This is a genomic window from Psychrobacter sp. UBA5136, from assembly GCF_002414005.1.
Lineage (GTDB): Bacteria > Pseudomonadota > Gammaproteobacteria > Pseudomonadales > Moraxellaceae > Psychrobacter.
Genome location: NZ_DHYG01000022.1, coordinates 1 through 46,897, shown reverse-complemented (window position 1 = coordinate 46,897; position 46,897 = coordinate 1). Strand labels below are relative to the sequence as shown.

General features: G+C 44.3%; 41 protein-coding genes and 1 pseudogene. 21 read left to right on the top strand and 21 right to left on the bottom strand.

Going from position 1 to position 46,897, the window contains the following annotated elements:
- The 6 genes and pseudogenes from B4240_RS02970 to yfaE all read left to right on the top strand — a co-directional run.
- Positions 1 to 444 (top strand): annotated as a pseudogene (locus tag B4240_RS02970) (hypothetical protein); the annotation flags it as partial.
- 132 nt (positions 445 to 576) lie between these two features.
- Entirely contained in the window at positions 577 to 828 is a 252-nt protein-coding gene (locus B4240_RS02965; RefSeq protein ID WP_296236751.1) for a type II toxin-antitoxin system Phd/YefM family antitoxin, read from the top strand.
- Positions 818 to 1,105 carry a type II toxin-antitoxin system RelE family toxin gene (locus B4240_RS02960; protein WP_296236750.1) on the top strand — a complete coding sequence of 96 codons (288 nt, stop codon included), beginning with the start codon at positions 818 to 820 and terminating at the stop codon, positions 1,103 to 1,105. Before B4240_RS02965 ends, B4240_RS02960 begins: the two co-directional genes overlap by 11 nt.
- A 38-nt stretch (positions 1,106 to 1,143) precedes the next feature.
- Positions 1,144 to 1,509: a hypothetical protein gene (locus B4240_RS02955; protein WP_296236749.1), complete on the top strand. Its 366-nt coding sequence runs from the start codon at positions 1,144 to 1,146 to the stop codon at positions 1,507 to 1,509.
- Positions 1,510 to 1,584: 75 nt separating this feature from the next.
- A complete protein-coding gene (nrdB, locus tag B4240_RS02950; RefSeq protein ID WP_296236748.1) occupies positions 1,585 to 2,718 on the top strand; it encodes a class Ia ribonucleoside-diphosphate reductase subunit beta in 1,134 nt (377 codons plus the stop codon).
- 150 nt (positions 2,719 to 2,868) lie between these two features.
- A complete protein-coding gene (gene yfaE, locus B4240_RS02945) occupies positions 2,869 to 3,135 on the top strand; it encodes a class I ribonucleotide reductase maintenance protein YfaE (protein ID WP_296236747.1) in 267 nt (88 codons plus the stop codon).
- A gap of 123 nt (positions 3,136 to 3,258) precedes the next feature.
- Here the strand turns inward: yfaE and B4240_RS02940 are convergent, their stop codons facing one another.
- On the bottom strand, positions 3,259 to 4,587 hold the full coding sequence (locus B4240_RS02940) for a S1C family serine protease (protein ID WP_296236746.1): 1,329 nt from the start codon (positions 4,585 to 4,587) through the stop codon (positions 3,259 to 3,261).
- A gap of 420 nt (positions 4,588 to 5,007) precedes the next feature.
- Between B4240_RS02940 and B4240_RS02935 the strand changes: the two genes are divergently transcribed.
- Both B4240_RS02935 and B4240_RS02930 read left to right on the top strand, forming a co-directional pair.
- A complete protein-coding gene (locus tag B4240_RS02935) occupies positions 5,008 to 5,865 on the top strand; it encodes a Nif3-like dinuclear metal center hexameric protein (RefSeq protein WP_296236745.1) in 858 nt (285 codons plus the stop codon).
- Positions 5,866 to 6,930: 1,065 nt separating this feature from the next.
- Positions 6,931 to 8,154, top strand: coding sequence for a transglycosylase SLT domain-containing protein (locus tag B4240_RS02930; protein ID WP_296236744.1), 1,224 nt, complete (start codon positions 6,931 to 6,933; stop codon positions 8,152 to 8,154).
- A gap of 172 nt (positions 8,155 to 8,326) precedes the next feature.
- On the opposite strand, the gene B4240_RS02925 is transcribed toward B4240_RS02930, so the two are convergent.
- The 3 genes from B4240_RS02925 to B4240_RS02915 form a co-directional block, all read right to left on the bottom strand.
- Positions 8,327 to 11,368, bottom strand: coding sequence for a LysM peptidoglycan-binding domain-containing protein (locus B4240_RS02925; RefSeq protein ID WP_296236743.1), 3,042 nt, complete (start codon positions 11,366 to 11,368; stop codon positions 8,327 to 8,329).
- A 239-nt stretch (positions 11,369 to 11,607) separates the two neighbouring features.
- Positions 11,608 to 12,102 carry a hypothetical protein gene (locus tag B4240_RS02920; RefSeq protein WP_296236742.1) on the bottom strand — a complete coding sequence of 165 codons (495 nt, stop codon included), beginning with the start codon at positions 12,100 to 12,102 and terminating at the stop codon, positions 11,608 to 11,610.
- Positions 12,103 to 12,422: 320 nt separating this feature from the next.
- Complete coding sequence (locus B4240_RS02915) at positions 12,423 to 13,583, bottom strand: CNNM domain-containing protein (protein ID WP_414707081.1); 1,161 nt, start codon at positions 13,581 to 13,583, stop codon at positions 12,423 to 12,425.
- 634 nt (positions 13,584 to 14,217) lie between these two features.
- Between B4240_RS02915 and yajC the strand changes: the two genes are divergently transcribed.
- The 6 genes from yajC (at position 14,218) to B4240_RS02885 (ending at position 20,777) form a co-directional block, all read left to right on the top strand.
- A complete protein-coding gene (gene yajC / locus B4240_RS02910; protein ID WP_296236741.1) occupies positions 14,218 to 14,547 on the top strand; it encodes a preprotein translocase subunit YajC in 330 nt (109 codons plus the stop codon).
- A gap of 307 nt (positions 14,548 to 14,854) precedes the next feature.
- Complete coding sequence (gene secD / locus B4240_RS02905; RefSeq protein WP_296236740.1) at positions 14,855 to 16,732, top strand: protein translocase subunit SecD; 1,878 nt, start codon at positions 14,855 to 14,857, stop codon at positions 16,730 to 16,732.
- A gap of 9 nt (positions 16,733 to 16,741) precedes the next feature.
- Entirely contained in the window at positions 16,742 to 17,995 is a 1,254-nt protein-coding gene (gene secF, locus B4240_RS02900) for a protein translocase subunit SecF (protein WP_296236739.1), read from the top strand.
- A 183-nt stretch (positions 17,996 to 18,178) separates the two neighbouring features.
- A complete protein-coding gene (locus B4240_RS02895; RefSeq protein ID WP_296236738.1) occupies positions 18,179 to 19,603 on the top strand; it encodes an MATE family efflux transporter in 1,425 nt (474 codons plus the stop codon).
- Between the two features lie 93 nt (positions 19,604 to 19,696).
- A complete protein-coding gene (locus B4240_RS02890) occupies positions 19,697 to 20,428 on the top strand; it encodes an AzlC family ABC transporter permease (RefSeq protein ID WP_296236737.1) in 732 nt (243 codons plus the stop codon).
- Positions 20,418 to 20,777 carry an AzlD domain-containing protein gene (locus B4240_RS02885; RefSeq protein WP_296236736.1) on the top strand — a complete coding sequence of 120 codons (360 nt, stop codon included), beginning with the start codon at positions 20,418 to 20,420 and terminating at the stop codon, positions 20,775 to 20,777. The genes B4240_RS02890 and B4240_RS02885 overlap by 11 nt, the downstream gene beginning before the upstream one ends.
- 236 nt (positions 20,778 to 21,013) lie before the next feature.
- Here B4240_RS02885 and purF read toward each other — a convergent pair whose 3' ends face one another.
- From purF to B4240_RS02830, 11 genes are all read right to left on the bottom strand, one after another.
- Positions 21,014 to 22,549 carry an amidophosphoribosyltransferase gene (purF, locus tag B4240_RS02880; protein WP_296236735.1) on the bottom strand — a complete coding sequence of 512 codons (1,536 nt, stop codon included), beginning with the start codon at positions 22,547 to 22,549 and terminating at the stop codon, positions 21,014 to 21,016.
- 226 nt (positions 22,550 to 22,775) lie between these two features.
- Positions 22,776 to 23,273 (bottom strand): CvpA family protein, encoded by a 498-nt coding sequence (locus B4240_RS02875; RefSeq protein ID WP_296236734.1) that lies wholly within the window; start codon positions 23,271 to 23,273, stop codon positions 22,776 to 22,778.
- A 101-nt stretch (positions 23,274 to 23,374) separates the two neighbouring features.
- A complete protein-coding gene (locus tag B4240_RS02870; RefSeq protein ID WP_296236733.1) occupies positions 23,375 to 24,406 on the bottom strand; it encodes a quinone-dependent dihydroorotate dehydrogenase in 1,032 nt (343 codons plus the stop codon).
- Between the two features lie 240 nt (positions 24,407 to 24,646).
- Positions 24,647 to 25,072 carry a DUF4870 family protein gene (locus B4240_RS02865; protein WP_296236732.1) on the bottom strand — a complete coding sequence of 142 codons (426 nt, stop codon included), beginning with the start codon at positions 25,070 to 25,072 and terminating at the stop codon, positions 24,647 to 24,649.
- Between the two features lie 125 nt (positions 25,073 to 25,197).
- The gene (gspM, locus tag B4240_RS02860) at positions 25,198 to 25,761 is read right to left on the bottom strand and encodes a type II secretion system protein GspM (RefSeq protein ID WP_296236731.1); all 564 of its coding nucleotides are present in this window, start codon (positions 25,759 to 25,761) and stop codon (positions 25,198 to 25,200) included.
- A gap of 2 nt (positions 25,762 to 25,763) precedes the next feature.
- Positions 25,764 to 27,053, bottom strand: a complete 1,290-nt coding sequence (gspL, locus tag B4240_RS02855; protein WP_296236730.1) for a type II secretion system protein GspL — start codon at positions 27,051 to 27,053, stop codon at positions 25,764 to 25,766.
- A 135-nt stretch (positions 27,054 to 27,188) separates the two neighbouring features.
- Positions 27,189 to 27,647 carry a SixA phosphatase family protein gene (locus B4240_RS02850; protein WP_296236729.1) on the bottom strand — a complete coding sequence of 153 codons (459 nt, stop codon included), beginning with the start codon at positions 27,645 to 27,647 and terminating at the stop codon, positions 27,189 to 27,191.
- Between the two features lie 130 nt (positions 27,648 to 27,777).
- A complete protein-coding gene (locus tag B4240_RS02845) occupies positions 27,778 to 29,070 on the bottom strand; it encodes an NAD(P)H-dependent glycerol-3-phosphate dehydrogenase (RefSeq protein ID WP_296236728.1) in 1,293 nt (430 codons plus the stop codon).
- 212 nt (positions 29,071 to 29,282) lie between these two features.
- Positions 29,283 to 29,942 (bottom strand): nitroreductase family protein, encoded by a 660-nt coding sequence (locus B4240_RS02840; protein WP_296236753.1) that lies wholly within the window; start codon positions 29,940 to 29,942, stop codon positions 29,283 to 29,285.
- A gap of 114 nt (positions 29,943 to 30,056) precedes the next feature.
- Positions 30,057 to 31,163, bottom strand: coding sequence for a cell division protein ZapE (gene zapE / locus B4240_RS02835; RefSeq protein ID WP_296236727.1), 1,107 nt, complete (start codon positions 31,161 to 31,163; stop codon positions 30,057 to 30,059).
- A gap of 48 nt (positions 31,164 to 31,211) precedes the next feature.
- Positions 31,212 to 31,874, bottom strand: coding sequence for an alpha/beta hydrolase (locus B4240_RS02830; RefSeq protein WP_296236726.1), 663 nt, complete (start codon positions 31,872 to 31,874; stop codon positions 31,212 to 31,214).
- 183 nt (positions 31,875 to 32,057) lie between these two features.
- On the opposite strand from B4240_RS02830, the gene B4240_RS02825 reads away from it, so the two are divergent.
- From B4240_RS02825 to xseB, 3 genes are all read left to right on the top strand, one after another.
- The gene (locus tag B4240_RS02825; protein ID WP_296236725.1) at positions 32,058 to 32,426 is read left to right on the top strand and encodes a hypothetical protein; all 369 of its coding nucleotides are present in this window, start codon (positions 32,058 to 32,060) and stop codon (positions 32,424 to 32,426) included.
- Positions 32,427 to 32,678: 252 nt separating this feature from the next.
- Positions 32,679 to 34,208, top strand: a complete 1,530-nt coding sequence (gene xseA / locus B4240_RS02820; RefSeq protein WP_296236724.1) for an exodeoxyribonuclease VII large subunit — start codon at positions 32,679 to 32,681, stop codon at positions 34,206 to 34,208.
- Positions 34,209 to 34,275: 67 nt separating this feature from the next.
- Complete coding sequence (gene xseB / locus B4240_RS02815; protein ID WP_296236723.1) at positions 34,276 to 34,521, top strand: exodeoxyribonuclease VII small subunit; 246 nt, start codon at positions 34,276 to 34,278, stop codon at positions 34,519 to 34,521.
- A 22-nt stretch (positions 34,522 to 34,543) separates the two neighbouring features.
- Here xseB and pncB read toward each other — a convergent pair whose 3' ends face one another.
- The 5 genes from pncB to B4240_RS02790 all read right to left on the bottom strand — a co-directional run bounded on the left by pncB (position 34,544) and on the right by B4240_RS02790 (position 43,079).
- Positions 34,544 to 35,770, bottom strand: coding sequence for a nicotinate phosphoribosyltransferase (gene pncB / locus B4240_RS02810; protein ID WP_296236722.1), 1,227 nt, complete (start codon positions 35,768 to 35,770; stop codon positions 34,544 to 34,546).
- A 292-nt stretch (positions 35,771 to 36,062) separates the two neighbouring features.
- Entirely contained in the window at positions 36,063 to 37,904 is a 1,842-nt protein-coding gene (msrAB, locus tag B4240_RS02805; protein WP_296236721.1) for a bifunctional peptide-methionine (S)-S-oxide reductase MsrA/peptide-methionine (R)-S-oxide reductase MsrB, read from the bottom strand.
- 432 nt (positions 37,905 to 38,336) lie between these two features.
- The gene (locus tag B4240_RS02800; protein ID WP_296236720.1) at positions 38,337 to 39,263 is read right to left on the bottom strand and encodes an ATP-binding cassette domain-containing protein; all 927 of its coding nucleotides are present in this window, start codon (positions 39,261 to 39,263) and stop codon (positions 38,337 to 38,339) included.
- 33 nt (positions 39,264 to 39,296) lie between these two features.
- Positions 39,297 to 41,255: a glycine betaine ABC transporter substrate-binding protein gene (locus B4240_RS02795; protein ID WP_296236719.1), complete on the bottom strand. Its 1,959-nt coding sequence runs from the start codon at positions 41,253 to 41,255 to the stop codon at positions 39,297 to 39,299.
- Positions 41,256 to 41,576: 321 nt separating this feature from the next.
- Positions 41,577 to 43,079 carry a coniferyl aldehyde dehydrogenase gene (locus B4240_RS02790; protein WP_414707079.1) on the bottom strand — a complete coding sequence of 501 codons (1,503 nt, stop codon included), beginning with the start codon at positions 43,077 to 43,079 and terminating at the stop codon, positions 41,577 to 41,579.
- A gap of 425 nt (positions 43,080 to 43,504) precedes the next feature.
- Here B4240_RS02790 and lipB point away from each other — a divergent pair, with 425 nt between their 5' ends.
- The 3 genes from lipB (at position 43,505) to B4240_RS02775 (ending at position 45,774) form a co-directional block, all read left to right on the top strand.
- On the top strand, positions 43,505 to 44,347 hold the full coding sequence (lipB, locus tag B4240_RS02785) for a lipoyl(octanoyl) transferase LipB (protein ID WP_296236718.1): 843 nt from the start codon (positions 43,505 to 43,507) through the stop codon (positions 44,345 to 44,347).
- A gap of 254 nt (positions 44,348 to 44,601) precedes the next feature.
- Positions 44,602 to 45,132 carry an inorganic diphosphatase gene (locus B4240_RS02780; RefSeq protein WP_296236717.1) on the top strand — a complete coding sequence of 177 codons (531 nt, stop codon included), beginning with the start codon at positions 44,602 to 44,604 and terminating at the stop codon, positions 45,130 to 45,132.
- 177 nt (positions 45,133 to 45,309) lie between these two features.
- Positions 45,310 to 45,774, top strand: a complete 465-nt coding sequence (locus B4240_RS02775; RefSeq protein WP_296236716.1) for a hypothetical protein — start codon at positions 45,310 to 45,312, stop codon at positions 45,772 to 45,774.
- Between the two features lie 102 nt (positions 45,775 to 45,876).
- On the opposite strand, the gene B4240_RS02770 is transcribed toward B4240_RS02775, so the two are convergent.
- Entirely contained in the window at positions 45,877 to 46,011 is a 135-nt protein-coding gene (locus B4240_RS02770; RefSeq protein WP_296236715.1) for a hypothetical protein, read from the bottom strand.
- A gap of 145 nt (positions 46,012 to 46,156) precedes the next feature.
- On the opposite strand from B4240_RS02770, the gene B4240_RS02765 reads away from it, so the two are divergent.
- Entirely contained in the window at positions 46,157 to 46,771 is a 615-nt protein-coding gene (locus B4240_RS02765) for a hypothetical protein (RefSeq protein WP_296236714.1), read from the top strand.
- Positions 46,772 to 46,897: the final 126 nt, after the last annotated feature.

Genomic DNA, 46,897 nt, shown 5'->3' with positions numbered 1-46,897 from the left:
ACAGAATCTGGGATGGGCTCGCAAAATGGTGCATACTATATCCTGATGGCCATAATAATCTTACTTATAATATCAAAATCTGTTTGGTCAGCTAATTATTTAGTTTCTAACAATTTTGATAGTCCTGTATTTATAATAGTAACTATCTCAACAGTTTTGTTTTTATTTATACTACTGTACTTTTTTAGAATATCTTTAGTCAACGTTAAGTCAATTAAGTCTCAAATACTCCAGATTGATTTACGTTTAACTCTTTGTCAATTTATACATAATTATGACTCAGATACTAAAGATTTAAGAGAAGGTATGAAAGAAAGTTTCGAGAGGTTCGAAAGCGTTATTTTTGCTCCTATTGTGGCTACTGAAGACCAAATGCCAACAACTTTTGACGGTATTGAACAGTTAACTGGATTATTAAGTTCATTTAATAAAGGCTCAAAATAGCTTGTGAAAATACAAGCGGTAGGCGGGATTAGCTACCCCAATATTTAAATTTAACACAGTGACAAATAAGACCTAATTTTCGTGCTAAAATTAGACCTATATTTAGAGCGTAATTTTAACGGAGAATGGGTCATGCAACCAATATTTGCGACACAAACAGCCAGTATCTCAGAGCTGAAGACCAACCCTTCAGCACTCATTAAACAGTCGGATGGTGAGTCTATTGCTATTTTAAACCACAATAAACCCGTGGCTTACTTAGTTTCCACAGACATGTACGAGCGCATGATGGAGGCGATGGACGATATGGCACTTAGCCAAACCGTTGATGCTCGCATGAATGAAGGGCAGACACCGATAAAGGTTACGCTCGATGACTTATAGTCTTGAGTTTCATCCTTTAGCATTAAAAGAATGGAAAAAGCTAGCGCCCAGTATTCAGCAGCAGTTTAAGAAAAAATTACAGCAGCGCTTATTAAACCCACGTGTTCCTGCGTCAAAACTTTCAGGACATACAGACGCCTATAAAATCAAACTACGCACCATCGGCTATCGTCTGGTGTATATCGTCAAAGATGATGTGGTCGTGGTTTATGTGCTCGCTGTAGGCAAGAGAGAAAACAATAAGGTATATGAAAGCCTAGTGTCGCGCCAACCATAATCGAAACAAACAGAGTAAAAATGACGGAGGTCATAGACGTGCAATATACCGCAATCATCAAAGACGGTGGTTTGTTTATCCCTAACGTATTTTCTGACCTAAATGATGGTAACTCGCATATCGTGCAAGTAGAAGTCGATATCGAGGAAGTTCGTCAGCAATTGAATAGCAGCGCAATGCCAAAGATGGACGCGCCAAGAGCAGCAAAAAAGCCAGTCAAGAATCCAGCGAGAAAGGCAACAAAAAAAGAAGTACAGAAAGCCGCAGAGGTAGATGCAACATCGCTGCGTAAGAGCGCTATCGATGAGCTAGAGGGATTGGATGATAGTGAGCTTAGCGAGATTTTTAAAGCGTATATGAATGATGGACAACAACCAACGCAAATATCTTTAGAGAATTTATAACGCCCTTTTGCCAGTATTTTAAAACCAAACTTTAAAATTTTGATTCACAACTGTAGCACTTATAAAGGTGGAACTATGACTTACTCGATTTTTTCCCAAGCGCCAAACGATGCGCTAAAAGAGCCAATGTTTTTTGGTCAGCCAGTCAACGTAGCGCGTTATGATCAGCAAAAACACCCTATCTTTGAGCAGTTGATTGAAAAGCAGCTGTCATTCTTTTGGCGTCCAGAAGAAGTCGACGTCTCAAAAGACCGTATCGACTACGGCAATCTGTCCTCGCATGAGCAGCACATCTTTATCAGTAACCTAAAGTATCAGACCCTACTCGACTCTATCCAAGGTCGTAGCCCAAACGTGGTGCTATTGCCGCTGGTGTCAATTCCTGAGCTTGAGACGTGGATTGAGACATGGACGTTTTCTGAGACCATTCACTCGCGCAGCTATACCCACATCATTCGTAATATCGTCAATGATCCCGGCGTTGTCTTCGATGACATTATGCAAAACGAGCACATTTTACAGCGTGCGTCTGATATCGCTAAGTACTACGATGATTTGTATTATGACTCACAGCTTTACAATATGTATGGCGCGGGCACGCACACCGTCAATGGTAAAGAAGTGATGGTCAGTTTAAAATCGCTGAAAAAACAGCTGTATTTATGCTTGATGGCGGTTAACGTCTTAGAAGCCATTCGCTTTTATGTGTCGTTTGCCTGCTCGTTTGCCTTTGCTGAGCGTAAACTCATGGAAGGCAACGCTAAGATTATTAAATTAATCGCCCGTGATGAAGCGCTGCATTTAACCGGAACGCAGCATATCCTAAACTTGATGCGTAATGGTCGCGACGATCCAGAAATGGTCGAGATTGCCAAAGAGTGCTTCGATGAAAGTATTGAGATCTTTACCAAAGCTGCGCAGCAAGAAAAAGAATGGGCGGGTTATCTGTTTAAAGACGGCTCAATGATCGGGCTAAATAAAGACATTCTTTGTCAATATATCGAATATATCACCAATTTACGTATGGAAGCGGTTGGCTTGCCGGTGGCATTCCCAAATTCTAAATCAAATCCGATTCCGTGGATTAATACTTGGCTGTCGTCTGATAACGTCCAAGTGGCGCCGCAAGAGACGGAAATCAGCTCGTATTTGGTCGGCCAGATTGACTCTGATTTATCAAATAGCGACTTTGACGACTTTGAGCTTTAAAGCTTATACAAGTAATTTTAATGGCTTAATCTTAATAGTTTAAGCTTAAGCCATTTTTTTAGTTGCCTTTTATAATAAGCACGATATTAAAGGACACTGGCATAGCAATAAAATTGCGAGATAGGAAAACCAGTGCCATAGGGTTAAATTATGACTTGGGTAATGACGAGTAAGAAGCAATTCTACTTGCATGATGACGAGAGTCTGCTGGATGGATTGCTACGCACCGGACATGATATCAATTATCAATGCCGTGAGGGCTATTGTGGCAGTTGCCGCATCAAGCGTATTGCCAGCTCTCACGTTATTGATTATCCGTTTGAGCCGCTTGCTATGATTGAAGAAGATGAAATCCTGCCCTGCTGCTGCCGCGTGCAAGGCGTCATTTATATCAATCATGAGCTGTTCGAAAAATAGCCGCTAAATAAAGCTATTTTTAAAAAAATTCTGATAAAAAAAGCGCGCTATTCTATAGATAGCGCGCTTTTTTATTATTTCTTAAACTGTAAAATCATCTTTATTCAGGTTTTCATTATAAATTTATAAAGGTGCGCCATCTCTTTCAAATAGCTGCAATAGCTCTTCGCGCATACGGTCGCGCTCGGCTTCTGACATCATTGGTACATCGGACCCTTCGTCTTGTAGATGCGGTTGACCTAAACCGCCAAGCGTTTCATCGTGGATGACGACAGGGCGTGCCATCGGTTCTTGCGCTGGACGTTCTTCTAAAAGTATCTTCACTTGCTTATTCTTACCACGGCGTAGAACTTGTGCATTAAGCGTGGTATTAGGCGCTTTACGCGCGACATATTGGATTAGAGTATTGGCATCCGTCATCTCAACACCGTCAATTGATAAAATAATATCGCCGACGCGCAGACCACTTTTAGCCGCTGGGCTTTTAGGCACGACATTAAATACTTCAACACCTGTTGAGGTTTCAAGCTGCGTTGGGTCGCGTAATTGCGATTGGATTTCAATACCCAACCAACCACGGCTGACCTTACCATCTTTAATAATGGCATTCATCACTTGCTCAACGATAGCAGTGGGAATGGCAAAGCCAATACCCATCGAACCCCCAGAGCGCGAATAAATAGCCGTATTGATACCAACCAGCTCACCGTGAGCATCAACCAGCGCGCCACCTGAGTTACCTGGGTTAATCGCCGCATCGGTTTGAATAAAGTCTTCAAACTTATTGACCCCAAGACCGGTACGCCCTGTCGCTGAAATAATCCCTTGCGTCACCGTCTGACCGACCCCAAACGGATTGCCAATCGCCAATGCCACATCGCCAACTTGAATAGGCTCTTCACGGAAGCCAAGTGGCGTTAAGTCCGTCATGTCGACTTTAATCACCGCCAAATCACTGTCTGGATCGGTACCAATCAGTTTAGCACGGCTCTTACGGCCATCATTTAAGGCGACCGTAATTTCATCAGCTTTTTCAATGACATGGGCGTTGGTTACGATATAACCATCTTCTGAGACAATCACGCCGGAGCCCAAGTTGGTATTGCCCTGCTCTTGTGACGGCCCGCCATGAAATTCAAAAAACCGGCGCAGCACGGGATCATCCATATAAGGATGCTCTGCCATCGTTTGGGTGGTATAGATATTGACGACCGATTGTGACGCGCGAGCAACGCCATTATGATAAGAGGAAATCGGTGCGGGTGTGTCGGAAACAGGCGCTGACGCTTGCTGCTCAGCGGGCGTGGTTCTGGGCGGCTCCCACGTTTGCTCTGATGTCGATTTCATACTCGTGAACAACCAAATAAACGCTGCAATCACTATCAGCAACAAAATCCAAGGCAACCATGTTAACGGGCCAGCCTTGTCGTTGGCATTCCGAGATGACGACATATAAAAACCTCTATATTTTTAAAAACCGTTTTTGTAAAAAATTTTGTGAAAACAATGCATGATGAACGCGCACACTTTTGATCAATCTTATGACGAGCGCAAGATTGAGCGATGTAAGCGCTATGGATCATATAGATTCAGGTATGCAAATTATAACTGGCAATACCGATAAATAGTAACGTATTGTGTACCGTTTCAGTTATGCGCTTTGTCTACTCTTTTACAGCGCCATGCTAAAATGACAAGAATAAAAATCTTGATGTTCTTGATGACTTAGAACGGTCTTAAAACAACCACAATTGAACCGCTACAATTTATAAATAAGCATTTTTAGTATTTAACATCCATGCTCAAACCATAAAACATCGAAGCAGTAAAAACTGCCCTAGTGTAAAACTTTAATAATTATAAGGAAATACCATGACTGAACACAATCCCTTAACCACGTCTTCAACCGACCCCTTAAACCATTTCTCAAGCAAGACGATTAGCGCGCAAGCCTTAACAGAATTTTGTGACGAGTATTTATCGGCGGCGGCCTTTAAAGACTACGCGCCAAATGGTTTACAAGTAGATGGCGGACGACCTATCAGGCGCATCATTACTGGCGTCACCGCTTGTGAGGCTTTAATTGATGCCGCAATTGCTGATAATGCCGATGCTATTGTGGTGCATCATGGGTATTTTTGGAAAGGCGAACCTGCGCCCATCACAGGGATGAAAGGTCAACGTATCCGTAAACTTATGCAGCATGGCATCTCTTTGATTGGCTATCATCTACCGCTTGATGCCCATCCTGTCATTGGTAATAACGCCAAACTTGCTGAGTTACTCGGTATGAACATCATCGGTGCGCTTTATCCTAACGAGTCACATCCAGTGGGCAACATTGCCACCTGCCAGCCGCAAAGCGCGCAACGGCTTATTGCCCAGATTACCGATGCGCTAGGACGGATACCATTACATATTCCCGCTAACTATCACGCCTCACCCAATACCAAGTCCGAACAAAAAAACGGCAGGTTGATTGAACGCGTCGGTATCTGTACAGGCGGCGCGCAAGATATGATAGAGCAAGCAGCGCTCATGGGCTGCGATGCTTATATTTCTGGTGAAATATCGGAGCGCACTACGCATAGCGCCCGCGAGCTTGGCATCGATTATTTTGCCTGCGGCCATCATGCGACAGAGCGCGGCGGTATTCAAGCGTTGGGCGAACTGCTTGCTGAGCAATTTGGCTTACCGGTAACTTTTGTCGATATCGATAATCCAGCATGACAGTTAAGCCAGCATGGTAATTAAGTTGTTTTACCGAATTTCCGACTAACCTTTTTTACTATTTTAAGGGCTAATTTTAAAGTTTTAAGCCAAATACAGAAAATTTCTCTTAAGAGCAATTTTTGCTTGTAAGGACTCTTGTGAGTAAATGAGATAAAACGTCGGCATTTTTTACCGTTTATAGTGCTATTGTTAAGTTTTATCGCTAATTTATTAACTCTGCTTGAATAATACAACCAATATCCGCATATTAGTTCCTGAAGAAAGAATGTCTTGTCATGAGACTTCCCATTTTTATAGCTTCCGGTTATGGCGCTAAAATAAATGTCACGGTTTAAAACTTTATTTTTTGATAAATTAATAAGATTTTCTACGGTGAGATCTTAGATACTATCTTTGCATTGTTTAGTTTGAATGTTCTCTTATGAGGTAGTATTTCCCATTTTTAGCGTCGCGATAACACTAGAGTAAAACCCATCTGATAGTGATTTTTATTCGCTAGCAGATATGGTGATCCCTCTTCTCTATCGCTGAGCAAATCGTATTATTAGCCAGCTCCTCTACTACAAACGATTAAGAGAGCAGCTAGTGACTAATATGAACGTAGCAACAATTAAGTGCAGTTGTACGGCGCTTATGCTACGTATTTGTCTCAATAATTTATTCATGACCTTACCTATGTTTACGATGGTTTTATAGCCAGTCTTTTAGTGACCAACTAGCCTATTAGCGATGAAGGAATCATCCGATTTATAGCCTTCGCGGTATGGTGCGTCTTTTTTTAGCATGTTGTTTGAAATGCGTGTTTTATCTTCTAAAAAAAAGGTACTTATTGGCTAGTTGATTAAAAGACGGTTGCGCTAACGGTTATACACTTTATGTTAGCAGCACTATATGTAAACAAGATGACATCGACCTTATGCGATTTATCAGGCTGATGTTATCCAAAATGTAACGACAGTTTATGCCACTTATATAGCAATACGCTTTTTATGAGTATATAAGCCGCATAAATTGATCAGGCATTTTTATGGTATGCAGGATGGCTAAAATCAGGAGACATCCATGCAGCGTATTACTTACCGTGTGAAAGTATCTGCGCAAGGGGCCAAACGCCGTATCTCATACCTACTGCGTCCATCTAAGCGCTTACTGCACACCAAAAGTAACTTCGTTCCAGCAGTTGCACCGATTAAAGCGACACGTTTCACCAAAACCAATTTCTCCAAAACTAAGAAATTGGCACAAATATCAAGCATTGCCCTGCTCTCTTTACCTGCTGAGAGCTTAACGACGATGAGCGCGCCTGTACCCGCTTATGCTCACGTCATGCTGGACAACACCTTGACAGTTGCCGCTGTACCGGGTGACAGTACTTACTTTGCAACCGATGGTTTTCAGCACGGTTTTGGCTACGATTTAGTGCGTAGCTATGCCGATGGGCTTGGCGTCAACATCAATCTAAAAGCCTATGCTAGTGAGGAAGCAGCGCTCAAAGCCGTAAAATCAGGCGACGCTGATATGGCCTTGACCACGGCCAGCACCCAGCTAAAAAGCCAGCTAGATTTGGCTTCTGTCAATGTCAGCTGCGGCTATGACGCCAGTTTGACCAAAAATGGCCTACATCCCAAAGTTAGCTGGACATTTAATTCTGCCAATGATCCGTTATCAAAAAAGGCCAGTTACTTTTTGTGTGATAGCATAAAGCTTGAACACACGCAAAAATTGGCGGCGTTTTATAATCAAAACTTGTTAAAAGATGCTTATAGCCAAGACCACTTTAAAAAAACGTTGACAGAAAAACTGCCCGACTATCAATCATCGTTTCAAGAGCAAGCGCGCAACTACAATCACGATTGGGAGCTGCTCGTTGCGATGGGCTATCAAGAATCGCATCTAAATGCCAATGCCGTGTCTCCAACGGGCGTGCGCGGGATTATGATGCTGACCAATAACACCGCTAAGGCCATGGGCGTCTCTGACCGCGTTGACCCTTATCAAAGTATCGGCGGCGGCGCGCGTTATTTGGAGCAAATGAAGGCGGATTTTGCTGACGTGCCAAAGACTGACCGCATCTGGTTTGCCCTCGCCGCTTACAATATGGGCCCAAATGCCGTAAAAGGTATCCAGCGTCAATTAAGAGCCGATGGCATCGATGATAAAAGCTGGGCAAATATCTATGCTTATTTGTCTGAAAACAGAGCGTCAAATAGTCGCTATGGTCAGGCGATGCATTATGTGAGTAATATTAGAAGTTATCTTGAAACCATTAAAACGCAAACCGTTTAATAAGGTTTTCGGTAAAAGCTTCTTAATAAGTGCTTATCGCTAAAAGCTGTAAATAAAAACTATAGGAAATTACTCCAATAAAAAAGCTGCCCTTTTATAAGAGCAGCTTTTTTTAATGCTTAAAATTTATTGAATGCGCCTATATTAACGTGCCTACATTAATAAGACTATATTAGCGATTCGGCACGGTTAAACGTTGACCGCGTTGCAGCATGGTATCGACAGCGATATTATTCATATCGGCAAGCTCTTTGGTTGAAACGCCATATTTGCGTGCCAAGCCAATCAAACTATCGCCTGAGCCGACGGTATAGCTGACGGTTGCTTTTGGTACTTTGATGGTTTGACCGCGTTGTAACTGCGCGTTGGGCGCCAAATTGTTGGTCGCTGCTAAGTCCTCTACCGAGATGCCAAACTGACGTGCTAAGGCAATAAGCCCATCACCCGCTTTCACTTTATAGTTCTCAGTATTACCAAGCTTTTTGCCGCTGCTACTTGCGCTACTGGTACTGCTAACTGTTTCTGTACTGCTGCTGTTCTTACTGATGTTACTGTTAGTTGTGCTAGGCGCACTTACCGTACCATTTGCAGGAATGGTAATCGTCCGACCAAGGATTAAATTGGAAGTGGTTTTTAAATTATTCGCCGCTGCCAAATCACTCAAACCAATATTGTAGCGCTGAGCAACGCCTGTCAAAGTATCGCCTGATTTGACTTTATAGCTGACCGCTTTGTCATTGAGTTGGCGATCGACCAACTCTTTAGAGACGGGCACTTTAATTATCTGACCACGCTGTAAGCGTGCTTTTGCATCAAAATTGCTATTTACCGCCGCCAGTTCTGCCGCGCTAATGCCAACGCTATTGGCAATACCAATCAAGGTATCGCCTGATTTGACCTTATAATTGGTCGTTGCCACCGAGCTTGCCGTTGCCGTGCTGGTATTAGCGGCATTATTAGCACTGCTACTGGGCGTACTACTTGCAGCAGTAAAATCTACATTAGCAGGCACTTTTAAGGTTTGGCCGACATACAGTGAGTCGGTCGCACTCATATTGTTTAAATTCGCCAAGGTGGTAGTCGGTACATTAAATTGACGAGATAAGGCAATCAGGCCATCACCCGGTTTGATTTTATAATTTTTGGTTGCCGTACTTGATTTACTGGGTTTGGTAGATGGCGCAGCAGGCGTACTGGCAGGCGCAGTCACTTTACCGGGCACCAGCCACAGCTTTTGTCCACGTAGCAAGTCAGCTCTACTGCTTAAGTTATTATAGCTTGCTAGCTGAGTGACCGATAAACCAAAGCGATTTGCCGTACCGATTAGTGTATCACCACCTTGTACTATGTAGCTTTCAGGCTGACTTGCGGCGGTACTACTAGCACTGCTTAATGGCTCAATCGTTTTGGCATTATATAAATATAAGGTGCTACCGGCTAGTAGCTTGGCACTAGCATCTATCTGGTTCCATTCAGCGATGTCACGCCAGCTGACACCCGCACGACTGGCGATATTTGCTAAGGTATCACCACGTTTTACGGTATAAGTGCTACGTTCGCCTGTAGGTTTTGGCTTATCGACTGATTTTTTAGGAAAGCTCAGTTTCTTCTCTTTTCCCGTGGCTTCCAAAATAGACTGCTGCGTTTGTACTGCCGATAGGTTGATATTACCATCGGCATTGATGACATTGGTTTCAGGCGTACTGATACGAATTTGGTTGGCAATATAATCACGCTCAGCCTTACTTAATGGCGGCTCTTGAATGATGGTATTGTTTTGCGTGATTTGCGCCGATGTGGTCGGTAAGCTGTTACTACTTTTTAGCTCAGCATTAATTTTTTTGGTTTCAGCCGACGTTATAGGTGGCTCTGTGTGTTTTGACGGACTATAAACTGAGCTGCTGGTCGGTGAAGCTGTCGGCGGAATATAGCTGGTGGTTTGCTGCGGTACGCTCGCGCTTGCTGCATAATCGGCAAGACCACTTCCGGTCGTAGGCAATGAACCGCCACTAGGATAAGGCTTATTATTATAGCTAGGCGTGGTAGAACCTGAATAGCTAGGCGCTGTGCTGCTCGTATTACTAGAAGCAATCACGTTACTAGTGCCATTTCCTCTCAAAGCAATAAGCTTTGCATCTATCGCTGAGCTGACATCGTTTGGAATAATAATGCGCTGCGGGCCTGACGCGTCAACGCGAGCAGAGGTAAGCGCGGTATTCAATCTTTCTAGCTCATCATAACTGACGCCCGTGACCTGTGCCACTTCCGCTAGGCTCACCCCATAATTAACGGGCACACTACGGAAATGCTGGCGGTTAGCAATGGCCGGTAGATAAACGCCATATTGCTCAGGCTTGGCGACGATTTCAGCAACTGCCAAAAAGCGCGGTACATAGTTCATGGTTTCAGTTGGCAGTCTTAGCGACCAGTAATCTGTTGGCAAACCGCGCGCAGCATTGGCGTCAATGGCTTTTTGCACCCGGCCAGGACCAGCATTATAAGCCGCTAGTGCCAGCTCCCAACTGCCAAATTGATTGTGCAGCGCCGTCAAAAAGTCGTAAGCCGCGCGCGTTGACTCAATCACATCACGGCGACCATCATAAGTGCTACTTTGATTTAGACCGTAGATACGCCCCGTACTTGGAATAAACTGCCATAAACCTGCCGCCGCCGCACTACTGGTCCCGCTTGGATCATAAGAGCTTTCAATGACGGGCAGTAACGCAAGCTCGGTTGGAATATTACGGCGCTCGGCCTCTCGTACCGTGTGGTAAAGGTAGCGACTGGCACGGGCGGTCAAACGGTTTAGATAGTCTTGACGACTGGTAAACCAGCCCTTTTGCGCTTCAATACGCTGATTATAAACAGGGCGTCCACCATTCATCCGGTAGCCTGCGCGCAAGCGATTCCATAAGTCACCATATTGCTGAATCGCAAGTTTATTGCCTTCAACCATGGTCATATCCGTGGCTTCTAGCAAGTCAGCCAACTCATCTAAGCTCTCGGCATCCAAGAACGCCGTTGAATAATCCGCACTGCTACTTGGCCGCGCGGCTTGTTGGGCAGGACGCTTAGTAACCACAGCTGAGCTGCCGGTCGCGCCCGTCTTTTTCACCGCTGAGGTATTACTACAGGCACTGATAAGTAAAGTCGACACCGCAAGCGTCAGTGGTAAAGCGATAAATGAGCGAGAGTTTGATGACACAGTAGACATGATAGTGGCAGTTTCCTAACAACAATAGGTGATAAAATAAAGTTAATCGACAGTATAGTACGCAATATCAAACAAAGACCAGCCTAATATAAAAGATAATGAGCAGAATATCATCTACCCTACCTTTTCATGGCTCATTATTTTGCTTATTGAATGATTTATTAAGCAGCATCCATAGGCGCAATGAATATTCATTAATGGTCGAATATTCTTATTCCTTATTAATGCATGGCTAGATTCTAGTTAATGGTCACTTGTGAAACAGCGCGTAGCAGCACGGCATTACCCGTAGACAAGGTAAGTGTGACTCTTGATGTAGTGACAAATGAAACCTTTTGCCCGTCTTTTATCCAGCTTTCATTGGTCGTTACATTGGCTTTTGCTTGCTCACCGGTAACTACAATATTATTTACACTGATATCGTAATGATAATTTGACGTATCACGCCAACTTTTTTGCAGTAGTTTGAGATAAGCATCTTTGTCAAGGCTGGTAGATTTGCCTTTTCTTGACATTGAAATCAGCGCATCGTCAGACACTAAGCGGGCAACCTGATTGATATTTTGGCCATTGGCGGCTGATTTCATGGCAGCGGCGTAGTTTTGCACTAAAGCTTCGCTCATGGTTGCCGCTTGCGCACTGATACTCATAGTACTAGCAGCTGCCACCAATGCCGCCGCGCTCGCACTCTTGATCAATAGAGCCAGCAGCCCTTTTCCCCATAGTCGTTTCATGATATTCCTTAGTGTCTTTAGAGATAGTGATACTGTTATCATTACCTACCATTGTCGTCATGTATCGTTGCCAGCAGATGAGATTGCTGTCATGCCTCGACGTTTGACGCTGATTTATTATTTGCGTATACCTGCTTATAAAATGCGGTAATACTTTTCTAATTTCTGATTTCTAAGTTAAGCAGTCTAAACTTAAAATCTTTAACTGTCTGTTGTAAGGCTAGTTTTAGCCTATCACTGAATTCTCACAGCCATGTGACACCCTGTGTAATTATTGCGAATGTTGGCGCAAAATGGCAGTTCACTTTAACGCTGATACTCTAGTGCTTGTGCTCATTATGGCTATCTTCATACTGCTCGTCATCGCTCAGCTTCATACCCAAGCGCTCAACGCGCCTGTCCATCATCTGCCGTGCTAATGCTTGCATGTCTTCGACGCGGTCTATTTCATCGACAATCTCAAGGCCTAACAAGGTTTCAAACACATCTTCTAAGGTCACCAAACCTTTCACTTCGCCATACTCACCGACGGTAATCGCGATATGAATACGGTTTTTTAGCATTAATTCTAACAAATCAAACAATTTCATCTTTGAAAACACAAAGGTAATATCGCGCTTAAACTGGGTCAACGGCTTATGTACCGCGTGATTCACTTTTGCCAATAGCATATCGGTTTTTAAGACAAAACCGGTGATATTGTCCAAATCACCATCATAAATTGGCAAACGCGAAAAGGTCAGTTTTGGGCGGTCAACTAGCAGCTCAGCAACGGTTTTATTTTCTTCAAACGCCAACATTACCGAACGCGGGGTCATAATATCTTCGACTTTAATGGCCCCAAATGCCAATAGGTTACGAATGATACGCGACTCTAATGGATCGATTTGCCCTGATTCTTCGCCGATACTGGCGAGTGCCGCAAACTCTCGGCGGCTAAAGGTCACGGGCTCTTTACCGCGCACCAGCATTTTGGTCAATTTTTCTGATATCCAAATGAGTGGGTATAGCAGCAAAATGATACCGCGGACAAAATACGCCACCATGCCACTTAGTTGACGCCAATAGACCGTGCCCAGCGTTTTTGGGATAATTTCTGATAAAAACAAAATGGCTAAGGTCATAAAGGCAGAAAACAGGCCAAACCAAGCGCTACCAAAGACAATTGTTGCCTGCGCACCTGCTCCAATAGAACCCAAAGTATGCGCCACGGTATTTAAGGTTAAGATAGCCGCCAATGACTGATCGATGTTATCAACCTTTAAGCGTTTTAGCATATCGGCTTTTTTGGGATTATGCTCTTGCACATCAGCGATATATGACGGCGTCATACTCAGTAACGCTGATTCTGCAAGCGAACAAATAAACGAGATACCAATGGCGACGAGCACAAATAAGATAAGTAGTAGCACACTGCTAGCACTGGGATTTGCTACCTCACCAGCCGCCCACACTGCTTGTGGCAGCAGCGAGGTTAACAACAAAATGAACGCAGAAAACGATTTGATATTAAACCGAATTAAAGAGCGCCTACTGCTTCCCATCGTCGGGGGAGGTTCAGCAGCGGCGTCTTTGCGACAAGCACGCGGACGGTATAAGCGAGGTACAGACATAAAAGAGGTGAACAAGTTGGGTAACCTAAAAAAGATAAAAAAGGAAGTCACAATATATCATGAGCAAGCGCTAGCAGATAGAAAATAATAGCCGATAAATGCGAGTTTTTGGTTTCCTAGCGGCTAAAGACGCGCTCAAGTAGCGGTATTATATCGTCATTTGGGGCGCGATAAGGGTTTGTTTCATGTTAGCGCTGATAATAGCTTTTCGCAATAAATAGCCATTAGTATCAATTATTTGAATAATTATTAACACCGTTTCTTAAAATTATAAAGTTATAGCAGTCATTATATTAACTTAACTTTTAGCTTTTTCTACCTGCTTCATAACTCGCCCTTATATTCTTTATAATAATAAGCTCTCTATCATTATAAGAATCGCAACCAATCTATGCATTTGAACAAAAACTCCCCTAGCCTATGATTAACAGTTACCAAGCCTGAGATTTTTTGTTACTATGCGTGTAAATTTATTCTTATCTATGACTTACTGAGAGAAATTATGAGCTTATTTATTCAAGCGGCCCATGCTGCGCCAGAAACTGCCGGAGCTGCGTCACTATTTGGTCAAATCTTGTTGCCGGTTGCTTTTTTTGCCATTTTTTACTTTTTGGTGATTCGCCCACAGTCTAAACGCACCAAAGAGCACCGCGCTATGGTCAACTCACTGACTGTTGGCAGCGAAATTATTTTTGCTGGCGGCCTTATGGGCCGTATTAAAGCACTAGAAGGCGATTATGCGGTGGTCAGCTTAAACAACCATACCGACGTTAAGATACAACGTGCGTCTGTTATTTCAGTATTGCCAGCCGGCACGATTGAAAGCGTTTAATTGTCGTGAATAAACTTGATAATTAATAAACATTTATTGTGACCAATGGATGCTACTTATCAATTATGAGTTGTCATGACTGTAAAATGACCGTACATTATTTACGGTCATTTTTCGCTTTACTGCTTTACGCTTAACCGTTTTTTGCTTTACTATCATCGCGGATGATGACAGTGGTGCATGATTCAGTACGACTACAACACTATAGTAGCTTGCTATTTAGTCGCCTACCATTGTTATCGCTAACTTCCCATCTGCTAACTTGTGGCCTGCGTCGCCAGTAGTTTATCAACTTAAAGAAGTGATTATGCAATATCCCGCTTGGAAATACTTACTCATCGCCGTTGTGCTTATCATTGCCGGTCTATACGCGGCGCCCAACCTCTATCCTGATGAACCTGCCGTACAGATTACCAGTGCCGCAGCCGGTACGCAGTTGTCTGAAGGTATCTTGACTCAGTCTAAAAGCTTACTTGAAGAGGCTGGCATCAATAATCATGATGGCACCTTTGAAGGCAATAGTGCGCTCGTGCGCCTCGACAATCCCGTCGATCAGCTAAAAGCTCAGGAAGTGCTGCGTCAGAATTTAGGCGAGGACTACGTGGTTGCGCTAAACTTAGCACAGACTACCCCAGAGTGGTTGCGTGATATCGGCGCAAAACCGATGAAGCTCGGTCTTGATTTGCGCGGCGGTGTACGATTTGTCCTAGAAGTGGATATGGATAAGGCGCTCGAGCAGCGTTTGACCAGCGCCAGTCGTGATATGCGCCGTGACCTACGCGCTGAGCGTATCGCGGTAAAAGGCATCAAAACCGAAAAGCGCGGCGTGGTGCTGCATTTTGCTGACACCGATACGCGTAACCGTGCGCAAAACGTGCTGCAAGGCTCGATGGGCAATACTTTCACCTTACAATCTTCGATTGATGAACAAGGTCCGGCGCTGATTTTAGCTTATAACGATGCGACCCTAGATGAAATCAACAGCTACGCGGTCAACCAAAACTTAACCACTCTACGCAATCGTATTGCTGAGCTTGGGGTAACCGAAGCCTTGGTGCAATCGCAAGGTGCTAGCCGTATCGTCGTTGAGCTACCGGGCGTACAAGATACCGCGGAAGCAAAACGTGTCCTTGGCCGTACCGCCAACCTTGAGTTCCGTATGGTTGCCGAAAATAGTGAAAACTATATGGGCGGTATTCCACCAACGGGTACTGAAGCGTTTCCATTTGGTACTCTTGATGGCCCGCCAGTCTTGCTCGAGCGTCAAGCGATTGTCACGGGTGATAAGGTCACTAACGCTCAGACGGGTATTGATGAAAATGGCTCGCCTGAAGTCAGTATTACCCTAGATAGTGCTGGTGGTAAGCTGATGCAAAACGCTACTCGTACTGCTGTTGGTAAACAAATGGCGGTGCTGTTTATTGAGAATAAACAACGCATCACTTATAAAGAAGACCCAGCGACTGGCGAGACCGTCGAAGTCCGTACGCCGTATGCAGAAACAAAAGTCATTAACCGCGCTAATATCCAAGCGGTACTGGGTTCATCATTTCGTATCACAGGGCTTGATAGTAGCGCTGAAGCGGCTGAACTTGCCCTCTTGCTACGTTCAGGGGCGCTAGCAGCACCCATGTATTTCGTGGAAGAGCGGACGATTGGTCCATCACTCGGTCAAGAAAATATTGAAAAAGGCTTATTCTCTACCCAAGTTGGTTATTTATTAGTTTTCGTCTTTATGATTATTTTCTATCGCTTATTTGGAGTAATTGCCAACGTTGCTCTTGCGATTAACGTCATTATTATCATTGCCATTATGTCAATCTTAGGCTCATCACTGACCCTGCCGGGTATTGCCGGTATCGTCTTGACCATCGGTATGGCGGTCGATGCCAACGTGCTGATTTTTGAGCGTATACGTGAAGAGCTGGCAAATGGGGTTCGGCCAAAATCCGCCATCGTAGCTGGGTTTGACCGTGCCTTTAGTAGTATTTTCGATGCCAACATCACAACCTTACTGGTCGCCTTTATTTTATTTGCGATTGGTACGGGTCCGATTAAAGGCTTTGCGATTACCCTTGCAATTGGTATTGTCAGCTCGCTATTTACCGCTATTTTGGTGACGCGTGCGCTGATACAAATTGCTTACGGTAAGCGTAAATCCATCAAACGTCTGAGCATCGGTTAGGAGAAAACTATGGCTATCGATAATAACAATCCGCTAGAGCAAGAAAATAACCCAGATCGAAATGGCTCAAACGGTGAAGCGAATACTGCCAGTACGCGCCGCCGTAAAAAACCGCGCCGTGATGGTAAAGGCAGCAATACGCAAACCAACAATATAAAATCTGCAGGTTCAAAAACCCGCCGTGGTGGTAAAGGCAATCAAGCGCTAACGGCACAAGCATCTGATAATACGGCAGCAGATGATGCTAATTTAGCGTTAGGAGATGCTGCTGAAGATGCCGCAGCCTATGCAGAGGGCGGCACTAAAGCCATTGGGGATCAGCGTATTATCCCCTTCATGAAAATTGAAAAGCCAATGGCCATCCTATCGCTGCTTTTGGTCATCGGTAGTATTATCGCCATTGCGGTCAATGGCTTGAACTTAGGTCTTGATTTCACCGGCGGGGTTTCAGCAGACGTGCGTTATGAGCAGCCCGCTGAGCAAGTCGACGTCGTAAACGCGCTAGCCGATAATGGCTTTGACGATGCTGTCGTCCAATATTTAGGCACGCGCCAAGAACTCTTAATACGTTTGCCGCCGCAATCTGATAACGTCGAGGGTCTAAGTGCGAGCCTTAGTAAAGCATTGACGCTACCTAATAATGACGTTGAAATCAGTAACGTTAATATTATCGGCAGCCAAGTAGGTAATGAAATTTACTTAAACTCCGTTATGGCGTTAGCATTGGCCTTGGCTTGTATGCTTGGCTATGTCGCCCTACGTTTCCAGTTTAAGCTAGCGCTTGGCGCGGTGCTGTCGCTATTCCATGATGCAGTGGTGACCATCGGGGTCTTTGCTTTATTTGGCTTTCCGTTTGACTTAACCGTCCTAGCGGCTGTTTTGGCATTGATTGGTTACTCATTAAACGATACGATTGTCGTCTATGACCGTATCCGTGAGAACTTCCGCCGCGTCCGCGGTATCACACCGCGCCAAACGATTGATTTGTCATTAACAGAGACGCTGCGCCGTACGATTATGACCATCTCAACGGTACTGTTAGTCGTCCTTGCGATGTTATTCTTAGGCGGTGATGGTCTATACTGGTTCTCAGTGGCGCTGTTTATTGGTTTACTTGCGGGTACCTATTCATCGACTTATATCGCAAGCTCGATTCCTTTACGAATGGGTTTATCACGTGATGACTTTATCGTGAAAGTAAAACCTGAGTTTAAAGAAGAAATCGTTACCTTTAATGATCCAAAAATGTATGAGCAAGACTAACGCCTGTGTAAAAGCCCGTAACTAGACTTGCAGTTATTTAGGCCATAAACTTTATCATGATAAAAGCACCTAAACTCTAGGTGCTTTTGTCTTTATACTATTTTTATTTATACTTTAGTGTTATTTAATAAGTGGTCACTAAACTTTTCTGCCTTATTACATTGTTATATAAGCGACTATGCTATGTCATCTACCCTGCCGCCAACGCCAAGCGCGATGCCGCCCATCGATACTCGCTATACGCGCATCATCGCGATTGCTTTGCCCGTATTATTGGCCAATCTGGCGATGCCGCTACAAAGTGTGATTGATACAGCGATTGTTGGTAATATGAATGACACTGCTAAGCTTGCTGGCATGGGTTTGGCCATCCAACTGCTGTCTTTGATACTGGTGAGCTTTAACTTTTTGCAATATGCCTCCTCTGGACTGTCTGCACAAGCACTCGGTCAGCTGGCTCATAAAGACGACGCTAATAAGGCGTTATCAAATACGTCTTATGCAGCGCAATCACCGCTCTTATCCATTTTGCAGCGGGCCTTATTGCTCGCTTTTATGATAGGCGCGGTGTTACTTATTGCAAAACCTTGGTTAATTGAGTTTGGCTTACAAGCGCTCTCCGCCAATCCTGCTAGTGGCAGCGCGGCAAAGACTTATTTAGACGTGCGTTTTTGGGGCGTCATCGCTGAGCTAATGAACTTTGCATTTATTGGCTGGTTTGCGGGGCAAGGCAAAACCCGTTATATGCTTTATCAGCAAGGTTTTATTGCCATGCTTAATATTATTTTGACCTTGTTTTTTGTTTACGTGATGCAGATGGGTTTGGTTGGGGTGGCGCTAGGGACGACGATTGCTTTCTGGCTTGGTGTGGTGTTGGCACTGTGGCTAAGTCGCAGACATCTAAAAATCTCTTGGCATGCGTTATTTGCTGCTGATAAAAAACATTTTAGCAAAGATAAAATGCTTAGGCTATTTTCATTAAATAAAGATATTTTTATTCGCACGCTCATTTTAACGTTAAGCTTTGCTTGGATTACGCGTCTTTCTGCGCAAAGTGGCGATGTGATACTGGCCGCCAACGCTATCTTGTTGCAAGTATTGAGTATCTCAGCTTTTGCGCTTGATGGCGTGGCGGTATCGGCGGAAACCTTAAGCGGACAAGCAGCAGGGCGACGCGATTGGCCAGGTTTTCGTACTATTATTAAACGCACAGGCGTCGTCAGCTACGGACTGGCATTAATGCTAAGCGCGATTTGGTGGCTTGCGATGCCGACTTATTTGGATTTTATGACCAACATCGAGCCGGTTTTCACGCTTGCTTATGATTATCATCTTTATGCTGTACTGCTACCCCTTGTTGGCGTCGGCGCTTATTGGCTCGATGGGATATTTTTTGGTTTAACGGCAGGTAGCGTTATTCGCAATGCCGCTCTGATATTAGCAGCCACCTTTTTTCCATTGAGCTGGTTACTCTACCAGCAATGGGGCATGACGGGCATCTGGCTGAGCGTTTGGTGCTTGTTATTGTTAAGGTTAATCATCCTCGGTGGGTTTCTATACCGCGCCCATCAAACAGGCAGCTATGAAAAATTGCAGCCTGAAGCTTAAATTATTAAAGCTTGTAGTCAATACCATACGCTTTAAAAAAGAAGAAAATAAAAAATAAACGATAAAGCAAAGTGAGAAAAATTAGGATGTCACGTGAACACTCAAACAAATGAGATAAATCAGCATCAAGTACAGCGCTATGAATGGGTGGAAGGTTTTAAAAAAAGCTTACCAGTTGCCATGGGTTATTTGCCAGCAGGAATTGCCTTTGGCGTACTCGCACAAGTGGCTGGTGTGCCTGTTTGGGCCACCATTATGCTGAGTATCGTTCTATACGCAGGCGCAGCGCAATATGCCTGTTTACCGATGCTAAGCGCTGGTTTACCGATTGGCAATATTGCAACCAACATTGCCGCGATTAATTTGCGCCATGTTTTTTATGGTATGCCATTATTAAAATATCTGCCAAAAAACAAAATAGCAAAAACCTACTGCTTATTTGCTCTTACCGATGAAACCTTTTCGGTGATGACCAGTTTGCCAAATGAGTCGCGGCAGGCACTAATACTACCTGTTAGCTTGTTTAATCAAAGCTGGTGGGTACTGGCGAGCGCTATTGGTGTGTTCATTGGTAGCGCGCTCAGCGACTTAGTACCGCATTTAGATTTTGCCTTGGTATGTTTGTTTGCCATTTTGGCCTATGAGCAGTTTCAAAGCATCAAGCGCTATTTCCCGATTGGCATTGCGGTGATTGCTTTGATTATCGCGTCGTTATTTACCAGCACTTGGCTATTGCTGATGGCGATTACGATTTGTATGGTACTGATTTTGGCACGGGGTTTTTGGACAAAGCCAATCACGGCGGGAGACAGCAATGAGCAGTAGTTATTTGATTATGGCAACGTTTGCAATGGCGGCGGTGACGTTTATTACTCGCGCCTTGCCCGCCTTAATACCCAAAAAGCTACTAGATACGCCGTGGCTGCATCGGTTAAATGAAAGCTTACCGCTATCGGTGATGGTATTACTAATTTTAACCAGCCTTTCTTATCAAGGCTTAGCAGAAAATACAGCTCTAAACAGTGCCGAAGTACACTTATTTATGGCGCAAATTGGCGCGTTATTATTGGTGCTACTTATCTATCATCTAAGCCGTCAGTTGCTGGTGAGCATGATCGTTGGTATCGCTGCGATTAATGGTCTTTTGTGGTTATTTACGCGTTTTTTCGGCTGATTAAAAGTTTAGTGTATAAAGTAGATCGACTTTAAAAAAGATACAGCGCGGCTGGGATGAATTTTTCGTAGCCTCTGTGATAACAGCAAGCAAGGAAAATTTATACCAGCCGCCTGTGGCTATTCATTTATCATTTTATTTCATACTGACTACATTTATTTGCACCAATAAAAAAGGCTAGAATCATGAAGAATCCAGCCTTCTTATTTTGCCATTATTTTAAGATATTTATTCTCTTACAGCTCTTCTACGCCCATCATATCCACTGGCGTATCAGCAACGATTTGCACGCCTTTTTTGCCAATTTTGGCCGTATCATTACGCTGTTCTTGCAAATGATCGAGATACGCTTCGTTGATTTGCCCAGTGATATAGCAGCCATTAAACACGGCACAATCAAAGCCTTCTACCTTGCTGTGTTTGGTATCTTTGACGGCTTCAATCAAATCGTCCAAATCTTGGAAAATCAAGCGATCAGCACCGATAATCTCGCGCACCTCTTCAACGCTATGACCTGAGGCGATAAGCTCGCTACGCACGGGCATATCAATACCATAGACGTTTGGATATTTAACCGGCGGCGCCGCACTGGCAAAGAATACTTTACGAGCGCCAGCATCACGCGCCATTTGGATGATTTCATGACACGTGGTACCGCGAACGATAGAGTCATCGACCAAAAGGACGTTTTTACCTTTAAACTCAAGCGGCACGGCGCTTAGTTTTTGACGCACCGACTTTTTACGTTGCTGCTGACCTGGCATGATAAAGGTGCGACCGATATAGCGGTTTTTCATAAACCCTTCACGGTATTTGACGTTCATCTTGAGCGCCAGCTCCATCGCTGAGGTACGCGAGGTGTCAGGAATAGGAATGACCACATCAATATCGTGATCCTCACCCCATTCTGCCATGATTTTATCGGCCAGCTTTTCGCCCATACGTAGGCGTGATTTATAAACCGAGATATTGTCCATAATAGAATCAGGACGGGCAAAATAGACATATTCAAAGATACAAGGTGTGTATTCTTGTTGTTCAACGCACTGATGCGTATGGAGCTTATGGTCTAAATCAATAAAAATAGCTTCGCCCGGTTTGACATCGCGGACGATACTAAAGCCTGAACCCGTCAAAGCAACTGACTCTGAAGCGACCATATATTCTGTGCCGCCATTGGCTGCCATGCGCTTACCAAAGATTAGCGGACGGATACCGTTTGGATCACGAAAGGCCAATAAACCATGCCCAGTAACTAGAGCAACCACGCCATAAGCGCCTTCAATGCGGCTATAAACCGCTGTGACTGCCTCAAAGATATCGGCAGGCGTCGGATGGGTACTGTCTATATTTTGCATTTCATGCGCAAGCACGTTGAGTAAAACCTCAGAATCTGAGTCAGTATTGAGGTGACGGCGATCTTCTTGATACAGGGATTTTGCCAAGCTCTCAGCATTGGTTAAATTACCATTGTGCGCAAGCGTAATACCATAAGGCGAGTTGACATAAAAAGGCTGTGCTTCGGCACTACTTGAGGTGCCAGCAGTTGGATATCGGACATGACCGATACCAAATTTACCGATCAGTTTTAACATATGACGATTCATAAACACGTCACGTACCATGCCATTTTCTTTGCGTAAATAAAGACGCCCATCCTGTAAAGTCACAATACCTGCCGCATCTTGCCCGCGATGCTGCAACATGGTTAAGGCATCATAAAGAATTTGGTTGACCGGCTCATGAGCTGCGACCCCAACGACTCCACACATAGTTGTATCCTATTTTGTACTGCACATTGATAACACAATAACGGCATAATGATTGACAAAGCTCTTGACGTGTTGCCTGCCATTTACCGCAAAGCTGACGATTTTGCTGAGAATAACCGCTTACGGGTCATAGATAAGGATGATTATCCGTAAGACAAGTTAATAATGATAAATAGAAGTGTATTTTACGAATATTAAAGGCGCTTGAATAGCTTTTTGTGAGGGTTTATGACTGATTGACTTGATCCCATGCCAAGCCAAACATGTCTGAGACCAGCTCTTTACCGATAGGCGCATAAGGCAACAATTCAGGTGCGAGCACCGAGGTTTCCCACTGCGGCATTTGCACCAATAACGGCGCACTGACACTAAGCACCACTAAGACCATTAAAACGTTTTTTGCCGCCCCAAGCACGCCGCCGGCCATTTTATCGAGCACGCCAAGACGCAAGGTTTTAAGAACGCCTGAAAACACAAACGCAACCAAGTGCATAATGGCTAAAATAGCAATGACAATGACTAAAAAGGCCATCGCCATTTGCAACACAGGGTTTTGTACGATACCGGATAACTGCGGCGCCACTGAACCTGCCAAACGTGTGGCAGCAATGAGCGCGATAAACCAACCGACCAAACCGACCGCTGTCTTAATCAAACCTACCTGAAAACCACGCCATAAGCCAATCAAAACAACCACAGCAATCACAATGTCTAAACCACTCATGTTTATCGCCTCATTTGCCTCTTATATCGGGTGTTTTTAGTAAATTTAATAAATTTTAAAAGCATAAAGTTTTAAAGGCTTACCCTTCCATGGCATCCTTATTATTCCATCGCATCATAGTAGCCGCCGATGGATTGAATGCAAGACTGTACTAGCCCCGGCCCTTTATAAATAAGCCCTGAATATAGCTGCACCATGTCTGCACCCGCCTCGATTTTTTTGACCGCTTTGGCACCGCTATCAATGCCACCAACGCCAATCAACGCTACCTTACCATCCAATTGATCGGAGAATTGTTGTAAAATTTGGGTACTAATGTGGCTAACGGGGCGACCTGATAAACCGCCTGCTTGGTCACCATCGGGCAAATCTTCAACGCCTACGCGGCTCAAGGTGGTATTGGTGGCAATCAAACCATCAATCTCAAAATCCAGCAGTTGCTGGGAGATATAATCGACTTGTAATGGCTCTAAATCGGGAGCGACTTTTAGCACCAATGGCACATAAAAGCCATATTCAGTTGCCAACTGACTGTGACGGTTTTTGATGATATCTAATAATTGGGTTAACGCTTCCCCACTTTGCAGGTCGCGTAAATTTTTGGTATTTGGTGAGGAGATATTGATGGTAATATAAGACGCATGTGGATAGACACGCTCTAGGCAATAGACGTAATCATCAGCAGCATTTTCTACGGGCGTGACAGCATTTTTACCAATATTAATGCCGATATTGCCTTGGTACTTACAGCGCTTGACGTTTTCAATCAGATAATCAACGCCTTCATTATTAAAACCCATACGGTTAATAATAGCGTCAGCTTGCTTGATTCTAAACAGTCTTGGTTTGTCATTGCCCATTTGCGGCTTAGGTGTGACGGTACCCACTTCGATAAAACCAAACCCAAGCTCTGCTAGCGCATCAATATAATCGCCGTTTTTATCCAAACCAGCGGCAAGCCCAACAGGATTGGCAAACTGCAAGCCCATACAGTCGGTCGGCTGCATTAACTGACCATATACTAAGCCCAATACTCGCGCTTTATGAGCTTTATCTAATAAAGATAAGGTCATCTCATGCGCGTGCTCGGGGTCCATATTAAATAAAAAAGGGCGAAGTAAGGCATAAGACATAGTAATGACAGACCCTGCTTAAAAAGAAATAATGAGTGAGAAAACGAATGACGCCAAGCGCTGCGATTATATCAGCTTAACTAAAATAAGACCAAAGTTTCATAGGATAAATTACGCCATATCCTGCGAATAAATAAGCGTTAATGCTGTCAATTGACCAACTTAACCTAATTGATGAGCTGATATTTGACAGCATTTTTTTATCCATATTTACCACTTATTGATATCTATGTTCTTAGGTTAAGGAACCGGACGGCCATCGGTGAGCGCTATCCAACCACGCACAATGCGGTATAGGTGCCAAATAAAAGTAAAGCCCATGATAATAAAGCCAAAACTGGCCAATAATACGGCGCCGATGGCAATATTGTTGCTATCAGAAAACATGCCCACGCCAAAACCGCCTAAGGCAAACGTGACAATAAGCACCCCAATAACGAATAGGACAATGCTGTACCAAAAGGTCTTAATCTGCCAGTCAAAATGGGTAGCAAGCCACGTGCCATCAGCATCGCGGCGTTTGGCATAATTCATAAAGATAGGCACAATCCAAAGTAGTCCAGCCGTAAAATAGCTGAGCACATAGAGCAAATAAGTAATGTGATTATAAGTCGTTAAAGAACGACGTTTATCATCACTCATCGTATTATTGGAATTATTTATCATACTGTCACTCTTTATGTTCTGTGGCTAATAGCTATTTAATTGTGGCAAATAAGCAAGGTTTCAATGCGGCAAACTTTAAAACATCGACATCGCTAAATATGTTCCATCATAACTGAGTACAAATACTAAGAAGTCACGGTCGCCTGTACCTGAATAGCTTTGGTGACCAAATCTTGCTGCATTGACAGTTGGGTAAACTGCCAACCTTGCTGCTCAAGTTTGCCAAGCGCGCTACTTACCACCGCTTGGCTTGGATGCGTAAAGCTCAATTGTACGGCATCGCCTGCCGCAACGACCTGTGCATCTGCAATGCCTGAACTATTTAACAGCGCACTGACGCTGCTAGCGGGCGGCATGGCATCTACGCCATCAGCAGTACTAGCAGCATTTAATGCATTGCTATCAATGTTACCGGCTTGAGCACGTAACCAAAAATAATCAGCGACCTGTTCTTGATAGTTGTTTTTACTCTTGTTTGCGGCTTGATGGATACTATAGCCGCCATAACCGCCAACAAATAACAGCAAAAAAACCGATAGTAATAGCAAGGCTAATTGATCGCGCGCAGACAGTGCTTGCCAGCGTGTCGCAAGCAGACTTTGATAGCCACTCAGCCGCGCTGATAAAGCACTGCTTCGAGGGCTAGCCGGGTTACTGCTGCGTTTAGCGCGGCGCTGTAATATTTTCATGGTTACCCTTTATTGCTGACGCTGCTATTGTCTATAACATCAACGGTCACTTGGCCACTAAACTGTCCTTGCTCATTGCCATTTACTTGTTCTAGCTTAGCATTTAGGCCTTGGGCGACAAGCGTACTGGTAAATTGATCAAGACTACCGCGGTCGGGCGCAATCAACGTAAAACTAAGCGCCGCGGGCTGCATGATTAAAGACTGCGCGCGTAATGGCGACTGTTTAATCAGCGGCGATATGCGCTCGAGTACCGCTATGTGAGAAGTAGGTGCTTGGCTATCACTACGCAGTCTTGGCTGCAATTGCACTTGCAACTTTGTGCGTGTACTAAGCGGCTCATTGGGAAACCAAGATTGATACTGGGCGGCTATCTCGGTTTTGGTTGCTGCCGTCGCCGCGTTATACTGATACCACTGCACCGCATCAGTTGCCATCTGTAATACCAATGCTGATAGCGCCACCATCATCGCTACCCGTAAATATGGCGATAATTGTGAATCGGTCGATTTAATAAAGAAATTTAGCGCATGACGCTCGGGGTTTTCAAACGGTTTAGGAGCAATAGGAAGCATGGTTAATAACAATTGATGCTCGGCAATCATTGCTGCTGTTTGAGTAGAGACGCTGGCTGGCGTTTCAGGCTTTGTTAAATCAACATCATCGAACGCTGACTCATTAGCAGCGTCAGCAGCAAGACTCGAACCTTCAAAAACGTCATCAATCGCTGGCAAAAGCAGCACTTCGCTCAAATGCGGAAAACGCTCAAAGATGAGAGGCAAATAACTGACCGCCATACCTTGAGGTAAAGATTGGCGCAGTAGCATGGTTTGTTTGTCTTGATACAATACAACTTGCTGCCCTGCGCCCTCTTCTGGCGTCGGCAATAATAGAAAATCAGGCAGTAAGGCCACAATGTTCATGCCGGCGAGCTTAGCGCTTTGCTGCCACGATTCGATATCGCTTTGAGCTAAGGCATATAAATGGTGGCCCGTATGCTCAGCCACATACCGAATGGCTAACTGCTCAACCGGCGTGAGCGAAGTTTCTTCAAATAAATACTGCTTACCGCTTACGCCCAACTGTTTAAGCTGAGCGGTATTTAGCTCAGACTCTACTTGTAAGACATGGCTTGAGGGAAAATACAGACAAACCGATTTTTGGCTATTGGTTTTATAGCTGCCATAAATGTCATGCAGCTGTTGCCAACCGTCAATCAATTGCCATTGATTGTTATCTTCATGCCAGACCGCTAATGCACTGTGCTGCGCTCTTAACCAAACGTGTAACACCAAATGTGTCCTTAATTATTAAAGCTGTTGTTTAAGACTGTTGTTTTAAGCCACTGTTTATTAACGCTTTTATTTCTTAGCGCTGCGGTCTAGTAAGGATTTAAATAGTTTATATGAGCGTTTATGTTATAGATGCTAATACGGTTGATCTGGGACAAAGCGGTCTATCTCAGTTGCCATACCCGCCAGCACAAAATCCATCTCAAACACGCGCGCTTCTGCTAAAGAGAACGCCTCAGGATAATCACCCGTTAGCAGGCCAGCGATGTGAGCAACAATAGACATATGACAGACAACCACCAGACATTCTGCTTCAATATGACCAATATCAATGAGCGCCTGACGGGCATCGTCGGAGGGCGTAAGATTATTTTGTACTTGTGAGGGTACGTCGGGCGCGCGCGATTGTAGAGCCACTAGCGTCTGCTGCGCTCTCTTATAAGGACTTACAACAAAACAGTCAGGTTGGTAATGAGTGGTAATATACTTTGCCGTTTGCGCCGCTTGCTGCTGACCAAAATCAGTCAGCTGCCGCGCACTGTCTGGACGCGTTTCATCTTCTGCTTGACCATGACGTACTAAGATAATTTTCATAATCTTAACCACCTTGTTTGTTACTTCTACCCGACTGTTCTTACCTGACTTTTTTTACCTGACTACTTCGATAATAATACGATTGTGACGATGAAGCTTTTAGTAATGAAACAGCTACATTCTGCGTGCGTTATTTATTATCGTCATCATCTTTTTTATTTTTAGCCTTGCTGGCGCTTTGCATTTGCGCCGTTAGCGAGGCGTTGCTATGGTCATGGTCCATGACAAATTCAACGTCGCTGCGAAAGCCTGCTTCCATGAGATGCAGGGCAACGCCAAGTGCTGCTTTGTCTTCATAAATGACCGCATGCAGCGCATGGGTAATCGGCATATAAATGCCTTCTTTGGTGGCTTTTTCATGTACCTGCTGGATGGTATTGACCCCTTCAGCGGTTTGCCCCAATTTTTTCACGGCTGCATCAATCGTCATCCCGCGACCAATCATATTACCAATACGGTAGTTACGGCTCAGCTCAGAGCTGCAAGTGGCATATAAATCACCGACGCCAGACAGCCCTAAAAAGGTCAGCGGATTGGCACCAGCATGCACACCAAAACGGCTCATTTCTGCCAAACCGCGGGTCAATATCATGGCCTTGGTATTTTCGCCCACTTCATAAGCGGAAGCCATTCCCATCGCAATGGCATAGATGTTTTTGAGCGCGCCGCCAAGCTCGACACCGCGCACATCATCACTGGCAAACACTCTAAAAAAAGCGCTGTGCAGCGCCGCTTGTACGGCGTGACGTAATGGCTCAGATTCACTGGCAATCACCGTAGCAGACGGCATATTTTTCATGATTTCGATGGCAAGGTTCGGGCCTGACATCACGCCAAAATTCACTTCCGGCAGCTCATCTTTAATAATGTCACTCATTAAAGCAAAGGTATCTTTTTCCATACCTTTGGTCAAAGAAACGATAGATTGTCCGCTAATAAAGGGCGCGATACTTTTAAGGGTTTCGCGAAAGGCAAGGCCTGGCACGGCAATAAAAACAATATCCGTATCTCTCACCGCTGCTTGTAAATCGTGACTGTATTTAAGGCGATCGTCAAGCTTATACCCCGGTAGGTATTTTTTATTGGTCTGCGTCTTTGCCATGGCTTTGACCGTCCGCTTATTGCGTACCCACAGCGTGGTATCACAGCCATTGCGCGCGGCTAAGTTTGCCATCGCCGTACCAAAACTACCGCCTCCTAAAAATGCCAGACGCAATTTAGTCGGATTGTTATGAATGTCTGCCATGTTTTTTGCTACTGCAGCTTCAACTTCATTTGGATTTGTCTTTTTACGTCCAAGCCCAGATTTGGTGGCACGCTCAATGATACCGGAGAGCAAACTGTTTTGTTTTTCAGCCGCTTTATTGTCTGGTTGACTGTCATCTATGTGTCTTTCTGTATTTTTATCATTAGCGCTGGTCATATTCTTTTATCCGTGTTGACTGACTTCATTATGAATAGAATTTGTGCTGAGTATACAGTGAGATTGACGGTATGTTTCAACAATTATTGATATAAAATTGCTATTTTAATTAAATAATGCGGTCAATTTTGACATTATTTTCTCCGGCCAGTCACTTTGCCGCAGCAAATGCCCCCTCATGATATCGCTAAACTAGTAACTTTTTATGGTTGCTATGACTCAAAACGCAGCAATGGCTCAAGATCAATAGGCTTGCGCGCCGGCATATCGCAAGGACTGCTGCCAGTATAAACAAAAGCCGTGACATAATCATCTGGTCCAACGCCAAAATATTCTTTGACGGCTGGCTCATTAGCCAATAAGCCGGTACGCCAAACGGTACTAAAGCCTTGGGCTTTTAGCGCCAAAATAAGGTTTTGCACGGCCGCGCCCGCACTGAGTAGCTGTTCAAAAGGAGGCACTTTTTTATGCTCCTGCATTTGGGTAACCACCGTAATAATGACTGGCGCGCGCAGCGGCATATTATAGGTTTTTTTGCGCGATTTTTCAGTCATCTCCTCGCCCTCTCGCACAGCTTTGGCTTCAGCAGCGGCCAAAAAAGCACGGCCCAATTCATGACGTGCATTGCCTTGGGTGACAATAAAACGCCAGGGCTGCAGTTTTTTATGGTCAGGGGCAGTGACAGCGCAATCGATAGCCGCTTTAATTTGGCTTTCTGTCGGTGCTGGAATATTCAGATTGCCGATACTACGTCTTGATTTGATCCAATTAATCAGCTGCTCATCCGTCACTTGCGCGTTTGTGACGATTGGGCTTTTTGTATTGTTGTTCTCGCCATTGGTTGTTTCACTAACATTTTTTTCGCTATTCATTCTCTCACTACTGTTGTTTGGCTCATTATTAGTATTGTCCATATTGTCTTCAGAGGTATTCATGGCTTATCCTTATTTATTATTTTGTATGGTTATTACTCCGCTAACCATCACCTATGCTGCGTCTGCATCTTTGGTGCGATGCTCCATTCTGAGATAGTCTTCTGACTGCATCTCAAGCAGGCGTGAGCGCGTACGCTCAATCTCAAACGCCAATTTCTGTCCTTGATATAGCTCAAGAATGCTCTGCTCTGCTCGCACTAGTAATTTCACGCGGCGATCATAAAACTCATCGACCAGATAAATAAAGCGGCGGGTGGGATCGCGCATTTCATCACTTAACGCTGGGACAGCATTGATTAACACGGTGCTAAACCGCTGGGCAATTTCGATAAAATCAGATGCCGAACGGGGCTCCATACATAAATGACGAAAGTCGCAGAACAAAATATCTTCTGTACGGGCATTGATTTTGATTTCACGGCCATTAACAACAATAGGCTCTTTACTGATTTTTTGATTGTTAGATAAGCTAGCAAAGCGGTTGGCAAGCCAGTGGTGATTGGCTTTGGTCAACGGTGATTCGTATAACTCCGCTTGCTGCAATACCCGCAGACGATAATCAACACCAGAGTCAATATTCATCACGGTGGTATGGCGCTCGACTTCGGCAATGGCAGGCATAAAGCGATCGCGGTGCAAGCCATCTTTATACAAGCCTGACGGTTCAATGTTTGATGTCGCCACCAAGGTGACGCCGCGATTAAATAACATGGTGAATAAATCGCCCAAAATCATCGCATCGGAGACGTTGGAGACAAAAAACTCATCAAAGCAGATAATCACGGCTTCTGCATAAATGATATCAGCGACCTTTTCTAACGGGTCGCTTTGGCCCTGCAGGTTGTTTAACTCTTGATGGACACGCTGCATAAAGTGGTGAAAGTGTTGGCGCATCTTACGCTCAATGGTCAAAGAGTCGTAAAACATGTCCATCATCCATGTTTTGCCGCGCCCAACGCCGCCCCACATATACAAACCTTTGGGGGCGACAGGTTTTGCTTTTAGAAAGCTAAAAAAGCCTTTTTTTTGTGCCACGCTATCATTGAGCTGATGATACAGCTCATCTAAATAGCTCATCGCCTGATATTGCTGCTCATCCCGAGTAAACTCATCAGTGCTAATGGCTTGCTCGTAACGTTGCAAGGGAGATAAACTCATAATACGACTCATCATTAGACAAAATAAATATAAAAACAGCTAACTTTATTAGCGATTTTCATTACCAAAAGTATGTTCTTCTAATAACCCTTTGAGCTCAGTCAAACGCCCATGGAAAAAGTGCCCAGCGCCATCGACGACACTGACAGCCAGCCCTAAACGTTCAGCAAATGCTTGCATATTGTTTGGGTCAATCACTTCATCGGCATTACCATATATCTCAAAGGTTTTGGCAGTAGGTAAGCTCAAATCATCGGTGGCGTTTTTTTCGACCGAAGGCGCGATAAGGGCAACGTTTGCTATCTCAAAATCGCTCAGTCCCCAAATATGCGGCGACACCATGACTTGCTCAGCAACGCGCGCCGTCACATAACCACCAAAGGAGAAACCACCTAACCACAGTTTACGGGCAGGAGTTTTTTCTGCAATCCATTGTAGCACGGTCATCGCATCAACCACCTCACCATCGGCATAATCGTGCTCACCCGTTGACTGACCAACGCCGCGAAAGTTAAAGCGTACCACGTGCATGCCGTTATCGCGCGCAAAACGATACATGGTCGTAACCACTTTATTGTTCATCGTCCCATCAAATAGCGGATTGGGATGACATAGCAGCGCCACCGTGTCGGCATTTGGATCGTTAGGATTGTCATTTTGCCATAGCGCGTCGACTTCGAGCACGCCAGCTGGAGCAGGAATCAATTGCATAGATTTACTTATCGGTTAAAAGTGAATAGGTCAATTATCCTAGATATGGTTTATATTTCAAGTGATTTGCTGTGTACGAGCAACGTCGAACACAATAACCGCCTAGACATTCACCACAGCAATACGTTAGATTCAACCAAGTGGTTAAGCATATAGTTAACTTACAGGAAAAAGGACATTATTATGAAAATTTTTAATCAAACCGCTGCTTTAACGGCGACGTTAGCCGCAGCCCTCGCATTAAGCGCTTGCCAAAGTACGCCATCTTCACCAGTTATTCAACGCGCCAACTCCATTTATGAAACCACGGGTATCGCCGATAGCAAAGTAAAAGCCCAGCAAAATGCGATAGACAGTGCGCAAAAAACTTGTGGCAGAAAACAAGTGATTATCGTTGATGATGAAGTAAAATATAACGGTATCTTAAATGAGCAAACGGGCCGTATGATTGGACAAGCAGGCGCGGTTATTGGTTCAATCTTTGGTACTGGCTCGCCAGATTTATCACGTAAAGATGATTATGAGTATATGATTAATTTTCGTTGCCAATAAGATCATTTCCAGTAAGATCATTGCCAATAAAACGGTGGTTTTTTAATAAAACCTTTAGCCAATAAGTTTGCGGTATATAGTATAGTCATCGCTGCTTGTTGGCTTCACTTTTTGTATGGATACTTTTGCGGTAAACTACCCTATCTAATGTCCAGCACTTTTAATTACGCTATCGTTAGTAGCTATTTATTAGCTATTTACGACTGCTATAAATAGCCTGTTTTTAAACTTTCTTACCTTTGGTCTATTATTATGCGTAAACCGAACCTATCACAGTCGAAACAAGCCAGTACTAATAAAGCCAAAGTAATAACGCCTGCCAAAGATTTAGCGACCTTGGAGGCCGAACTGGCAGAACAAGAAAACAGCCTTGAAGTCAGTTTAGAAGATACGGTTTTGCGCCTAAGTGACTACTTATCCGCAGTCGATATGGTCATCAAACAGACCTTTAACCACCGCGTTTGGGTCAAGGCTGAGATTCGTAATTTATCGAGCAAAGGCGGGCATTATTACTTTGAGCTGGCAGAAAAAGATGACGAAGGTAAAGTCATCGCCAGCTGCCGTGGCAACCTTTGGCGCTTTAAAGCGTCGCGCGTTTTGGCAAAGTTTGAGCGCGCAACAGGGATGCCGCTTGACCGTGATTTGACTGTATTACTCAAAGTATCGGCAGGCTTTCATGCGCAATATGGCTTCTCGCTGACGATTGAAGACATTGACCCAAGCTATACGCTAGGCGACTTGGCGCGGCAATATGCAGAAATGGTCGACCGCTTGACTGGTGAAGGATTATTAAACCTCAATCAGCAGCTGCCCGTGCCATTTGATATTGAGCATGTGCTGGTTATTGCTCCTGAAAAAGCCGCTGGTTTGGGCGACTTCCAAGCCGATGCCGATCGCTTAGCCAGTACCGGCGCTTGTCATTTTCATTACCATAATGCCACCTTTCAGGGCAATCACGCGCCAGGCGAAATTCGTCAAGCTATTGTCAGCGCTCAGCAGCAGTTTTACGACACTTATCAGCGCCTGCCCGATTTATTGGTCATTATCCGTGGCGGCGGTGCTGTTGGTGATTTGGCGTATCTTAATGATTATGAACTCGCTGCTCTCGTTGCCGAGCAGCCTATTCCCGTCTGGGTTGGCATTGGCCATGAGCGTGATAAAGTGATTTTGGATGAGGTCGCGCATACCAGCTTTGATACGCCGTCAAAAGTTATTACCGCTATCATGGCGCATTTAGCACAATTGGTCACGCAAACGTTGCAATACCAAGCGCAAATCAAACATGCAGCCAAGCGGCAATTGAACATCGCTGAGCAGCAAACCACACGCCAGTTAAGCCAAATTCAATCGCAAACCATTGGCAAACTAACCGCCCTGCAAAAAGACAGTGATTACGCCTGGCAAAGCATTCAGCAAAGTGCTCAGCGGCAGGTAAAGCAAGCGGCCAGACGAGCCAGCGAGCTACGTAGTCAAATCCAAACCTCTGCTCATCAGCAATTAGCCATTGCAGCAACCAATGGTCAAAACTATCAAAAAGCCATTATGCAAAATGCGCAGCAGCAACTGATACAAGCGCGGCGTGATAGCGAGCATCTGCGTGATATCATCCTTTTGCAGCGCCCATCTCGCGTGCTTAAGCAAGGCTATACCATGCTGACTGACGCAAACGACAAACAGATATTAACCAGCAGTACCCAGCTGTATCCTGAGCAGACCATTTATATCGCTTTAAAAGACGGGAAAGCAAAAGCGCAAATTATTGATGTCGATATTGATAAATAAGCCATAAAAACTACCGTCAATCCAACTTAACCACTCACTTTCTTTTATTCTAAAACTAGGAAACTTTATGACTACCCCTGCCCGCAAACGTAAAAAAACCGCCCCAAAAACTTTTAAGGCGGCGTACGATATTTTAAAAACCAATGCAGCCGAACTTCAGCAACAAGACGAGCCGGATATTGATAATCTGATGACGACTGTCGAAGAATCGATTGCTGCTTACCGCGTTTGCGAAACCCGCATCAATGCCGTACAGCAAGCGTTAGATGCCGCCTTCGCCGAAGAAGACAACACAGAAAATAGCGATATTTAAAATCCTTTACTCTTAAAATCTTTTACTCTGGCTCATCAACTTCAAACACTTGGCGCAAATAGGCAAGATAGGTATCATTATTGATCATGGTCTTGCCTGGGCTGTCCGACAATTTAGCGACGGGCTGACCATTGCATTCAATCAGTTTTAAGACGATATTTATCGGGGTAATGCCCATATCATTGGTCAAATTGGTACCAATACCAAAGCTGGTTTTTATCTGACCTTTAAAATACTGATGTAAATCCCAAGCTTTATGCAGATTTAAGCCATCACTAAAGGTCAACACCTTGGTTCTTGGGTCTATTTTTAGCTTCTTATAATGCGCAATGGCTTTATCGCCCCAAACATACGGGTCGCCGCTGTCATGACGCAGCCCATCAAACAGCTTGGCAAAATATAAATCAAAATCGCGTAAGAACGCATCCATGCCAACGACGTCGGTCAGCGCAATACCCAAATCACCGCGATATTCATGCACCCATGCTTCAAGCGCCGCTTTTTGCGAATCTCGCAACCGCACATCCAACGCCTGAAAGGCCTGCATAAACTCATGCGCCATCGTACCAATTGGCGTCATACCGAGCTTTTTTGCCAGATAAACGTTTGAGGTGCCGCGCACGATTGTTGGTTCTGCGTTATGCAAAGTCTCAACCACGTGCGCCTGCCAAACTTTGCTAAAGCGTCTACGAGTACCAAAATCAGCCACAACAAATGGCGGTGTATCATGCTCATCTTTTGCTTGCTCTGCCGCATACTGGTGCAGCAAAGCGACTTTTTCATCCAGTCTGCGCTGCCCTTCCTCAATCACGCTAGCACTCGATAGAGGACTAAAATATAGCTCATTTACAATCGCTAGCACAAATACTTCAAAGAACATCGCTTGAATCATCGGACCTTCGATATCGATACACAAACGTCCTTTTTCATCGGTACTGACGGTGATAAAACGGCGCTTTAGTTTAAATAACTCAAGATAATCAACAAAATCTGAGCGCATAAAGCGCAAACCGCGCAAATACTCTAGCTCATCATCCAAAAAACGCAGCTCACATAGGCTGTCCAGTTGTTTTTCTAACGCGTCTTTGATATCCGCTAATGGATAGAGCGTGTCTTTATTATTGCGGCAACGAAAACGGTAAACACCATAGGTCTGCGGAAACTGATGCAGCATGGCTTGTAGCATGGTGAATTTATACAAATCGTTATCGAGTAAAGAGGTGATAATAGGGGTGAAAGTATCGGTCATGCGGTGGCCTTAAAAACGCAAAAGTAAGAAAAACGTCACCTCATACTCAAAGCGACATAATATAAGTATAGTAAGTGTTAAAAAGTTAAGTATAACGAAGTTTGCGGCTAGTTGCAGAATTGACGTTGATTTGCAGCAAAATTACTACGCTTATTAAAACAAATGCTAACCAAAGGCGCCAATTAAAACCCAAGATGAAAGACAGAATAAAAATTAGGATAAAAAAAGACGCTAAGCCTATACTTAACGTCATGTCATAAGTTTGATTATCTTTGATTATCAATGTTGATAATTAAGGTTTTGCGGGCTTGACCAATTTCACCAATGGCGCATAACCTGACTGCGGCATCACACTTACTGGGATAAATTGCAGCGCCCCGCCATTGATACAATAGCGCAGGCCGCCGCGGTCTTTTGGACCATCAGGGAACACATGACCCAAATGCGAATCTGCTACCCGTGAGCGCACCTCAGTACGGACCATGTTAAAGGCAGTATCGTCATGCTGAGTAATCACTTGCATGTCAATTGGCTTAGTAAAGCTCGGCCAACCGCAGCCAGATTGGTACTTATCCGTTGATAAAAATAACGGCTCTCCGCTTACGACATCGACATAAATCCCTGGCGCAAATAAATTATCATACTCATGACTGAACGCCCGCTCGGTAGCCGCCTCTTGCGTGATATTGTACTGCGCTTTGGTCAAAGTATTTTTTAAGGCGCCTTTATCAAATCCAGCATAGCGTTTAGGATCTAGTGCTTCAGCAACTGTGCTTACAGGGGCAAGCTTACGACGGGCGCTGCCCTCAGGTTTATCATCGGCCAAGCTTAAATCGACATGGCAATAGCCATTTGGATTTTTTGCCAGATAATCTTGATGGTACATCTCGGCCACATAGAAATTATCTAACGGCTTATTTTCGACAACGATTTTTTGCTTATACTGGCTTTGGACGCGTTTGAGCGCCGCATCGATGACCGCTTTATCTGCTTTATCGGTGTAATAGACGCCCGAACGGTACTGGACGCCGCGATCATTGCCTTGTTTGTTTAAGCTGGTTGGATCAATCACGCGCAAATAATATTTTAAGATAGTATCAAGGTCGGTTTTATCCGCATCATAGGTGACTTTGACCGTCTCAGCATGGCCTGAACCACGAATTACCTGCTCGTAGCTTGGATTGGCCGTATCGCCATTGGCATAGCCTGATACCGCATCGACGACGCCTTCGACGCGCTCCATATAAGCCTCAATGCCCCAGAAGCAGCCGCCTGCCAAATAGATCGAGCGCGTGTTAATCGCTTTGCCTTTATCGTTATAATAAACGCCATCTTTTTGTTTGATGGTTTCAATCTTACTATTGTTATCCAAAGCTTGCGCGTTGACAGGTTTGGCATTGCCCGCCCTTAGCTCGGCAAAGTCATTATTGGCATTTGCAGCCAAGGCATACGCCTGCTCTGCCGATATATTACCTTTCACCAAATGTACTAAGTTGCCTTTTTTATCGAGAATCGCCCAGCTTGGATACACTTGCACGCCAAGCTTATTAATCAGCTCACCTGAAGCGTCAGCTAGTACGGGTAGCTTTGGATAATCGGCTTGCACGCCAGCATACCAAGTATTGAATTCGCCCTCTGCCTTTTCATTTAAATGACTGGGGCTGGCAACCGTAACAACATTTAAATCCGCAAATTTAGGATCGGTACGCCATTCTTCGGTTTCCGCAAGCGTGCCTAAGCACAACGGGCACCAACTTGCCCAAAATTTAATCAAAGTCGGTTTATTCGGATCAATGACGTCAGCGCCCGTTTTACCCAAGCCTTTCGTCAGCTGTGGCAACGCCTGCATTTGCCCAAGCATGTCAGATGGCAGCATATCACGTGAGTTTTTCACGCCGCTGTTTTGGCTACTGGCATTGCTGGTAGCATTGTTAGTATTGCTTTCTGCGCCACTCATTTGCCCGCAAGCAACCAATATTCCTGCACTTAATACCGTCATCACGCCAAAAGCGCTGACGTTTTTTAACAAACGTGCTGCTGCGCGCGGTGCTTTTGTCGTTACATCACTAGCATTGCTGCGCTCATGGTGACGATTTTTTTTATGGGACGTATTATCTGGTTTGTCAGGTAGCATGATGGTTCCTTTTTACGAAGTTGGGCGAGCAGATGCTTAATATTTAATGTGGAATAAGAGCATTCAAAAGCAATTAAGCAGAATAGATATTAGTGAAAACAAACAAATTGACAGGTATAGGTAAATTAAAAGAATAGTGACCGTATTAGGTTTCCTTAATAGTATACATCTCTAGTACAGTTTACTTTAATAGTATATAATAGCGCGCTACACTTTTTTAACAACCTAGCAAGAGTGCTGATAGAGAAAAATGGATATGAAGAGAGAGCGAAAGTAATAATGAATGCTTAGTTGTCTATATATGCGGATAAATAAAAGAAAAATCAACTTTACTAAGTTAATCAATTACTTAATAGATAATTTGACAGTGAAGATTAATGGGCGCACACAAAGCAATTTAGCAGTAGCAATTAGATTGAGAGTATAAGCAAATTAACTTTTAGCACCCATAAACTGTGCCACATAAGCGTCAGCGGGATTATGGCGCAGCTCACTTGCAGTGCCAGTTTGTACCAGACGCCCACCATTTAAAATACTAATACGCTGACCAACTTTGACTGCCTCATCGATATCATGGGTAATAAAGACGATGGTTTTATTGAGCCGTTCTTGTAGCTCAAGTAACTGATCTTGCAGCTGCGCACGAATAAGCGGATCGAGCGCGGAGAATGCCTCATCCATGAGTAAGATTGGGTTATCAGTTGCCAACGCTCGCGCCAGCCCCACGCGCTGCTGCATACCGCCAGACAATTCATCAGGATAGCTGCGTTCTAGATTGGGCAGCCCAACCTCATTGAGCCAATGCCGGGCCACCTCATGGCGCTCCTTGGTGCTCATTTTATGCACACGCAGCCCGTAAGCAACATTTTGTAAGACCGTCATATGCGGCACCAAACCAAAGTGCTGAAAAACCATACTGACCGTTTGCTGACGATAGTGCTGTAAGCCCTTATCATTCAGCTCTAAAATATTGATAGCAGAAGATGACCTTTCATTTTCTATCGGCAATTCATTTTTACTTGCAGGCATTTTTGCAGGCACTGCAGTAGACAGTATTTCTGCCGCCGATTTTTTCGCGTTGATGGCGGTATCAACCCATATTTTGCCGCTGGTTGGGTCAATCAAACGGTTGATATGGCGTATCAAGGTTGATTTTCCTGAACCTGACAACCCCATAATACAATGCAGCTCGCCGGCTTTAACGCTTAAATTGATATCGTAAAGCCCGACCGAATAGCCGGTCTGCTCCTTAACCTTAATGCTATCCATACCCTCTGCCAATAACGCGAGCGCTGCCTGTGCTTGCGTTCTATTGGCATTATAAATCTTGCTGATATTTTCCAATTGAATATGGTTCATTGTTGTTCTCATTTTTATTTTTATGATAAATAATTAACCAATTGGGCGTCTGCCCGCATCGATGGTTTTTTGCCGTGCCCGTCTCCCTTGGCCAAAGGCTTGCGTAATACGGTCAATGATAATGGCCACGATGACAATAGCCGTACCCGCTTGCAAGCCCTGACCAATATTGAGCGTTTGAATCGATTGTAATACATCTTCACCAAGACCCGGCGCCCCAATCATAGAAGCCAGCACTACCATAGACAGCGACATCATCACCGCTTGGTTGATGCCCGCCATGATGCTTGGCAGCGCTTGCGGCAGTTTAATCCAGATAAGTAATTGCAAATGGGTGCTACCAAACGAGCGCCCTGCTTCGACCATCTCATGATTGACTTGCGTAATCCCGAGTGTAGTCAGACGAATCAGCGGCGGCAAAGCATAGATAATGGTGGCAAATAGCGCGGGCACTTTACCAATGCCAAATAACATCAGCACCGGTATCAGATAGACAAAGCTTGGCATGGTCTGCATCACATCTAGAATCGGCGTGATGATTTTACGCAGCAGCTTACTACTTGCCATAGCAATACCAATCGGAATACCTATCACAACGGTGACCAATACGGACACCATCAATAATGCCAAGGTATCAATCAGCGCGCCCCATAGTCCAAACGCACCAATTAAAAACAGTCCTACGCCGCACGCCAGCGCAAACCATATTTTGCGCACGCCAAACCAGGCTAAAACGGTCACGAGCGCAATAATCAACCATGGCGGGATAAACGTCAAAAAGCGTTCGATGGGCAACAATAAATAGGTCAGCGCGGCGCTACTAACAATGCGAAAAATATCGCCATAATTTCGGACTACGGTCGCTAAGGCATTATTAAGCGAGGTTTCAAGCGACCACGAAGGAAAGCTTGAGGACAGACCTAATATATCGGTCGCCTGGCTATTTTTTAACGTATCTGCTGCAGTGCTGTTTGCTAAAGCACCACCGTTGAGGCTAATACCAAGCGAAGCTGCCACATTATCTGCCGCATCTGGCGTCATCCAAGTCTGCCAAACATCAGGATGATGACGCAAAAACGCCAGCGCTTGCTCATCACCGCTGCGCTTGTTTTCACTCATCTCCAAAATAGCGCCATTGAGCTGATCAGGGGTAAATTTAACTTTGTTAAAAAAGTCGGTCAGCTGAGGATTAGCTTCCATAAAGGGCGTCGATACCGCAATGCTTAAAGGGGAGACCGGAAAGCCTGAGATACAGTCAGAGGTGCCATCAGCTATTAATAAATCTTGCCAACAGGCGTCATCGTGAGCAGGGAATGCTAATGGCGCAAAGTCATATTTCGCCATAAGGCCAGTTGGTTGCCAGTAATAAAACAATAAGGGCTTGTGCTGTTCAAAAGCAGAGGAGATTTCAGCATCGAGCGCCGCACCCGTACCGGGATGCACACTGTTAAAAATACTGTCTAAGCCCGTGTTTTTTAGCAAACGGGTATTAAAAATCTCACACGCCCACCCTGACGGGCAGTTCATAAAGCGTGACTTACGCGGATCTTCAGGATCTTTAAAGAGCTCAGCGTATTTGGGCAAATCTTGATAACGGCGTAGACCCGGATTTTCTTCTAGGACATATTTGGGTACATACCAACCTTGGGTCGCCCCGCCTTCAAGCGTATCGCCGATGACCGCTACCTTCTTATCTTCGATGGCTTGCTCTAAAATCGGCGAGCGCCCTATCCACTGCTCACCGATGACTTGGATGTCATCTTGCAGCAGCGCGTTTTCAAGCGCGGGACCAGCGCCCGGCACCTCGGACACTTGACAGCCATAGCCGTGCTCAGTGATGTACTTCAATACCCCAGTAGTAAACTGGCCACTCTCCCACGTAAGCGCGCCAAATTTTATCGGCCCATCACAATTTGGCACAGCAGCGGACACTGGTGAAGACAGTATTAGCGAGCTTATCAATAATAAGCTAAAGGCAATCCATTGGCGCACGGCAGATCCTATTTATCGTTATTATTTTGGAATTATCTCTGAGTTTAGTAGAGCTTATTTTTACACCCAAAGTCTGTTGCTTGTTATTAATTTATTTGCTTATAGCGCATCTAACAGTCACTATAATCTTGTTTAGGCGCTCTACAAAGTGTAGCGATTTATAGATAAGATGACAAATGCTCATTTATCCTAAAAAACGGTTTTTAATTGCTTATTCTGAATGTTTTGAAATGCATAAATTAACTTTCAGGTAAAAAAAATAGCACCAACCCGAGTAGATGCTATTTTTTATAGTGCTGTTTATGCTGTCAGAATCTGTCCTTACTTTAAAAACAGCGCCATGGCTTTTTTAAACAAACCACCATACGGCGGTAATAAAATATTAAGGCCATTTAATTTCGATTGTACAAAGACAGGCTTCATGTGACTGAGACGCTCAAAGCCCGCTTTGCCGTGATAAGAGCCCATGCCTGAGTGCCCAACACCGCCAAACGGTAGGTCATGCTGCGCCACATGCATAATGACTTCATTAATACAAAGACCGCCCGATACCGTATTGTTGCGCACCTGATCTATCTCACTGCTATTGTCACCAAAGACGTAGAGTGCCAACGGACGTGGGCGCTCATTGATGAAGTTAATGGCGTCATCAAGCGTATCGTAGTGCATCAGCGGCAAGATCGGCGCAAAAATCTCATTTTGCATCACCTTGCTATCGGGATCAGGTTCACTGATAATCATCGGTGGCATCAGGCGGCTGTCGATATTAGCGTCCGCATCGGTCAGCTGATGCACATTGTCGCCTGCTAAATCATCGAGATAGCCTTTTACCCGTTTAAACTGCGCGCCATTAATGATGTGCGAGTAGTCCGGATTGTCTTGAATATTAGGATAATGCTTGTCCATCCACTCTTTTGCCAAACGGATAAATTCTTTATGATATTGCCGCTGAACCAATACATAGTCCGGCGCGATACAGGTCTGACCCGCATTTAGGGTTTTGCCCATCATCACACGATTGACGGCGTTTTCTAAATTGGCACCTTCTAAAACGACGACCGGCGACTTGCCACCAAGCTCAAGAGTGACAGGTGTCAGATTTGGCGCTGCTGCCGCCATGACCTTTTTGCCGACCGCGGTCGAGCCGGTGTACAATAAATGGTCAAAGGGCAATTTACTAAAAGCTTCAGCAATATCAACTTCACCCAGTACCACAGAAACCATATCGGGTGAAAAATAACGCGAGACCGTCTCAGCAAAGGTTTGGGCAAATTGCGGCGCCGCTTCGCTCATCTTAATCATAATGCGATTGCCTGCCGCTAGCGCATCAATCATCGGTCCGACTGCTAAAAACAGCGGGTAGTTCCAAGGCACCATAATACCGACCACGCCAAGCGGCTGCGGTTGAATCTCATTGTGCGCTGGCATATAAAGCGCTGAAATTGACACGCGCTGCGGTTTCATCCATTTTTTGCCGTGTTTTTTGGCATGGCTAATACCAGTAAAGCTCGGGAATAGCTCGGCAAACTGCGTCTCCGACTCGCTACGATAACCAAAATCGGCGCTAATCGCTTTGGCAAGCAGCGCTTGATTGTCGCTTAGCATCACCTCTAAGTTATCGAGCTGATTTTCACGCGTGGCCCAGTCATTAATAGGCTGGGTACGGCTTAGTTTTTGTAAGCGCGCAAACTGTGCCTGCATATCATCAATTAACTTCACGATGCTAAGAGACTCATCTGCGCTACGCGTACGATTTGGTTTTTGAGCTTGATCGAGTGGCGGCTGTTCATGTTGAGATGCAGTGTTTTGGTTACTGTCAGTCATTTGTCTTCCTTGTTATAGTCGATTCACGTTAGACGCCACATAGTACTACTGGTATAAATGTTACTTGCTTGCTGCTATCACAGAAGCTACAAAAAATTCATCCCTCAGCGCCTAAGATTCCGTTCGATGCGATTCGACACTATTTTAGTTAATGACGTTTAATGTAACGCATTGTCTAGCGAATGCCTAGCCTCTTTAATTGACTACTGGGTTTGTATGAAATACGAGTCAGCTCGCGCTTATATTGCAGAAATTTATCAGCGTTTCTAGAACAGTTCGGTCAGTTGATTTAGGCCGCAAATCATAAAAATTTAGATTTGGGCACAAATGCTAAAACTGCTACACTGAAGCGCAGTAGAGCAGTAGAATTGAAACTAAGCAACGGATCTACTTTTTAATCACAAAACCATAAGACAGTCACTCTCATGCAAAACGCCGCCCAACCACTCAACGATATGCTTATTAGCAAATCGCTCACAACTGCTGATTACGTCCCTACCCTTGATGCTATGCTAGCGCGTACGTTAGCGCGTATTGCGCTTAAAAAAGAACAAGGGCTGCGCACCCCTGACGAGCTATGGATTGTCGATCATAATGACGTCTATACGCTTGGGCAAGCTGGTAAAGAAGAGCATATATTGCAGCGCACCAATACGCCGATTATCAAGACCGATCGTGGTGGTCAGGTGACTTGGCACGGACATGGTCAACTGGTGATTTATTGGCTATTTGATTTAGACAGTTTGGGCTGGAGTGTACGCAATATGGTATCGCACGCCGAGCAAGCGATTGAAGACGTCGTCAATGACTGCCTAAAAAGTCACGCGTCTAGCAGCTCTCATATTAGCGCTCATGCGCGCCGTGATGCGCCCGGTGTGTATTTATATAGTCATAGCAACACTGCTATCAGCGAAGACTCTCAACCATATTCTAACGTACCCGCCGATGACGCTATTATGCTGGGCAAAATCGCCTCCCTTGGTTTTAAAATTAAGCATGGTTTTAGCTATCATGGCGTCGCGATTAATTTAGATTGTGATTTATCGGCCTTTAACGCGATTAATCCTTGCGGCTACGCGGGAATGCAAATGCTACGACTGGCTGATTTTGTGACTATGGATAAGCAAGCCCCCGTACCGACAACTGAAAAGACTTCTCAGCAAAGCGCCAACGGTTTAAGCTATGAGCAAGTAACCCAAAAGCTTATCGATAACATTGCCAAGCGTCATGCCGGACATATCAAATTACGGGCGCTCGCTCCAAAGTAATTCTTTGGGGAATTTTTAACTATTATTTTTTGCACACGTTTTTTACAAGCTGTTTTTGCACCTTGCTTTTGCATAATCCTTTTTTGCATAATATCGTGCGCGCTTAGACTTAAGCATTGTGAGAAAATTTGACGCAAACTTGCTATAATCGCAGGCGGCACACATTGGGCGCAGCAATAACCTTAGCACCCTAACATTTAACCCTTTATTTTTATCATTGAACTATTCATAACAAAAGCACCTTGGAGCAATGTATGGCAGATTTTAATAAAATTTTGGACGCAGGCGACGTCGATGGCGGCATCATTAATGTGGTGGTAGAAATCCCAACCGGCAGCAGCCATAAAATTGAATGGAATCGTGAATTGGCGGTTTTTGAGCTTGATCGTATTGATCCACAAATCTTTGCCAAACCTTGTAACTATGGTTTTATCCCGCAAACCCTTGATGAAGATGGCGACGAATTGGATGCGCTTATCATCACCGAGCAGCCATTGCCGACTGGTATTTTCTTAAAAGCAAAAGTTATCGGCGTAATGAAATTCGTTGATGATAGCGAAGTCGATGACAAAATCGTCGTCGTACCTGCTGACGACCGTGACACAGGCAATGCTTACAACAGCCTAGAAGATTTACCAACACAGCTGATCAACCAGTTACAGTTCCATTTTAGCCACTATAAGGATTTGAAAAAAGCCGGCACAACCGTAGTCGAATCTTGGGGTGACGTCGCAGAAGCCAAAGAAGTGATTAAAGACTCTATCCAGCGCTGGAAAGACCTATAAATTATCGCTAATAATTTATAAAAGGCATTTATTACAATATGTTTATTTAAACAGGATAAATGCCGTGCAAAAATACCGCAGCCACGATAAGGTCTGCGGTATTTTTTTGCTTGAATTTTGCGGCGATAAAATGAGTATAATAACCCTATCTATTCTCACGCGCACATAAGGATTGTCATGTTTGATTCTGATTCCGGCTCGAAACCTACCAATAAAAAACTGCCAAAAGCCGTTATGATGATGGTCGAAAAAGGCAACTTGGTGCAGGCGATTAAAACCTTAGCCGCCGATGAAAACATCACTATGGATGCCGCTAAATCTCGCATAGATGCCTACGAGCTTGCGCTAAAAAACAAGCAGCAGCAAACCCTCAACACTATCGCCAATAAACAAGGCATCCCAAGCCAAGCCTTTAGCTTTGATAGAGAACAGGTCGAAGAGGAGTCAGAATGCTTGATCAGAAGTAAAGTCAGAGACACGCCGTCTGAACAAGGCTTCCAAAGCTTACAAGACGGTCTTGATAATCAGCTCAATAGTTTGGGCTATAAAAAGCCACTGCTCCCCTATTGGGTGAAGCGGTTATTGGTCATTGTTGTCATCATGGCAGGGCTATTTTGGATCATGTGGCGTGTGTTTGGCTAGTCTGTTTTAAGTGGTTCCATTATAGCGGTCTGTTTTAAGTGGTCTGTTAATAGATTTGAAGGGTGTAATAGCTGGTTCCCTTGGGGTATAATCTAATCAAACCTATTGAAATAGCTCATCTAGTTTTGCAACAGCAGCATCATATTCTTTGCCTGGATCTAGAAATGCTGTTTTAAATGAATAGTCATCTGCCAAAAACTCCAACGAGTATCCGCCTAAAGATTTTGCTTTTTCCATAAGCTTCATTCTAGAATCAAAAGGTGTATACCATGAGTCATCTTCTAATAAGCAATTAACTAACATATCAACATCGAAGCATTCTTCTACTGCTTTATCAAAGTTACTTAGAACATCTCTCTATTTTAAAGAAGGTAGGTGATTAATGAGTTTTAATTATTATAAAATTTCAAGGCATGGCTCTGATGAACATAAGTTCATGTCCAAATGGACAAGTATTGTTGATTTCGTAGAAATATATGGTCATATAGAAATTAGTAATTATTTAAAACTAGAAAATAGCTTTATTAAGTTTTTAAAAATGTTCTATGATTTTTTTACGCAGCCTTTTAAGGGCTATGGGTATACAAGTCTAGCTTTTAATATAATTATATCTGAAGACTTAGAGAGTAATAGGGATTCATTGCTTTATTACGGAATGACTGATACAGCAAAAAGATTAAATAAGCTGAGCAAGTTAAACCTTAATAGTATTGCAGAAGATGATGTTTCTTTTCTTTTTAAATGTTGGGTTAGAGGGCTATGTAGCTTATATTTTTTTGATATTGTTACTAGCAGTTCTTTAAAGCCCATGGAGGATGATTTTTATTTCTCTTTAATCTTGCAAGAAGATATCGAGCTTAACGAAATATTCAGTTATGTAGATGGCGTTCATGTTTATGTAGATTTCGATCACTATACTTCTAATGAGAGCTATATACCTCCTATAAATATAGGTGAGAAGATAAAAATAAATACTCCTAAAGAGAGCGTACCCTAATAAATTGTCTGATAATAAGAAATTAGGCACATAGCTGATATAGTCAGTTCAAAATAAAATTGTTATGCCCAGGACAAACATCATAAAACAATTTGGATAAGTCGTTTTCCAACCAGCCTTGGCGTA

What these genes read in the sequence shown, in the direction of transcription:
- B4240_RS02925 (WP_296236743.1), bottom strand. Translation starts at nt 11,368, where the DNA reads ATGTCTACTGTGTCATCAAACTCTCGCTCATTTATCGCTTTACCACTG.
- B4240_RS02870 (WP_296236733.1), bottom strand. Translation starts at nt 24,406, where the DNA reads ATGTCTTATGCCTTACTTCGCCCTTTTTTATTTAATATGGACCCCGAG.
- yfaE (WP_296236747.1), top strand. Translation starts at nt 2,869, where the DNA reads ATGACTTGGGTAATGACGAGTAAGAAGCAATTCTACTTGCATGATGAC.
- B4240_RS02780 (WP_296236717.1), top strand. Translation starts at nt 44,602, where the DNA reads ATGGCAGATTTTAATAAAATTTTGGACGCAGGCGACGTCGATGGCGGC.
- B4240_RS02960 (WP_296236750.1), top strand. Translation starts at nt 818, where the DNA reads ATGACTTATAGTCTTGAGTTTCATCCTTTAGCATTAAAAGAATGGAAA.
- B4240_RS02920 (WP_296236742.1), bottom strand. Translation starts at nt 12,102, where the DNA reads ATGAAACGACTATGGGGAAAAGGGCTGCTGGCTCTATTGATCAAGAGT.
- B4240_RS02850 (WP_296236729.1), bottom strand. Translation starts at nt 27,647, where the DNA reads ATGAAAATTATCTTAGTACGTCATGGTCAAGCAGAAGATGAAACGCGT.
- B4240_RS02940 (WP_296236746.1), bottom strand. Translation starts at nt 4,587, where the DNA reads ATGTCGTCATCTCGGAATGCCAACGACAAGGCTGGCCCGTTAACATGG.
- gspM (WP_296236731.1), bottom strand. Translation starts at nt 25,761, where the DNA reads ATGAAAATATTACAGCGCCGCGCTAAACGCAGCAGTAACCCGGCTAGC.
- B4240_RS02830 (WP_296236726.1), bottom strand. Translation starts at nt 31,874, where the DNA reads ATGCAATTGATTCCTGCTCCAGCTGGCGTGCTCGAAGTCGACGCGCTA.
- B4240_RS02800 (WP_296236720.1), bottom strand. Translation starts at nt 39,263, where the DNA reads ATGAACCATATTCAATTGGAAAATATCAGCAAGATTTATAATGCCAAT.
- nrdB (WP_296236748.1), top strand. Translation starts at nt 1,585, where the DNA reads ATGACTTACTCGATTTTTTCCCAAGCGCCAAACGATGCGCTAAAAGAG.
- xseA (WP_296236724.1), top strand. Translation starts at nt 32,679, where the DNA reads ATGCGTAAACCGAACCTATCACAGTCGAAACAAGCCAGTACTAATAAA.
- B4240_RS02775 (WP_296236716.1), top strand. Translation starts at nt 45,310, where the DNA reads ATGTTTGATTCTGATTCCGGCTCGAAACCTACCAATAAAAAACTGCCA.
- yajC (WP_296236741.1), top strand. Translation starts at nt 14,218, where the DNA reads ATGAGCTTATTTATTCAAGCGGCCCATGCTGCGCCAGAAACTGCCGGA.
- B4240_RS02935 (WP_296236745.1), top strand. Translation starts at nt 5,008, where the DNA reads ATGACTGAACACAATCCCTTAACCACGTCTTCAACCGACCCCTTAAAC.
- secD (WP_296236740.1), top strand. Translation starts at nt 14,855, where the DNA reads ATGCAATATCCCGCTTGGAAATACTTACTCATCGCCGTTGTGCTTATC.
- B4240_RS02840 (WP_296236753.1), bottom strand. Translation starts at nt 29,942, where the DNA reads ATGAATAGCGAAAAAAATGTTAGTGAAACAACCAATGGCGAGAACAAC.
- zapE (WP_296236727.1), bottom strand. Translation starts at nt 31,163, where the DNA reads ATGAGTTTATCTCCCTTGCAACGTTACGAGCAAGCCATTAGCACTGAT.
- B4240_RS02895 (WP_296236738.1), top strand. Translation starts at nt 18,179, where the DNA reads ATGTCATCTACCCTGCCGCCAACGCCAAGCGCGATGCCGCCCATCGAT.
- B4240_RS02885 (WP_296236736.1), top strand. Translation starts at nt 20,418, where the DNA reads ATGAGCAGTAGTTATTTGATTATGGCAACGTTTGCAATGGCGGCGGTG.
- B4240_RS02930 (WP_296236744.1), top strand. Translation starts at nt 6,931, where the DNA reads ATGCAGCGTATTACTTACCGTGTGAAAGTATCTGCGCAAGGGGCCAAA.
- B4240_RS02765 (WP_296236714.1), top strand. Translation starts at nt 46,157, where the DNA reads ATGAGTTTTAATTATTATAAAATTTCAAGGCATGGCTCTGATGAACAT.
- purF (WP_296236735.1), bottom strand. Translation starts at nt 22,549, where the DNA reads ATGTGTGGAGTCGTTGGGGTCGCAGCTCATGAGCCGGTCAACCAAATT.
- B4240_RS02790 (WP_414707079.1), bottom strand. Translation starts at nt 43,079, where the DNA reads ATGACTGACAGTAACCAAAACACTGCATCTCAACATGAACAGCCGCCA.
- xseB (WP_296236723.1), top strand. Translation starts at nt 34,276, where the DNA reads ATGACTACCCCTGCCCGCAAACGTAAAAAAACCGCCCCAAAAACTTTT.
- msrAB (WP_296236721.1), bottom strand. Translation starts at nt 37,904, where the DNA reads ATGCTACCTGACAAACCAGATAATACGTCCCATAAAAAAAATCGTCAC.
- secF (WP_296236739.1), top strand. Translation starts at nt 16,742, where the DNA reads ATGGCTATCGATAATAACAATCCGCTAGAGCAAGAAAATAACCCAGAT.
- pncB (WP_296236722.1), bottom strand. Translation starts at nt 35,770, where the DNA reads ATGACCGATACTTTCACCCCTATTATCACCTCTTTACTCGATAACGAT.
- lipB (WP_296236718.1), top strand. Translation starts at nt 43,505, where the DNA reads ATGCAAAACGCCGCCCAACCACTCAACGATATGCTTATTAGCAAATCG.
- B4240_RS02865 (WP_296236732.1), bottom strand. Translation starts at nt 25,072, where the DNA reads ATGATAAATAATTCCAATAATACGATGAGTGATGATAAACGTCGTTCT.
- B4240_RS02825 (WP_296236725.1), top strand. Translation starts at nt 32,058, where the DNA reads ATGAAAATTTTTAATCAAACCGCTGCTTTAACGGCGACGTTAGCCGCA.
- B4240_RS02875 (WP_296236734.1), bottom strand. Translation starts at nt 23,273, where the DNA reads ATGAGTGGTTTAGACATTGTGATTGCTGTGGTTGTTTTGATTGGCTTA.
- B4240_RS02845 (WP_296236728.1), bottom strand. Translation starts at nt 29,070, where the DNA reads ATGACCAGCGCTAATGATAAAAATACAGAAAGACACATAGATGACAGT.
- B4240_RS02770 (WP_296236715.1), bottom strand. Translation starts at nt 46,011, where the DNA reads ATGGAAAAAGCAAAATCTTTAGGCGGATACTCGTTGGAGTTTTTGGCA.
- B4240_RS02965 (WP_296236751.1), top strand. Translation starts at nt 577, where the DNA reads ATGCAACCAATATTTGCGACACAAACAGCCAGTATCTCAGAGCTGAAG.